The organism is Terribacillus sp. 7520-G (genome assembly GCF_002271665.1).
Taxonomy (GTDB): domain Bacteria; phylum Bacillota; class Bacilli; order Bacillales; family Amphibacillaceae; genus Terribacillus.
Window position 1 is genome coordinate 113,955 of record NZ_NQFP01000007.1, and the last position, 57,671, is coordinate 171,625.

Genomic DNA, 57,671 nt, shown 5'->3' on the forward strand with positions numbered 1-57,671 from the left:
AGCTATATTCGAGAAAGTGATTGTTGCCGTGGCAGTCAACAGCAAGAAGAAACCGCTTTTTAATGAAGCGGAGCGAATGGAGCTTTTAAGGCAGTCCGTTAAACATTTACCGAATGTATCGGTTGCCAGGGCCGAGGGTTTGACTGTCGACTTTGCCAGGAAACATGATGCTAAGGTATTGATCCGCGGATTGCGGGCTGTGAGCGATTTTGAAAGTGAGATGCAAATCAGCGGAATCAACCGTCACTTGGAACCCGGATTGGAGACGCTCTTCATTACGGCAGATTCGGCCTACAGCTTCCTGAGCTCCAGCATCGTCAAGGAGGCGGCAAGCTTCGGTGCCGATGTCAGCAAGCTCGTGCCGGCTCCTGTACAGGAAGCCATCAAGCAAAAGTTTTAATCCATCATTCGGCGTTTCATCAGGATCAATGCAGCCATGGCAAGCATGATGATGGTGAAAGCAGGTCCGACAGATGCTAGTTCATGAAGCAGCTCCGTAATTGTATCGGGAGCTGTTTTTTCTTGTAAGAATGCAGCCAGGCTTGTTTCTTGATGGTTGCCATAAAGCGGCCCGAATAGGGTGGCGGCTAATCCGGCTGCAATGAATCCATGCAGCAGGCGTGCAAAGAAATAAGGGGCGAAACGGATATCTGTCTCGGCAAGGATGCTGGCTACTTGAGCTTGTACTGAAAAGCCGTTGAAAGCAAGGATGAAGCTGACGACGATAATGGGGAAAAAGAAGTTCGATCCCGCTGCTTGGGCAATCATTTGGCCGCCCATCGTGATTTCGAATAAGCCGGAAAACATCGGGACGACCAAGTCTGCCGGAACACCGAAGATAGCCGTCACGATCCGGAGCCCATTGGCCAGTAAATCCGTGATACCTAAAATGAATAATAGCTTATTGAAAACAGAGAACATAATGATGAATCCGCCGATCATGAGCAAGGTTTGGATGGAATTGACGACGGCATCCCCAAAGATCTTACCGAATGGCCTTTTATCCGCCATTCTCGTTTCGTGCAGCTCCCGGAAAGCTCTGTTGACCAATCCTTTTTCCCGTACATAACTAGAGCGGGATTCCGTACGGCCATAGAAACGCATGCAAATCCCCACCAGGATATTCCCTCCATAATGCGCAATGGCAAGCAGGATGCCCAGCTCTGCATCTCCGAAAAAACTCACGGCAATGACGCCGACGATGAAAAGGGGGTTGCTGGCATTTGTAAATGATACAAGTCGCTCAGCTTCGATTTTCGTAAGCTGTTTTTCCTGACGCAGGCGGCTTGTCAGCTTTGCGCCTGAAGGATAGCCGCTTGCCATGCCCATAGCCAATACGAAACTGCCGACGCCAGGGACATTGAATAATGGCCGCATGATCGGTTCGCAGAAAACACCGATGAAACGTACCATGCCAAAAGCAATCAGCAGTTCTGCAGTTATGAAAAAAGGCAGGAGGGATGGAAAAACCACTTCCCACCACATATTCAATCCACGAATGCTGGCCTGCAGGGAAGGGTCAGGATACATGATAAGACTGAATGCCAACAATAATGCAGAACCAGCCAGCAGAACCGATTTCATTTTTTGCACAACTATCCCTCCGATTTGTGACAACTGTACTTCTTGAATTCGAAGTAGTACACTTAAATACAGCCGATTTGTACAGGCTATCTTAACTATACGCGTGCTCAAAAGGGAAATATGCTTCTTCTTCTGAATAAGTGAAGATAGCGGGCACAGAAGGGGAACTGAACAGATGAAACAGAACAAACGTTATATCCTGTTCGTCATTCTGCTGCTGCTTATCGTCTTTTGTTTCTCCGGTGTTTACAGAATGCCGTATTATGTATACAAGCCGGGTGCAGCAGATGCTCTTGATCCGATCGTATCCGTAGAGGGCAGCGACAAGAGCGAAGGCGATATGCATCTAGTCACCGTGCGTGGCGGACAGGCGACACCATTCCAATATGTGATGGCTAAAATACTTCCTTATCACCAAATAGAAAAATTGGAAGATGTCATACCGGAGGGGATTTCCGAAGAGGAATATACACAAGCACAGCTGATGCAAATGGAAAGCTCGCAGGAAGCATCCACAGTCGTTGCCTACAAGGCAGCTGGTGCGGATTTGCAAATCGATTATAAAGGCGTGTACGTCGTCTCCGTAGTCAAAGGCCTGCCTGCGGACGGCCAGCTGAAGCAGGGCGATCTCATTACAGCCGTGGATGGCCAGGAAGTGAAAGAAGCAGCTGATCTGACCGACTATGTCACTTCCAAAAAAATAGGCGATACCATTACCCTGCAAATAGAGCGGGATGATGAACAGCTGGAGAAGAAGCTGAAGCTCCAAGCGCTTCCTGATACCCAAATACCTGGAATCGGTATAACACTCGTCACCGATCGCGATGTGACAGAGGATCCGAAAGTCACTTTCTCAAGCGGCCAAATCGGCGGACCGAGTGCCGGGCTGATGTTCAGTTTGGAAATCTATGATCAGCTGGAAGAAGAAGATTTGACGAAGGGCTATCAGATCTGCGGGACAGGTGAAGTGGATTATGAAGGCAATGTCGGCCGCATCGGCGGAATCGATAAAAAGGTTGTAGCAGCGGATAAAGAGGGCTGTGATATCTTCTTTGCCCCGAATGAGCAAGGGGCTGAAGATTCCAACTTTGAAGTGGCCAAACAAACTGCAGAAGACATCGGTACAGATATGAAAATCATATCGGTCGATACATTTGAAGATGCGAAAGACTACTTAGAACAAATGCCGGCCAAATAAACAAAAAGGATGCATCACAGCGATGCATCCTTTTTTATTATACGAAGATGGGCGGGGAAATTTCCTGCCTTCGGGATGCAGCTGCAATTTCAGGTGGCAAGATACTGTAATACGCATCTGCTGCTTGCAGCTCCAAATCGGAAATTGGATGCACGCCATCCTTCAATTGTGTATAAAGCGGCACATCAAGCTGTTTTTTTCGGGAAGCGAGGAATGCCTGTCCCTTTTTAGTCATGCCAAGTACACGGATATAAGGGCATGCAGGTCCTTCCAGATGCTCGTCGGCGAATTGTTTTTGGGTATTGGAAAGCAAATGGACGCATACGCGCTGCAGCCTCGTCCATGTGTATCGTTTTGTTTTGATCAGCGTCAGAAAATGTTTGAAATCCTGCGACTGATTTATATATTTCTTGAATCGATATTCCAATCCTTCCTCCATTCCCTGGATCTGGCGCAGCATTTCTGCAGGCCGAGTGAGGATGAGATAGCGTAAAAGCGGGAAATATTCTTCCCAGCCATGAAGATATTCTCCAGATAATAGTTCATATGTGCTCCCGGGTACTGCTTGTTTGACTGCTTCTTTATCATTGTCGAGCCAAGCAGTCCGGATAGAGGTGGCACTTGCAATAGGACCGGAAATGGACTGATCATGATAGCCTGCTTCGATACGGCGGATTGTATGTACCTGCAAACGGGTGCCCAGCTCCTCGGCGGCCTTCATATAAGCGAAACCTAAAATATTATTCGGACTGCCAAGATCAAGGGAGGAATCCATCCCGACGGCTTCATATGCTGCCCGGTTTGCTTCAGGATAGGATAACCCATTGCCGAGCTTCTGTTTCAAAACCGACTCAAATGCTGCCTGATTCGCCTGCTGGCCGGACAATGCCCGATGGAATGCTGCAATCGATCCATCTTCAGAACCGAAAACCAAATGGTCAGCTTGCAGGGCATGCAGAATGGAAACAGCTCCTTTGGCAAACAGGTCGGCATGCTGGACGGCGAATAGGAAAGGCAATTCAATAACCAAATCGATCCCGGCAGAAAGCGCCGTCTTTGTCCGGCTGAACTTATGCAAAATGGCAGGTTCACCACGCTGTGTGAAATTCCCGCTCATCACCGCAATCATACAGTCGCTGCCGGTTAATTTCTGCGCCTGCTGTATATGATAAACATGACCGTTATGCAAAGGGTTATATTCGACGATGAGGCCGCATGACTTCATAAATAGGCTCCTTTCGGTGTGTGTTGTGTCAGGTGAAGTTTCCGGGCTTTCTCGCTTCCTTCTTCGCTCCTGAACGGTTTTCTTCGCTTTTCGGGTGTTGTCCAGTTCCGAAAACCAGGAGCTGCGCCGGAAGTGATAAATCCCTGCAGGAGGAAGGACGCCTCCTTCCGGGCTTTCTCGCTTCCTTCTTCGCTCCTGAACGGTTTTCTTCACTTTTCGTTTCTGTTACTATGAATATAGGCTAATTATTGCCGTGGTGTAAAGAAAATATATTGACAAAGCTTCTGTTTTTTTTTACAATTACTTTTGTTGCCATGAGGTGAATTAACGTGAAAATTCCGGTTCAAAAGCTTAAAGCCAAAGGTCTTGAACCTTTCGAATTTACAGAGCAAGTGGATGTGTCAGACATCCAGGGCAAGAATGACATTCGTCGAATTGATCCGGTGAAGGTCAGCGGTCAGGCTACATCATATGGAAACGACATTACTGTCAAGTTCGCAATCGATGGCAAGATGATTTTGCCATGTGCGCGTACTTTGGTGGATGTGCCGTACGAATTTCATATCGACGCGATTGAATTGTTTACGCTGTCTCCTTATGCAAGTGCGGATGACGAGTCGGAGATTCATCCTGTTGAGGGAGAACTGCTTGACTTGAAACCGTATATAGAGGAAAATATCCTCTTGGATGTTCCTTTTCGTGTATTTTCCGATGATCAGCAGGTATATGATGATGCCGTGACAGAGGGAGAAGGCTGGCAGCTTGCCAGTGAGGAAGCCCAGCAGGACAAGATCGATCCGAGACTTGAGAAGCTGCAGGCTCTCTTGAAGAAGGACGACGAATAAGCATTGTAACGATTGAAGGAGGTGTAGGACCGTGGCAGTACCTAAAAGAAGAACTTCTAAAAAAGTCAAAAACCAACGCCGTACACACAAAAAATTGCATGTACCTGGAATGGTAGAATGCTCTAACTGTGGAGAACTTACAAAACCACACCACGTTTGCAGATCTTGCGGACATTACGATGGAAAAGCAGTGGTTGAGGCGTAAGAAAGACGACATCTGCCGGCAATATTGCCGGCAGATGTTTTTTTATATTCTATCGTCCTTTTTCTAGTCTAGTATTTTCCCCTCTTGCATACATTGATAGCAGAATGGAAGAGGGGGGAAGCATTTTGAAGAGTACTAGACAAGATGCATGGTCGGATAAAGAGGATGTACTGCTGGCAAATACAGTATTGGACTATATCCAGGAAGGTAAGACCCAGCTCGATGCCTTCCGGGATGTCGCAGTGAAGCTGAACCGAACAGCAGCAGCCTGCGGTTTTCGCTGGAATGCCTCGCTCCGTCAGTATTATCAAGCAGATATCGAAATTGCCAAGCAGCAGCGCAAACAGCAGCTCCCTGCATCCAATAAAGAAGCTGCGCAGGTGAAAGAGGAAAAGGAATCCATCAGTTTGGAAGCAGCGATCGATTTGCTTGAGAAGGTCAAGCAGAACATTCAAGTGCCGAAAAAGGAACCGCAAGAAGAGCTGCGGACGCTCCAAGCAGAGAATGCCAAGCTGAAGGATCAACTCAAACGATATCAGGATGCATGCATCGAAATGGAAAAGCTTTGCCGCTGGGTGATTGACGAAGCCGAGACAAAATAAAAAAAGCCCGATCGGGCTTTTTCATTTTGTCGGCTGCCATGTCATGACGGACAAGCCATTTTCTTGTTTTTGGCTATCCTTAAAATCAAGTTTCGTCCAAAAGGCTTCCGAGTTGATCCTTGCTTTCGTGCGGACTGGCTTGGCGAAGGACTGGACGAATTCAACCAGGGAGGAACCAAGCTTATTGCCTTGATAAGCTGGAAGCACCTCCAGTTTGGTTATTTCCACGTAGCCCTTTGGAGGATAAAAGGTGTTGTCGCGCTGTTCATCCACGAAGGTCAGAGCCATTCTGGCCGCTAGCTCATTGTCCATGTAGATACCATAAAATAACGTGTCATCTTCACATTCGATCAGACTCAGCCGGAATTCATCCAGCATGGAAAGCTCTGCATTCCCCTGTGCCGCAAAGCGTTCAAAATCCTCGGCAGTTTTATAGTTCACCGGCAGTTTTTCCACTTTAGCAAATGTCATACAGAATCCCCTCTCCGTATTAAAAAATTTTGCTCTGTGCTCCATATTTCCAATATATATGAAAACGTTTACAAATTCAAGCGTTATATTTCTTGTATCCATTATGTCGGTTCTTTTGCTAAAATAAACAATTAGGTAAAGGACGAATGGGGGAACGGGGATGAAAATCAATGTGATCGGCGGAGGGGCGATCGGGTTGCTTCTCGCCGCTAAACTCGGCAGATTTCATGATGTGCGTCTTCTGACAAGGACACGGCACCAGTCCAAGAGGATTGCAGCTGAAGGCCTGCGTATCGGGGAAGAAGTGATAGCAGTTACGGCATCAGCTTTTGAGGATTTACAGGAATCAACAGAAGCGGATGCATGGATTATCTGTGTGAAGCAATATGATTTGACGGAGATTTGGGATAAGGTAAAGCTGCATGCCCGATCGGCAGTCGTATTCCTCCAAAATGGGATGGGGCATACAGATATGCTGCGCAAGGTGGATGTTGATTATCCGATTATCGTTGGGTCTGTCGAACATGGAGCCTTAAGAATGGATCCCCGTACGGTGGAGCATACAGGAGAAGCTGTGATCCGGCTGGCTGATTTGTCAGGCGGGCACGCTTTTGAGTTGGCAGGACGGCTCCATGAAGCTGATTTCCCTTTTATATATGAGCGTGATTGGTATAAGATGCTGGGGACAAAACTGATTGCGAATGCCGTGATCAATCCGCTGACTGCCATTTATCGGATTGAAAATGGTGAACTGTTGGAGCGGCAGCCATTTGAGCATATTGCGCGGATGTTATGCAAGGAAGCCGCTGAAACACTCGGTTTCGATAGGAAAGAGCAATGGGAAAATGTGCGGCGGATCATACAGGCTACAAAAGCCAATCGTTCCTCGATGTATAAGGATATACAAGCTGGCGCATTTACCGAGATCGAAGCCATATCCGGCTATATCCGCAAACATGCAAAACATGATGTCCCTTATACGGACTTTGTTTATCATAGTATACATGGACTTACGAAAACGGCAGGAGAGGACTAATCTATGACCCACTTAATTGCTTACCTCCTGGCGGCGGCAATCACTGTCCCGCCGCTTGCAACCTGGATATATTATATGATTGCAGGACGGATCATCCGGAAGAGGCGGAATGCTTTTCTTCATAGCGTGCAAACTACTGCCGTATTCTATATCTTTTCTGTTATGATTATGTTGCAAATAATTTTACAGCATACAGTAATCGGATATATGATTGGATTCCTTGCGGTATTGTTCATCGTGATCGTGCTGATGCATCATAAATACCGAGGCGAAATCGTATTCAAGCATGTGTGGCGGGTATTCTTGCGCATCTGCTTCCTTTTGTTCGGTCCGCTGTACATCCTGCTGTTAGTGGCAGGTGTCATCATCACTTTCATCAGACAATAATACATATATTCACATGTAAATAAAAAGGAGTACTTATTATGGTAATACAACCAATGGGACTGGGAAGTCCAAACAAATTGGTGGCTGATTATCGGGCAGAGCTTCCTTCGATAATGGAAAGTTTCGATTTCACCCCATTTCATCAGGATAGCTATGAGTCCAGGCTGAAAGAGCTCGAAGCTAGAAAATATCCGAGGGAGGAATTGGCGGAACTGCTCCATAGACGAAATAAGGAGTGGGGAGCCGATCAAGCAACATTCCAAAATATCGACAGATTGGCAGATCCCCAAGCTGTCGCTGTCGTCGGCGGCCAGCAGGCTGGACTTTTCACAGGCCCTTTATTGACATTGCATAAGATCACTTCGATTATCGCGCTTGCATCGGAGCAAAGTGAAAAACTTGGCGCGCCTGTCATACCGGTTTTCTGGATAGCGGGTGAGGATCATGATGTGGAGGAAATCAATCACATATTCCTCCCGATCCGAAATGATATGAAGAAACTAAAGTGGAAACAGCACCTGACGGGAAAAATAGCTGCTTCCGATATAAAGCTGGACAATGGATTGACGCATGCTTTCTTGGAGGAAGTGATCGCTTCTTTGCCGGAAACGGCTCATACGAAGGATATGCACCGGATCATCGGTGATATCCTTCATCAGTCTGAAACATTCGTCGATTTCTTCGCCAAGCTCATCCATTATCTATATAAAGATAGCGGACTCGTCCTGCTTGATTCGGGTGATCCGGAACTGCGCAATATAGAGCGCCCATTCTTCCGTGAGCTGATCGAAAAGCAGCGCGAAATAAGCCATGGTGTCTATGGTGCATCCCAGAGGCTTCAGCAAATGGGTTATACAGACGTCCTGGGTGCAGAAATGGAAGATGGCAACCTGTTCTGTTATATCGAAGGAGAAAGGACGCTGCTCGTCCGTGACGCCGAAGGCAAGTGGCGAGGCAAAAGTGATGAAGCAATCTTCACCGAGGAAGAGCTGCTGCATATAGCAGAATCCTCCCCGGAAAGACTCAGTAATAATGTCGTCACCCGTCCGCTCATGCAGGATTACTTGCTGCCGGTACTTGCTTTCATCGCCGGTCCCGGGGAAATCCAATATTGGGCGAATTTGAAGCCGGGATTTGAGGCAGTTGGTTTCAAAATGCCGCCCGTCATGCCGCGCCTTTCTTTCACGCTGCTTGACAGCAAGGTGGAGAAGCTGCTCGGACGTTATCGATTAAGTCTTGAAAAAGCCATCACTGCAGGTGTCGAAGCTGAAAAAATCCACTATCTTGCTGCACAGCAGCAGCCGCCGATTGCAGTCATATCCGAACAAGTGAAGCAGGCGATGGCTGAATTGCATGCACCGCTGCGGCATAGTGCTGCATCCATTGCCGACGATCTTGGCAGCTTGGCGGAAAAGAATCTTCGTCATCTGGAAGAGGACATCGATTTTCTCGTTAAGCGAATGGAATCCAGGATCAAAGAACAGCATAGGGTGGCATTATCCCATTTTGATCATATACAATGCGCTCTCCACCCGCAAAATGGGCTTCAAGAGCGGACATGGAATGTATTTTCGTTCTGGAATAGTCATGGAGTGGGGATTTGGCGCGAATTATCGCAAAAAAACTATGATTTCACAACCTCTCACTATATCGTAAAGTTATAATGGAACAGAATGCGTGCCTGGTCGACGACCAGGCACGTTTTTTTGTGCAGAAACGTCCGAAATAACGCTGGGTAAGGGAGAAAATGCTAATAAAAAGTGTGAATATTGAGGTGGTGAAATGTGGGGGGATGTGGTACTATGAAAGTGGAAAGTGGGGGCGGAGTCTATGTTTATGGGGGAATTCCAGCATACGGTCGATACGAAGGGACGTATTATCGTGCCTGCCAAGTTCCGAGAAGACTTGGGCGAGAAGTTCGTACTGACAAGAGGATTGGACCAATGCTTGTTTGGATACCCTATGGAGGAATGGAGACTCCTGGAAGAAAAATTGAAAAAGCTGCCATTGACCAAGAAGGATGCCCGTGCATTCACTCGTTTCTTCTTTTCAGGAGCAGTCGAATGCGAGCTTGATAAGCAGGGAAGAATCAATATCCCTGCACCGCTTAGGAAATACGCGAAGCTGGAGAAGGACGTCGCCATCATTGGCGTGTCCGGCCGGATCGAATTCTGGGCGGAGAGCGAATGGAATTCCTATTTTGATGAATCTGAGGAATCTTTTGCTGAAATCGCTGAAAATATGCTTGATTTCGATATTTGATGGCAGCCGAAAGGATGTAAAAGCTTGTTTGAACATTATAGTGTGCTGAACAGGGAGACGGTTGAAGGGCTCGCTGTGAAGCCGGAAGGTACATATGTGGATTGCACCTTGGGTGGAGGCGGTCACGCCGAAGTGATCTTGAAGCAGTTATCCGAAAAAGGAAAACTGTATGCTTTTGACCAGGACAAGCAAGCCATCGAGGCCACATCGGCCAGATTGGCGGAGTATGGCAATCGAATCGAATATATCCAGGCGAATTTCCGTCACCTAAAAAGCGAGTTGGAGGCAAGGGGCGTCACGGAAGTGGATGGGGTTGTATTCGACCTCGGCGTGTCCTCCCCGCAGCTTGATCAGGCAGAAAGAGGATTCAGCTATCAGCACGATGCGCCGCTTGATATGCGCATGAATCAGAATCAGGCGCTGTCTGCCTACGAGGTGGTCAATACGTGGTCTTACGAACAGCTTGTGCGGATATTCTTCCAATATGGCGAAGAGAATTTTTCCAAGCAGGTTGCAAGAAAAATAGAGAATAGACGAGAAACGAAACCGATTGAAACGACATTCGAGCTGGTCGAAGTGATCAAGGAAGCAATTCCTGCACCAGCAAGAAGGAAAGGCGGTCATCCCGCCAAAAGGATTTTTCAGGCGATCCGGATTGCAGTGAATGATGAATTGCAAGCATTCCGGGAAGCGCTGCAGCAAACAGCGGAGCTGGTCGCAGTTGGGGGAAGGGTGTCAGTGATCACCTTCCACTCACTGGAAGACAGGATGTGCAAGCAGGCGTTCAAGACTTGGAGCACGCCCCTGCCGGTACCGCGGAATATCCCGATTTTACCGGAAGACAGTAAGGCGCCATTTGCTCTTATCACGAGAAAGCCGATAGTTGCTAGTGTCGAGGAACTGGAAGATAACAGAAGATCCCGTTCCGCCAAACTCCGTGTAGCCGAGAAGATAAAACCATGGAGTTCCAAATTCGAATTCTAAAACAGGGGAGGAATAAGCTTGAGCGCAGAACGAGCAAGAAGCTGGCAGCAAGGCAGTCCGGCGCAAAGACCGCAGCAGCAGCCAAAACGGCAGGTAAAAGTAAAGGTCCACAAGAAAACATGGATTACGCCAGGGGAGAAGATTCTTTATACATTCTTCAGCTTGGTCATCTTGGCTGCAGCAGCTTATTTCGTAACCTTCGCGGCTTCCACATATAATCTGAACCGCGACTTGGAAGCACTGGATACCGAAATCAACCATCAACAGGTTGCCAACAAAGATCTGACTTATGAAGTAAAGGAACTGAGCAAGCCTGAACGCATCATCGATATCGCACGTGATGCAGGCCTTAAAGTGCAAAGTGCAAAAGTAAAAGAGGCCAATAAAGTCTCGGAATGAGAAAGGTACTGTTAATATGAAAAGAAACAAGACGTCACAAAGAATGGCGATGATTCTGTTATCCTTCTTTGCCGTGCTCTTTCTTGTCATAGCTGGACGTTTCTTGTTCATACAAGCCTCCGGGGAAGTTGCCGGAGTCAATTTAAAAGAATTTGCGGAAAATAAACGGACCGACTCGTATACGCTGGAGGCGACGAGAGGGAAAATACTGGATCGCAATGGAATGGAGTTGGCGTATGATCAGCCAACTTATTCTATTTATGCGATTGTCAGTGAAAAGTATTCCGCGGATAAAGAGCATCCGATCCATGTGACAGATGTTGACAAGACAGCAGAGGAACTAGCGAAAATCATCGATGCTGATCCCGAAGATTTAAAGGAACGTCTGCAAAAGGGTATCGATAAAGGTCTATGGCAAGTGGAATTCGGTTCTGCAGGAAGCGGACTTTCCCAAGATCAAAAAAAAGAGATCGAAGCTTTGGATTTACCAGGCATCCAGTTTACGGAAGAAGCTGAGCGCTTTTATCCAAACGGGACGTTTGCCTCCCAGGTCATCGGCCTTGCCCAGCGAAAAGATGGAGTCATCACAGGGATGACAGGAATTGAGCAGCAGCTGAATGATCAGCTTTCGGGCAAAAACGGAAATATATCCTATGAACGGGATGGTTATGGATTCAAGCTGCTGAACCCGGATGAAGAAGTGAAGGCAGCCCAAGATGGAGATAATGTCTATCTGACCATCGATCAGAAAATCCAGACTTTACTGGAGGATACACTCACTCAGGTAGATGATAAGTGGAATCCCAAGAAAATCAGTGCTATCGTCATGAACCCAAAAACCGGTGAGATCGTAGCGATGAGCAACCGCCCAAGCTATGATCCAAATAATCCGGAAAATGTGGAGAACTGGTATAATGACGCCATTTCCAATCCGATGGAGCCAGGATCGACCATGAAAATGTTCACGGTCGCTTCTGCAATCGAAGAAGGGAAATGGAATCCGGATGAAACATATAAATCCGGAACATATAAGGTCGATAAGGATACGACGATCGGGGATTATAATAAATCCTGGGGTACGATCAGCTATCTGGAAGGGATTCAGCGTTCGTCCAACGTTGCGGTCGCTAATCTGGTGGCGAATAAAATCGGAGAAGATAAGTTCCTTGAATACCTGAAAAGATTCCATTTTGATCAAAAGTCGGGCATTGATTTGCCAGGTGAGATACCGGGTACGATCCTGTATAATTACGAAGCTGAAAGAATCAGCACAGCATATGGGCAGGGGACGACGGCAACTCCGATCCAAATGATCACTGCCGCAAGTGCCATTGCGAATGACGGGAAGATGGTGACACCGCATATCATCGATAAGATCGTCAATCCGGACACAAAAAAAGTAGTCAAGCAGAAAAAGACGAAGGTTCAAGCGGAACCAATTTCGAAAGAAACGGCAGACGAGACATTGAAAATCCTTGAATCGGTCGTGACCTCCGAGCATGGTACTGGTAAACCGTACAAACTGGATGATTATAGTGTGGCCGGAAAAACCGGTACCGCACAAATCCCCAATCCAGAAGGCGGCGGGTATATGAAGGGTAAGAATAATTATTTATTCTCCTTCCTTGGCATGGCGCCTGCCGATGATCCGGAATTGATCATGTATGTTTCCGTGCTGCAGCCTGAATTGAGCGATACGGAAACCGGCAGTGAACCTGTTTCCTTCATATTCAAGAATGTGATGGAAAATGCGCTGCACTATATGGATATCAGCCCGGATAAAACGGATAATCAGGAAGAAGTGACAGAAAAACGCGTCCCGGATATTGCTGGTATGTCCACTCGGGCAACGAAGAAAGCATTGGAGGACACTGGCATGGAAGTGGTTGTCGTCGGTGAAGGAGACAAAGTTGCCAAAACGAATGTCTCAAGCGGCGATGAGGTTATCGAAGGCGAACGAGCCATCATCGTCACGGATGAACCGACAATGCCGGATATCAAAGGCTGGTCGATGCGTGAAGTACTGGAATTGGGCGAGCTGTTGGAGCTGGATGTGGAGACGATCCACACCGGTTATGCAAAAACCCAAAGTATCAAAAAGGGAACGAAGCTGAATAAGAACGATTATCTGGCTGTCGAATTCTCGACGTAAAACTAACAGTGGTCTATCCGCTTGCAAACGTACATAACATGGATACAAGCCTACCTTTGTATACGAGGGAGAGATTTGTTTGAAGAGAGTATCCAATGTTACGATGCGCAAGCGGTTGGTCACTGTTTTTATTTTGGCTTTCATCGTGTTCCTTGTCATCGGGATCCGATTAGCATATGTTCAGTTCGTCCTTGGCAAGGACCTAGTGGACAAGGCTGAGGATTCCTGGAGCCGTAATATCACCTTCGAACCTGAAAGAGGAAAAATACTCGATCGGAATGGGGAAGTGCTGGCAGAAAATGTTTCTGCGCCGACCGTCATGGTCGTGCCGCGTCAAATCAAGGATCCGGATGAAACGGCCGAGAAGCTTGCGGAGATTCTTGGGATGGAAAAGGACAAGGCTTTGCAGCATGTGACGAAGAAGGCCTCGATTGAAAGGATTCATCCGGAAGGGAGGAAAATTTCAGAAGAACAGGCAAAAGCGATTCAAGCCCTCGACATGGAAGGCGTTTATATTGCCAAAGACTCAAAACGGCACTACCCCAATGGGGATTATTTGTCCCATGTCCTTGGCTTCAGCGGTATCGATAATCAGGGGCTGATGGGACTGGAGGCTAACTATGATGAGGAGCTGAGCGGGGAAGCCGGCAGTCTGTCGTTCTTTTCGGATGCAAAAGGGCGTCGACTGGAGGATATGGCCGATGTCTATCAGCCCCCGACCGATGGCAAGGACCTTCAGCTGACAATCGATTCCGACATCCAGACCATAGTGGAGCGGGAACTGAATAATGCAGAAGCGAAATATAATCCGGATGGTGCGATTGCCTTGGCGGTGGATCCTGATACAGGAGAGGTGCTCGCTATGTCGTCCAGACCTTCATTCGACCCGGAGAATTATAAGGAAGCCGACCCTGACACATATAACAGGAATCTGCCGATCTGGAGTTCCTATGAGCCTGGTAGTACATTCAAAATCATCACACTCGCAGCGGCGTTGGAGGAGAAGGTGATCGATTTGGAGAATGATCACTTTCATGACAGCGGCGCCATCAAGGTGGACGGTGCTACACTGCATTGCTGGAAGCGCGGCGGCCACGGTGATCAAACCTATTTGGAGGTCGTGCAGAATTCCTGCAACCCGGGATTTGTATCCATGGGGCAGAAGCTTGGCACGGAGCGTCTGTTCTCTTATATCAAGGACTTTGGGTTCGGTGAGAAAACCGGTATCGACCTGCAGGGGGAAGGCAAAGGCATCCTATTCGATCCCGAACAGATAGGACCGGTAGAGACAGCCACCACTGCTTTCGGACAAGGAGTATCCGTGACGCCGATCCAGCAGGTGATGGGTGTATCGGCAGCCATCAATGGGGGATACCTTTATCAGCCGCATATCGCCAAGTCTTGGAAGGATCCGGTCACGGGTAAGACGGAGACAGCCACCGAGTCCGTGATGAAACGGCGGGTTGTTTCCGAGGATACCTCGGAACAGGTGCGTTATGCACTTGAAAACGTGGTAGCGAAAGGGACTGGGCGCGGTGCTTACCGTGAAGGGTTCCGGATTGGCGGGAAGACGGGAACAGCGCAAAAAGTGGGAGCGAACGGCACCTACATGGAGAATAACTATATTCTTTCCTTTATCGGATTCGCTCCGGCCGATAATCCGGAAATAGTCGTCTATGTCGCAATCGATAATCCGAAGAACACCATTCAATTCGGTGGTAAAGTGGCTGCGCCGATCGTGGGTACGATCCTGGAGGACAGTCTTCGCTCCATGGGAGTGGAGCCGCAGACGGACGGCTTGGAGAAATCATACAGCTGGCCTGAAGAACCTCCGGCAGAAGCACCGGACTTCATTGGGATGAGTAAGCGCGAGCTGACAGAATACTATACGACGCTTAATCTGGAATTGAGCGGAAGCGGCGAATATATCGTCGATCAGGAACCAAAAGCTGGGACAAAGCTGGAATCAGGCTCCACTGTCCGTCTTTATTTATCGGAAAACCCGCCTGAATAAATCAGATGAACCATTACTGCAGACATAAATTCTGGTATAATGGGGAAAGGTTTTTAGGCTTCAATCGATTAAAAAACTATACTTTGCATTTTGTAAGGAAAAATGAAGGACGTGGCAATATTGAAACTTGCAGTTTTATTATCCGCACTGCCTTTCTACGAACAGCAGGCGGACCATGAACGAATTGACATCACTGGTGTGACGATCGATTCCCGGGAAGTCAAATCTGGCAATCTATTCATTTGTATAGATGGTGCCGTAGTCGACGGACATACATTTGCCAAACAGGCGCAGGATCAAGGAGCGGCTGCAATACTTGCCGAGCGCCCGCTTGATGTATCCATTCCAGTCATACTTGTGAAGGACACTCTGCGTGCTCTGGCTCCAATAGCGAATGCTTTCTACAATCATCCATCGAAGGAAATGCGTGTCATCGGTATCACTGGTACGAATGGCAAGACGAGCATGACCTATTTGCTGGAAAGCATATTCCGTGCCAATCAAGAAGCAACAGGTGTCATCGGGACGATCCAGATGAAGATCAAGGACGAGGCATATCCGGTGAAAAATACGACACCGGACGCTGTCTTCCTCCAGAAAGGATTCCGGAAGATGGTCGATGAAGGAGTCGATACGGCTGTCATCGAGGTTTCCTCCCACGCATTGGACAGGGGGCGGGTGCATGGTACCGATATCGATGTGGCGGTATTCACGAATCTATCTCAGGATCATCTGGATTATCACGCTAGCTTCGAGGATTATTTCCATGCGAAAAGTCTCCTATTCTCCCAGCTGGGCAATACCTTCGATCCCGGGCATCCGAAATACGCAGTCATCAATACGGATGATCATTATGCAGAGGCTTTGATAAAATCGACTGCTCAGCCGGTCTGCACTTATGGAATTGATAAACCGGCAGATATCATGGCCAAGGATATCCAGCTTGCATCCAATGGCACTAGCTTCCTGCTGCAGACGCCAAAGGGCGAAGCAAAAATCACCAGTAAGCTGATGGGCAAGTTCAATGTCTACAACATGCTTGCTGCCGTGGGTGCAGCTATATGCAGCGGCGTACCTTTTGACACAATCTGCAAGGCATTGCAAGAGACGACCGGAGTGGCGGGGAGATTCGAACCTGTCATGGCTGGACAGTCATTTGGTGTGATTGTCGACTATGCACATACACCGGATTCCTTGGAGAATGTCCTGACGACGATAAAATCCTTTGTGAAGGGCAAGATAATAACAGTTGTAGGCTGCGGCGGCGACCGTGACAAGACGAAGCGCCCGCTTATGGCAGGAAAAGCCGTCCAATATTCGGATACAGCCATTTTCACTGCCGATAACCCACGCACGGAGGATCCACAAGCGATCCTTGAGGATATGATCCGAGGTTTGGAATCCGACAAATACGTCGTTGTCCCGGATCGCGAAGAAGCAATCCAACGTGCCGTCGGGCTTGCACAAGCGGATGATATCGTGCTGATTGCAGGAAAAGGACATGAAACGTATCAAATCGTCGGCGATCAGGTGCTTGATTTCGATGATCGTCTTGTCGCAGCGGAAGCTATCAAAAGAGCGGGATTAGGAGAATGACCATGCTATTTACAAGTGATTTCTTATATGATCTTTTCCCAGATGCAACGAAGCAGCAGGATTTTGAGATTGCACAAGTAAATACCGACAGCAGAAAGGAAGCGCCGGGCAGTTTATTCGTCCCGATCAGGGGAGAAAGATTCGATGCGCATGCTTTCATCGAACAGGCAATAGCGCAAGGGGCAGTCGCTTCCCTTTGGGACAAATCAGTCCCGGTTCCGGAAGCAGCTGCTGCGATTGTCCTGTTTCTTGTCGATGATACGCTGGAAGCCCTTCAGGAACTGGCAAAAGCGCATCGGGAAGCAGTCGACCCCATCGTTGTCGGCATCACTGGTTCCAATGGTAAAACGACTACCAAAGATTTGGTGACGAGTGTCTTGAAAGAAAAATACGAAGTTCTCGCGACCAAGGGGAATTTGAATAATCATATCGGTTTGCCGCTCACAATTTTATCCATGCAGCCTTCCTGTGAGGTGCTGGTATTGGAAATGGGGATGAGCAATTTCGGTGAAATTGAATTATTATCCCGCATTGCGCAGCCGGATTACGCAATCATAACGAATATCGGTGAATCACATATTGAATTCCTTGGTTCCAGGGAAGGCATTGCCAAGGCAAAGAGCGAGATAACTGCCGGCCTGGCTGAGGATGGCATGTTGATCATCGATGGTGACGAGCCTCTTTTATCCTATCATCATGGTAAAAAGACGACAGTCACTTGTGGTTTCGAAGAGCATAATAAGCAGCATCTGCACATCGAACAGACACGTGATGCAGCGACTGTTTTTTCAGTGAACGGTGAAAAATATACATTTTCCTTGCTTGGGACGCATAATGTACGGAATGCAGGCTATGCGATTGTGCTGGGCAGACAGCTGGGACTGAGCCGGGATCTTATTCAGCACGCATTGAATGCCCCATCCATGACGGGAATGCGAATGGAACTGCTTGCTGGACTGAATGGAAGCAAGATCATCAATGATGCTTATAACGCTTCCCCGACTTCGATGAAGGCAGCAATACGGACAGTGCAGGAGATGCCGTATGCAAAACGTATCCTTGTACTTGGGGATATTTATGAAATAGGGGCAGAATCAAAACGCTATCATCGGGAAATTGCCAATGCGATAACGACGGATACTTCCCATGTATTTACCGTCGGTGAGGACGCAGCTGAGATAGCGGATGCATTGAAAGGTGAACAAATCACTGCAGTCCACTTCCATGATAAGCAATCCTTGGCAGAGGCATTGGTGCCGCTGCTGCAGGAAGATACGATTGTGCTGCTGAAAGCATCAAGAGGCATGAAGATGGAATCCATACTTGACACAATCGCTGTTATGGAAGAGAATTAATAGCTGGTAATCAGAATAATGGCGCCACTGGCGCCGGCATTTAACTGGACGGGTGCTTTTTTAAAGGAGGAAAACATCAATGAACGTGGCACTATTACTTGTGGCAATTGCGGTAGCATTCATCGTCACCGTCCTTATTTCTCCAATAATCATACCATTTCTACGCAGGTTGAAATTCGGTCAGAGTATTCGTGAGGAAGGACCACAATCCCATATGAAGAAGTCGGGTACACCGACGATGGGCGGCGTGATGATCATGATCAGCATTGTCGTATCCACCTGGATCATGCATGCAGTTGGAAATATTCAAATGAGCCTGGAAACGTGGCTGCTTCTATTCGTTTTGATCGGATATGGCTTACTCGGTTTCCTGGATGATTTCATCAAAGTAGCTATGAAACGGAACCTTGGATTGACATCCAAACAAAAGATGATCGGTCAGATCATCATTGCGATTATTTTTTATGCACTGCTTCGATACAATGATTTCGGTACGTACATACAAATTCCGGGGACATCGATTCAGTGGGACCTTGGCTGGGGCTATTTCTTCTTGATCCTTGTCATGCTGGTCGGCGCTTCCAATGCCGTCAATCTGACAGATGGTCTGGATGGCTTGCTTGCAGGTACTGCAGCAATCGCCTTTGGGGCTTTTGCTGTCGTGGCATACTACGACGTCCAGCAGACACAGATCACAATATTTGCGTTGGCTGTAGTCGGTGCATTGCTCGGATTCCTTGTATTCAACGCACACCCGGCGAAGGTATTCATGGGGGATACAGGATCCTTGGGTCTCGGCGGAGCGATTGCAGCGGTAGCCATCCTTACTAAAATGGAAATTTTGCTGATTGTCATCGGCGGTGTTTTCGTTATCGAGACACTTTCCGTCATGATCCAGGTCATTTCATTCAAGACGACTGGGAAACGGGTATTCAAGATGAGTCCGCTTCACCACCATTATGAGTTGTCCGGATGGTCTGAATGGCGTGTCGTCACGACATTCTGGGCTGTCGGACTATTATTTGCTGTCATCGGTGTTTACATGAAGGTGGGATTATGATGCGTGATTTCGAAACAAACTTCCCATATCAGCACGTCCTTGTACTTGGATTGGCCAAAAGCGGCTTTGCAGCTGCCACTACATTGCTTGCCCATGGGCGCGATGTCCGTGTAAGTGATTTGAATGCATCCAACCAGGAAGAGCTGGTCCGAATACTGGAACAAAAAGGTGCCCAAGTGAAGCTTGGTCCGCAGGAAGTGGAGCTTCTGGATGGTATTGATGTTTTAATCAAAAATCCAGGCATCCGCTATGAAAATGTGATCGTACAGACAGCCATGGAGAGGAATATTCCTGTGCTGACGGAAGTGGAGCTGGCCGGGCTGCTCCATAAGGGCACATTGATCGGCATTACCGGTTCCAATGGGAAAACGACTACGACAACGCTTGCTTATGAGATGCTCAAGGAAAGTCAGGTAAGCACCTACGTCGCCGGTAATATAGGAACAGCTGCTTCTGAAGTGGCCAATAGGACAACTGAGGACGACCGGCTTGTTTTGGAGCTTTCATCGTTCCAGCTTCAAGGCATCGATCAGTTCCGTCCCCATATCAGCGTGATGCTGAACATCTTTGAGGCACATTTGGATTATCACCATTCCCTCGAGAACTATGTGCAGGCAAAAGCGAACATCTTCCGCAATCAGGATAAGAGCGATTATCTTGTTTATAACGCGGAGGATGAACGTCTGCGTGAAATCGTCAAAGAGGCAAAAGCGACGCTGGTTCCTTTTTCCGGTGCACGAAAGCTGGAAGACGGTGCGTGGTATGATGATACGCATGTATACTTCAAGGAAGAGCCAGTGGCAGCAATCAAGGACATTCTCCTTGTCGGCGGCCATCAGCTGGAAAACATCCTCGCTGCTGTTGCCGCTGCCAAGCTGGCAGGGGCGACCAATGAAGGCATCCAGCAAGTATTGAAGACATTCTCAGGCGTCGAACATCGTCTGCAGTATATCAAACATATCAATGGCCGGGCATTCTATAATGATTCCAAGGCCACCAATATCCTGGCAACATCCAAGGCATTATCTTCTTTCGACCAGCCTACCATCCTGCTTGCAGGCGGCTTGGATCGCGGTAATACATTTGAAACACTCGTTCCTTTCATGGAACATGTCAAGGCGTTGATCGTGTTCGGTGAAACGGCTGAAAAACTGCGGGAGACTGCCTATATGGCTGGCATCGAACTTATCGAACACGCCAAGGATGTCAAAGAGGCAGCTTCCATCGCCTATCGCATTTCGGAAAGCGGCGATGTCATCCTGCTGTCGCCGGCTTGTGCAAGCTGGGATCAGTACCGGACATTCGAAGAAAGAGGAGACATGTTTGTTGAAGCGGTGCATACATTAGAGTAGGGGCTTGTCCTGCTCAGCCGCTTCGCTGCATGCGGACCCCCAATTCCAATCCAAGGAAATGGGGTTTTTCTTTGCGTAAATCTAATCTTCCGAAGACGGACTGGCTATTGCTCTCATCCATAGGGGGCTTGCTGACAATCGGCATCATCATGGTATACAGTGCTTCTGCGATATGGGCGGAGTATAAATTCGACGATGGCTTCTTTTTTGCGAAACGGCAGCTGCTGTTTGCCGGGGTGGGGCTGGGAGCGATGCTCATCATATCCAGGGTGCATTATGAAAATTGGCGGAAATATGCCAAGATACTCCTGCTGATTTGCTTCATTTTACTTATCGCCGTCCTCATTCCCGGTATCGGAATGGTTCGGGGCGGTGCGCGGAGCTGGATCGGTGTAGGGGCCTTCAGCATCCAGCCTTCGGAATTCACCAAGCTGGGTTTGATCATCTATTTGGCCGTCTATCTGTCGGCTAAACAGAAATATATAACTTCCCTGAAGGAAGGGTTCCTGCCATCACTCCTGCTCGTCTTTACGGCATTCGGAATGATCATGCTCCAGCCGGATCTTGGAACTGGCGTTGTCCTTGTGCTTACATGCATGGTGATGATTCTGGTCAGCGGAGCGAGGATCACTCACTTTGTCGGACTGGGCATATTGGGCTTGGCTGCATTTGCTGCGCTGATTTTGTCAGCGCCGTATCGCATCCAGCGCATCACCGCATTCCTCGATCCATGGCAAGATCCTTTGGGTGAAGGATTTCAGATCATCCAGTCCCTATATGCAATCGGTCCAGGAGGCTTGATGGGGCTTGGGCTAGGGAATAGCCTGCAGAAATTTTTCTATCTGCCGGAGCCGCAAACGGATTTCATCTTTGCTATTTTAGCAGAGGAGCTAGGCTTCATAGGCGGTGCTGGCGTCATGCTGCTTTTCCTGCTGTTTTTATGGCGCGGCATCCAAGTTGCACTCCGGGCCCCGGATGGTTTCAGCAGCTTGCTGGCATTGGGCATCACCGGGATGATAGCCATTCAATGCATGATCAATATCAGTGTGGTCATTGGTTTGATACCGGTTACTGGCATTACGCTTCCGTTTTTGAGCTATGGGGGATCGTCGCTGACACTTACCTTGAGTTCCGTCGGCATTCTATTGAATGTCAGCAGGTATAGCAGACTCTAAAAGTCAGTATGGGCAACACGGATCAGGATGGAAGGGATATGAACAGAACAAACGAAATGACAAAAGTACTATATTGGAAATTTTCGCACAATTAGCATTGACTTTTTTGAGCGGTGCACGTATCATTGAAGACAATTTCATACAGTTCTTATCAAGAGAAGCCGAGGGACTGGCCCGATGAAGCTTCAGCAACCTCTGACGATGTCAGAAAGGTGCTAAATCCAGCAAGATTAAATTCTTGGAAGATAAGAGTGCGGGCGATTATATCACGCTCTCTTTTCTTCGGAAAAGGGAGCTTTTTTTCGTTTAGTCACTCTACCACGGAAAAAGGAGAAATGACAAATTGACTGACATTATTATTCTCTCAGGAAGTCCATCCAAACATTCGCGGTCGCAGCTGGCAGCAAAGTATGCCGGCAAGCAGGCAAAAGAGCAAGGTTATTCCGTAAGCGAGATTTGTGTTACCGATTTTGAGCCGGAGGATCTTCTGTATGCGAAATTCGACAGTCCGGCAATCTCGGCGGCAAGCCAGGCAGTCAGAAACGCGAAAGGATTGATTATTGCCTCCCCTGTTTACAAAGCAGCCTATACAGGCATATTGAAGGCTCTACTTGATTTATTCCCGCAGGACGCATTCAGGAATAAGCCAGTGCTTCCGATCATGACAGGCGGCAGCCCGGCACATCTGCTCGCGATAGATTATGCATTAAAGCCGCTTATCGCCAATCTTAAGGGTGAAGCATTGCAGGGTGTGTATCTATGCGATCATCACATCAACAAGGAGAACCCGGAGAATCCGATTGCAGATGAAGAAACCGGTGAAAGGCTCAGAACACAGACGAATCAGCTGGCTGAGGCGATCCGCCGCACTCATGCTGCTGCGGCTGTAAAGTGAGGGAGGAGAATGATGAGCGCACCATTAGCTAAGAGAACACTGTTTGGGATGCCTGTTCAAGTCATTGGCGGTTTGCTTGCCATTTTATTATTCATGACCGGTGATGGTATCGAGCAAGCATTTTTGTCTAAGTATGTGGTCGATATCGGCTTCACTGCCAATCAGTCAGCGATCATGTTCAGCGCTTATGGGATTGTGCTTACTTTCGCTTCCTGGCTTGCCGGTGTGCTTGGGGAGGTCATCGGACCGCGCAAGACGATGCTGATCGGGCTGTTCACATGGGTGGTTTTCGAAATCGGTTTTCTGTATCTCGGTCTTTATTTAGAAAGCTTTTCGATGATGGTGCTCATGTACGGCCTCCGCGGTTTCGGCTATCCGCTGTTTGCCTTTGCTTTCATCGTGTGGATTGCCTACCGTACCGAGAAGCAAAAGCTGGCAACGGCAATGGGCTGGTTTTTCTTTATGTTCGCGGGCGGAATAGGGTTTCTTGGCTCCTATTATCCAAGTGTCCTCCTTCCTTTCATCGGGGAAATGGCCACGCTGTGGAGCTCGCTTATCTGGATCATCCTGGGGGGGATTCTGGGAATTGCCTTGGTGGATGATAAAGATCGGGAAGGGTTTAGGATCCAGGATCAGCTTAAAGAAAATAAATGGGCCGAAGCGCTGAAGGGGATCACGATCCTATGGGAAAGCCCGCGGGTTGCTGCCGGCGGTCTGCTCCGGACAATCAATACAGCTGGATGGTACGGATTTGTCGTTGTCATGCCTGGATTCTTCACCAGTTTCTTGGATATATCAACGAGTCAATGGCTGCAGCTGTGGGCTGTACAGTCTGTCAGCAATATGGCAGCAGGGGTTCTGTTCGGCATGCTTGGCGACCGGATCGGCTGGGTGAAGGTGGTCCGCTGGTTCGGCTGTGTCGGAGCTGCTGTCTGCTCGCTGCTTTACTACTACATTCCGGCGGCCTTCGGAGCAAACATCCCGCTGCTTTTATTGAACGCCATCCTATTCGGTGCGGCGATTGCAGCCTTTGTCCCACTGTCTGCCATCCTGCCGACACTTGCTCCTGCCAATCGCGGTGCGGCGATATCCGTACTCAATTTGGGCGCAGGAGCCAGTCAGTTCCTGGGGCCCGTGCTTGTCGGGATACTGAACAATTACCTGGGCATCATCGGCGTTGTATGGGGATTTGCCATTCTTTATGCACTTAGTTTTCTATTGACGCCATTTTTGGCCCCAGCTGCGAAAGCTCAAATACATGCGATGGATGAGCTTGCTGTCAGATAATCAAAGGAGGATCACCAAATGACAAATAAACGGATCTATTTGAATGCATTTGATATGAATTGCGTCGGACACCAATCACCCGGGCTCTGGACACACCCTGAGGATCAGGCGCATCGCTACAAGGATTTGGATTATTGGACGGAACTTGCGCAGATATTGGAGCGCGGTCAGTTCGATGCATTATTTTTGGCGGATGTATTGGGGACATACGATGTCTACCAGGATTCGCGTGATGGGGCAGTGCGCCAGGCTGCGCAAGTGCCTGTCAATGACCCGCTGCTCGTGGTTCCGGCGATGGCTCAAGTCACAAAGCATTTAGGCTTTGGCATCACAGCCTCGGTCACATATGAGCATCCGTACAGCTTTGCACGCCGGGTATCCACCTTGGATCATTTGACCAAGGGGAGAGTGGGCTGGAATATTGTCACCTCCTATCTGGAGAGTGCAGCCAAAAATCTAGGTCTGCATACTCAAATCAAACATGATGAGCGCTATGACATTGCTGAGGAATACGTGGAAGTGTGCTATAAACTTTGGGAAGGCAGCTGGGAAGACGGAGCGGTCGTCCGCGATACGGAACGCAAAGTATACACCGATCCCGAAAAGGTACACGATATCCACCATAAAGGCACGTATTTCACAGTTCCTGGGGCGCATCTTTCCGAGCCTTCCCCGCAGCGGACACCTGTGCTTTTCCAGGCAGGATCATCGTCAAAGGGACGGGTATTTGCCGCCAAGCATGCGGAGTGTGTCTTTATCAGTACGCCTACTGTCACCGTGACAAAGAGCTATGTAGATAAACTTCGCGAGGAGACGGAACGTCAAGGCCGTGATCGGGAGGAAATTAAAGTGATGAGTCTCTTCACTCCGATTGTAGGGGAGACAGAGGAAGCAGCCCGGGAGAAACTGGCCGATTATCGGAGGCATGCAAGCTATGAAGGAGGTCTGGTATTGCTCGGGGGCTGGACCGGCATCGATTTTTCCGAATATGACCCGGACGAAGAGCTTCGTTTTGTCGAGAATGAAGCGATCCACTCGGCAGTGGAGATATTCACGAAAATAGAACCGGATAAAAAATGGACTGTACGGGAAGTGGCCGAATTCGTTGGTGTCGGGGGGATGGGGCCGGTGGTGGCCGGAACACCTGAACAAGTTGCAGATGCGATGGAGGATTGGGTGGAACAGACCGGCGTGGATGGTTTCAATATAGCCTATGCAGTGACACCCGGAACATTTAAAGATTTAGCTGATCATGTAGTGCCGATCCTCCAGGAGCGGGGAAGAATCAGAAAGAACTATGAAGGTACTACGCTGCGTGAGAATTTAAGCGGAAGCAGCAGACTGCCGGGACATCATCCGGCACGTCTGGCCGGGAGAGCAGTTCAGGAACAAGGAAAGCAAATGGTGTAACGTCATGGAAAAAATATATGAAACAAAACTAAAGGTCATTCAGTCTCTCATTGATGAAGTAGTGGAACAAACCATCGCCCCTTCGGCGGACCGGATGGACAGGGAGAAAATTTTTCCGAAGGGGAATATACAGGCGCTTGCAGCAAAAGGGCTGAATGGAATTTTGCTTCCGGAGGATCTGGGCGGGCTTGGTGCAGGCTATGAAGCATTTTCGATTGTGGCCGAGAAAATTGCCGCTCATTGCCCATCCACGGGTCTTGTCTACACCATGCACGTAGAGGCGGCCGATGCCATTTACCGTTTCGGCACGGAGGAGCAGCACGAGAAGTGGCTGAAACCTGTACAAGATGGCTGGTTTGGCACCACTTCAACAAGCGAAAGGTCTTCAGGAGGCAGGTACTGGATAAACACAAGCCAAGCAAAGCGGACACCGGGCGGTTATGAGCTCCATTTGGAAAAATCCTTTACGACAAGCAGCGGCTTTGCTGATTTCTATATTGTTCAAACCGGGTCCCCTGGTGCTTGCGCTGCCGATGATTTGAGTTATTTCATCATTGAAGGAACTAATCCTGGTCTCAGCTTCGGGAGCTGGGATGCCCTCGGAGTGAGAGGAAACCATAGTTCCTCGCTGACATTGGACAGCGTGCAAGTGCCTGAGGAAAATTTGCTCGGGGGCGAGGGAGCTGGCAGGTCCATTGTAGAAGGGAGTGTCGCTTATTTGCTCGGCCTCGGCTCTGTCTGGACAGGATTGGCTGGCGGAATAGTCGAAGAGGTCACAGCATATGCCAAACGGAATCACCATCGTGATGTGGACAAAAGTCTGGCCGACTACCAGGTTATCCGTGGTCTGCTCGCCAAAGCTGCCATTCAATATAAAGGGCTTGCTGCGTGGTTGCATAAACTCCGCACGGACATCGATCAGCAGCTGACCAGCGGATCGAAAGAGCTGTGCCCATCCACCCGGCAAGATTTGCTATCCTTTAAGATCCATGCTTCGGAAACAGTGAATGTGATTGCGCAGGCTGCCATGGACATAACCGGCGGCTATGGCTATAAAATTGGTAAGCTGGAAAGGTTTTACCGTGATGCCAGAGCGGGTATTGTTATGGGTCCTTCCAACAATTTGGCCCGTGATATTCTGGCAAAGCAGATCGTAGGATCATCGGATGATTTGTGGGAAGAAACCTCCTGAGGAGAGGTTTCTTTTTCTGCATATGGGTCCATGCATTGCTGCAAGGACCCATTAACCTTTACATAGCAACAGCGATTCGGGAAAGGAAGGGCATCAGATGGAATCTGGGTATTTTTACCACCTTGAAAAAGCGAAGCCAGACCGACAAAAGAGGGCACGCGGAAACGAATGTCATGATAGAATAGGGGAGAAGGCAGCAGAGGAAAAATAATGGAAATAGAATCAAACGATAGAAGATGGATGGAAGTTTTATTTCTTGGCTATTGAAGAAGGAGATTGGCGACTTCTTATATAATTAGGTAAAGAGACCTTCTCAGACACTGAATTCCAGATAATTTGTTGGTTACAGACTCCTTCCATTATACGAATGTGTTATAATTTTATAATTACAATACAAGCAGTTTTTGACTGTACAGCATAGGAAGAAGAGGAAATGAGCGAAAAAAAGAAAATTGTTTCCATTGAGGACCGCATTCCAAAATTAAAGCAAGCGAGGAAAAAGAAGGCGAATAGAAGGCTGATATTCTACTTGTCTATCTTCTTCGTACTTATCTCCATCATTGTCTACTTGCAATCACCACTCAGCAATATCCATCGTTTGGAAGTGGAAGGGAATGATTTCCTTCCGGATGATACTATCATTCAAAGCAGCGGGTTGACGACGTCGGATAATATGTGGCGGATCGATAAGGATAAGGTGATCAAGCGGATACAGAAGAATGAGGAAGTCGAGAAAGTGTCGATCAGCCGAGGCTTTCCCGCAACTGTCACGATTAATGTGACGGAGCTTGGGAGAGTGGGCTATCTCCAGCTGGACGGCAGCTATCGCGCACTGCTCACGAATGGAAGCATTTCGGAGAAAAAGTGGGACCAGCCAAAATCCGATGCCCCGATTCTTTATGGTTTTTCGGATGATGAATATCTGGATGAGATGGCAGAGGAGCTTGATCAGCTGCCAGATTCGATCACCAGGCTCATTTCTGAGATTTACTACAAGCCTACCGAGGACAATCCATATGTCATCCAGCTATTCATGAATGACGGAAGGGAAGTCCAAGGCACGATTCGTACATTTGCCACCAACATGGAGGCTTATCCAAGCATCGCAGCACAGCTTGACCCAGAGGTGGATGGAGTGCTCCATATGGGAGTGGGCACTTATTTCGAGCCTTCCGGGAAAAAAGACAAAGACAAAGATAAAGAGACAGAAGAGGGACAATAAGCAGAAAATCATAGCATTTTGTCAATTTATGTAGAATAAACAAGCTATATGCGGTATAGTCGAATCAAATAAGTGTATATTTGGCTAATTTCTGTTAGAATGTCGCTTTTTCGGCAATTTTCACCGTGATATTTGTTATAATGATGCGTGTCTAGTGTCTGCATACAAATAGTTACATTTCAATGAAAACGTGAAAAAAATCAATGCTGGGCGACATGTCTCTAGGATTAGGAGGTGCCTTACGTGAACAACAGTGAAATTTTAGTCAGCTTAGATGTAGGAACATCAAAAATTAAAGTGATTATCGGGGAAGTCTTTCCTGATTCCCTTAATATAATCGGTGTCGGTACGGCAAAATCAAAAGGTTTGAAAAAAGGCGCCATCGTTGATATCGATCAGACCGTCCAATCAATCCGGAATGCAGTGGAGCAGGCCGAGCGGATGGTAGGCATGCAAATCGAGCGTGTAGTCGTCGGGGTGAATGGGAATCAAATCCAGCTGCAATCCTGTCACGGTGTGGTTGCTGTTTCCAGTGAAACAAGGGAAATAGACGATGAGGATGTCGCGCGTGTAATTGATGCGGCTCAGGTCGTATCCATTCCGCCGGAGAGGGAAATCGTCGATGTCATTCCGAAGCAGTTCATCGTGGATGGCTTGGACGGCATCAATGACCCGCGCGGTATGATCGGTGTGCGGCTGGAAATGGAAGGGACCATCATTACTTGTTCCCGCACAGTCTTACATAATCTATTGAAATGCGTCGAGAGAGCCAACTTAGAAGTGATGGATATATGTCTGCAGCCTTTGGCTGCAGGGGCTGTAGCCCTTTCGGAGGATGAAAAGAACCTTGGAGTGGGCTTGATCGACATCGGCGGGGGGAATACGACCGTGTCTGTGTTCGGCAATGGCCAGCTGATGGCGACAAGTGTCGTTCCGCTTGGCGGTGAAAATATCAGCAAGGATATCTCGATCGGTTTGAAGACTTCATCAGAAGAAGCGGAAGAAATCAAAATTGGATATGGACATGCCTTCTATGATGACGCCAGGGAGGAAGAGACATTCGAAGCTTCCATCATTGGCAGCAATAAGAAACAGACTTTTTCCCAGCTTGATGTCGCTGATATTGCAGAAGCCCGTGTAGAGGAAATCTATGCATATGCAGACAGTGAAATCAAGCGGATGGGCTTCCCCGAATTGCCGGGCGGATATGTCCTCACTGGAGGAACATCCATGATGCCTGGCATGCTGGAGCTTGCGCAGGATTGTTTTCAAGCGAATGTGAGGCTTGCGATCCCGGATTATCTGGGAGTGAGGGAACCGCAGTTCACAAGTGCCGTTGGAATCTTGCAATTTGCCTATCGGAATGCGAGAATACAAGGTAAGGAAATCTTCTCTGCCGTGACAGAAGGAGACTTCGAGGAACCGGAAAGAAGACCGGCTAAACCTGCTAAATCAGAAAAGAAAAAAGGCGAAAAAAAGAAAGAATCAGGTATCGCCAACCTGTTCAAGTACTTTTTCGATTAAGACAGACACGTCAACTCGGGAAAGGGAGACGGTTTGTAAATAGGAGGACGTTAAGATGTTAGAGTTTGACACAAATATGGAAACATTAGCTACGATAAAAGTCATCGGCGTCGGCGGCGGCGGAAGCAACGCCGTCAACCGGATGATCGAACATGGCGTCCAAGGCGTCGAATTCATTGCGGTGAACACTGATTCGCAAGCATTGAATCTATCAAAAGCAGATGTCAAGATGCAAATTGGCGCAAAATTGACACGCGGTCTTGGTGCAGGAGCCAATCCGGAAGTGGGCCGTAAAGCTGCTGAGGAAAGCAAAGAGCAAATCCAGGAAGCATTGCAAGGCGCTGACATGGTATTTGTTACAGCTGGTATGGGAGGCGGTACTGGTACCGGTGCTGCCCCGGTCATCGCACAAGTGGCCAAGGAGCTCGGTGCATTGACAGTCGGAATCGTGACCCGTCCATTCTCATTCGAGGGACGGAAGCGTCAGACGCAGGCTCTGGCAGGTACAGATGCCCTGAAAGGCAGTGTTGATACACTGATCGTCATCCCGAATGACCGTTTGCTTGAAATCGTCGATAAAAATACACCGATGCTTGAAGCATTCCGCGAAGCGGACAATGTCCTCCGTCAAGGTGTACAAGGTATTTCCGAATTGATTGCGGTTCCTGGTCTGATCAACGTCGACTTCGCTGACGTGAAGACAATCATGGCTGACAAAGGATCGGCGCTCATGGGCATTGGTATCGCCACGGGTGAGAATCGGGCGACGGAAGCTGCAAAGAAAGCCATCAGCTCTCCATTGCTTGAAACGTCGATCGATGGGGCGCATGGTGTCCTGATGAATATCTCCGGCGGAGCGAACTTGAGCCTGTATGAAGTACAGGAAGCTGCCGATATCGTAACAAGCGCAGCCGATCAGGAAGTGAACGTGATCTTCGGTTCCGTCATCAATGAAGATCTGAAAGACGAGATCGTCGTGACGGTCATTGCGACAGGTTTCGATGAGGCGCAGATCCAGCAAGCGATGAACGCACCCCGTCCGAAAGCCCGCCCGGTGCAAAAAGAGACACAAAGCACGCAGCAGCAGCCCGCTCCGACGGAAAGAAGGAGAGAACGGGAAGAGCCGCGCCGCGAAGCACCGTCTCCGCAGCCGCGCAAGCAGGAAGAGGATACATTGGATATCCCGACATTCCTTCGCAACCGCAACCGCAGAAGATGATTCTAAAAGGATAGCATCCTATGATGCTATCCTTTTTTTTATGCAGAAAAATGTTAGACAAATTAGACGGAAAATACATAAAAATAGTGCGGCATATCATGCATAAACTGACAGTATTTGAATCGGCTCTCCGTTATACTAGCTTCATCTATCAAAGGAGAAAGGAAGAGCTGACGTGACAATCTATCTGGATGCGGTCTGGACACTCAATCTGTTTTTGGACTGGCTGCTGCTATTATCCACACAGGCTATTGCAAGGCTTCAAGTACACAAGCTCCGTATATTCACTGGCGCCTTCATTGCCTCGCTCATCGTTCCAGTAACTGTCTATTTTCCAGAAAGCTATCTGGTCCACCCGGCAGGAAAGCTGCTTTTTTCCATGGTGATCATTTGGGCTGCTTTTGGATTCCGTTCTGTCACCCGTTTCTTAAAACTGCTGCTGCTTTTTTATTTCATCACCTTTGCAGCGGGAGGCAGCCTGTTCGCCATCCATTATATGCTGCAGACCCAAGCTGCATTTACCCCTGCCTCCTTTTTGACGGTAAGCACAGGATATGGTGATCACGTCAGCTGGCTGTTCGTAGCCATCATGTTTCCGATCGCATTGTATTTTACCAAGAGCAGGATGGACAAGCAGCGTTTTGAACAATTCCGTTATGATCAGCTGCATGCCGTCCAAGTGAGCATCAATGGCATTCCACATAAGACAGAGGGCTTCATCGATAGCGGGAATCACTTATCGGATCCGCTGACGAAGCGGCCAGTCATAATCTGCGATCGCCTCTTTTTGCAAAATTGGTTCGATGAAGAAGAATGGCGGCTGCTGGAGGAGGCGAACAAGCAGCTGGACTTGGATTTGCTGCCGAAGAACTGGGCATATGAATTTTCTGTCGTTCCGTATCAGGGTGTCAATGGGGAAGGAGCACTTATGCTTGTCTTAAAGCCGGACAGCATTCTGATTGAGTTGGATCAAACGATAATCGAAACAGATCGGGTCTGGATCGGCATTCAATTCGGCAATCTGACAACCGATCATCGGTATCACTGTCTGCTCCATCCGTCACTTGTACATGATGCCAGCACGCAAGCGGGCTAAGAAGAAGGGAGATAAACATGGGGAAAAGAGCATGGAAGCTGAAATTATGGTGGTATAAGATTCTTGTAAAGCTGGGGATCAAGCGGAAGGAAATCTATTACATCGGCGGCAGCGAGGCATTGCCTCCCCCACTGTCGAAGGAAGAAGAATTCAAATTGCTTCAGCTTTTGCCGACAGGAGATAAATCTGCCAGGGCGATGCTTATCGAACGGAATCTGCGTTTGGTAGTGTATATAGCAAGGAAGTTCGAAAATACCGGGATCAACATCGAGGATTTGATCAGTATCGGAACAATCGGTTTGATCAAAGCGGTGAATACCTTCAACCCAGAGAAAAAAATCAAACTTGCGACATACGCGTCCCGCTGTATCGAGAATGAAATTCTCATGTACCTGCGCAGGAACAGCAAATTGAAATCGGAAATCTCCTTCGATGAACCGCTCAATATCGATTGGGATGGCAATGAATTATTATTGTCGGATGTTCTGGGGACAGATGATGATATCATCACCAAGGATATCGAAAAAAATGTGGATAAAAACTTATTGAAAAAAGCACTGGAACAGCTGAATGACAGGGAAAAGCAAATCATGGAGCTGCGTTTCGGGCTAGTCGGCCAGGAAGAGAAGACCCAAAAGGATGTGGCCGATATGCTCGGCATTTCCCAATCGTATATTTCCAGGCTGGAAAAGAAAATCATCCGCAGACTGCAAAAAGAATTTAATAAAATGCTTTAACCCTTACTGGTGCCTGTATTTGTCCCTGCCTGGACAATGTCAGGCACTTTTTGTCTTTGCATAAAAAAATTCCCGAGGGGAGATACTGTGCTTGCATCGCATCTTCAATCGGGAGGTCAAGGAATATGTCGAGACAGAAAGTTGAAATATGTGGAGTAGATACTTCGAAACTGCCAGTGCTCAAAAATGAAGAAATGAAAAAGCTATTCATCCGCATGCAGCAGGAGGACGACATGTCAGCCCGGGAAGAACTCGTCAATGGGAATCTCCGTCTCGTTCTCAGTGTCATCCAGCGTTTCAATAACCGAGGGGAATATGTCGACGATCTTTTTCAAGTAGGCTGTATCGGACTAATGAAATCCATAGATAATTTCGATTTGAAGCATAATGTGCGTTTCTCTACATACGCAGTGCCGATGATCATCGGGGAAATCCGCCGCTACCTCAGGGACAATAATCCGATCCGCGTATCGCGTTCCTTACGCGATACAGCATACAAAGCTTTGCAAGTGAGGGAGAAGCTGATTGCTCAGACATCGAAGGATCCGACAACGGCAGAAATTGCAGCAGAGCTGGGCGTACAGCCCTCAGACATCACCTTTGCCATGGATGCCATCCAGGATCCGGTCTCTTTATTCGAGCCGATTTACAATGATGGAGGCGACCCTATCTTCGTTTTGGACCAGCTGCGCAGCGAATCGGAGAATGATGCGGCCTGGCTGGATAACCTATCGATAAAAGAAGGTATGCATCGCTTGAACGAGCGGGAGAAAATGATACTTAACAAGCGCTTCTTCCAAGGAAAGACGCAAATGGAAGTGGCAGATGAAATCGGAATATCCCAAGCACAAGTATCACGCCTGGAAAAAGCCGCAATCGAAGAGATGAATAAACAAATGTTCGAATGAAAGACACCTCTGTCCGGTGTCTTTTTTTATGTTTGGATGCTAAATGACCAGCTTGGCCGCATAGACTAGAAAAAAGCAGCAAAGGAGCAAAGTAATCATGACGCTTACCGAATTGCAGATGAAGGATATAATTTTGATGGAAAACGGGAAAAGGGTAGGGAATGTATCCGACTTGGAAATCAATGCACAAAACGGGCATATTTCAGCGATCGTCGTGACACTCCGCGGTAAAATGATGGGGCTGTTCGGCAAGGAAGAAGAATTGGTTGTCCCGTGGAATCAGATCATCACAATCGGGACGGATATCATTTTGATCAAGAGTCCAGAGCAAGTATCGATCATCGAAGAAGCTGGCAAGTAATCTTGTACAGAAACAGACGGAAATATGGTACTATAAAAGCAATCAGAGGAGTGGGTACCATATGAAGGAAACAGCTTCCAGTCTGAAGGGGCTGTATATGGAGCTTGGCGGATGGTCAGCTCCTGACAGCATCGTCAGCGGGATTACGACAAAATACCATGGTGTGAGCAAAGCACCTTTTGATAGTCTGAATATGGGGCTGCATGTCGGGGATGATCCAAAGGATGTCATCCGGAATCGTGAGCTGCTTGCAGACGCCATTCATTTTCCATTGGATAAATGGGTCCTGGGGGAACAGGTCCATGGAACGGAAATAGCAGTCGTCACAAAACAGGAAGCTGGCCGCGGCAGCAGGGATTTGGCAGACAGCCTGCCGGCAGTCGATGGCCTGATCACCAAGGAAAAAGGAATACTGCTTTCTGCATTCTTTGCCGACTGCGTGCCGCTTTACTTCTGTGATGCAGCCAATGGATGGATCGGGATGGCGCATGCTGGCTGGCGCGGAACCGTCGCCGATATGGCAGGGAAAATGGTCGAGGCGCTTTGTGCCCGTGGAGCAGACAAGGATAATCTGCAGGTAATGATTGGACCGTGCATTTCCAAAAACAGGTATGAAGTGGACGGTCGTATCGTTCAGCAGATTCCGGTACAATTCCGGGATGAGGTGCTTGATTCCCATGCTCATGGCCGATTCCAGCTTGATTTGCAGGCGCTCAACCGACTTTATCTGCTGCGGGCAGGAATCATGAGCGGTAACATACTGACAGCAGCCTATTGTACATATGATTCCCCGGAATTTTATTCACACCGGGAGGATCAGGGGAAAACCGGCAGAATGCTCGGTTTTATCGGAATGAAAGAGGAGCAAGTATGAATACAGTAAAACAGAATCTGGAACGGATCAGGGAGGAGATCAGCTCGGCAGCGGCCCAATCCGGCCGGAAATCCGAGGATATTACACTCCTTGCAGTCACGAAATATGTTACAATTGAACGAACAAAAGAAGCTGTCGATGCTGGGATTGTCGATTTGGGTGAGAACCGGATCGAGGGCTTCCTGGAGAAGCAGGCCGCAATCGGGGAAAAAGCCAATTGGCATTTCATCGGCAATCTGCAATCCAGGAAAGTGAAAGATGTCATCAATCAAGTGGATTATCTGCATGCACTCGACAGGCTTTCATTGGCAAAGGAAATACAGAAACGGGCTGCCAGGAAAATCAAGTGCTTTGTGCAGGTCAACGTAAGCGGAGAAGAAACCAAATCCGGCGTGTCACCAGATGAAACACTTGCTTTCATCCGGAAGCTTGCGGCATATCCTGCGATCGAGGTTGTCGGGTTGATGACAATGGCACCCAATACACAGGATGAAGATGCGCTCCGCGGTGTTTTCAGCGGATTGAGGAAGCTGCGTGATGAAGCGGCAGCTGAAAATATGGCCCATGCACCGTGCACCATGTTATCCATGGGAATGAGTAATGATTTCAAAATTGCAATAGAAGAAGGAGCGACACATGTCCGGGTCGGCTCTGCCCTTGTAGGTCCATATCAATAAGCGAGGTGAATAATATGAGTTTCAAGAATAAGATGAAGAATTTCTTTACTGTGGATGACGAGGAGTATGAATACGTCGAGGAACAGGCTGAAGAACAAGAAGAAATCGAGCCTTACCGACAAGGCGGGCGGAATCAGAGCCAGGCTCAGAATGTTGTGAGCCTGAAAAGTGTACAATCCTCCTCCAAAGTCGTCCTCTGTGAGCCAAGGACTTATAATGAAGCGCAGGAAATTGCTGATCATGTGGTGAACAGAAGGGCAGTCGTGCTCAATTTGCAGCGTGTCGACCACCATCAGGCGAAGCGAATCGTTGATTTTCTCAGCGGAACGGTTTACGCTCTCAATGGTGATATTCAAAAGCTGGGCAGTCAGACGTTCCTATGCGCTCCGGACAATATCGAGCTTACCGGCAGTATATCCGATATGGTAGAGGAACAGGATGACTATAATAAGAGGTGGTAAAAGCAGATGCTTTGGAACATAATTAGTGCAGCATTCCAGGTTTATTCCCTGGCATTGATCGTCTATATCCTGATGTCGTGGTTCCCTGGAGCCAGGCAGTCAGCGTTCGGGGAGATCCTGGGACGAATTTGTGAGCCGTATTTGGATGTATTCCGCAGGTTCATTCCGCCGCTGGGGATGATCGATCTGTCGCCGATCGTTGCGATCATCGTCCTCAATTTGGCACGGAGTGGGTTATATACCATTTACGCGATGATTTTCTATTGATTAAGGAGTATATGACTACGTGAGTATCTATCAGCATTACCGGGAAGAGGAGCGTCCTTTCATCGACCAGATCCTTTCCTGGATGGAACAAGTGGAACGTCAGTACCAGCCTCGGGTGACCGATTTCCTGGATCCACGGGAACAGCTTATTTTCCGGCAGCTGCTAAGCGGCCAGCCAGAACTGCAGTGGGCTTTTTCGGGCGGATCCGAGGACGCAGAAAGAAAGCGGGGCATCATCGCCCCGATCTATGACACGATAACACCGGAGGATTTCAGCATCGAGCTGCTCGAAGCCGCCTATCCCGCCAAATTTGTCACGCTTGAACATCGTGATGTGATGGGTTCATTTCTTTCCCTGGGCATCGATCGCAAGAAGCTGGGCGATATCAGTGTGAGTGATGGTGTCATCCAGCTTTTCACCACTTCGGACATCGCCGTCTACATACGTGCGAATTTAGTGGAAGTCAAACGAGCGAAGGTATCATGGGAGACAGTCGATCCGGCGAATTTCAGGCCGGAAAAGCTGGAGTGGCTGCGTGTGGAAGCCACTGTATCCTCCCTCAGGCTGGATGCTGTGATGAAGGAGCTTTTCCGTTTGTCAAGGCAGCAGGCGGCGGAGCGGATTCAAAAAGGCCTCGTCAAAGTCAACTTCAGGATTGTCGAAGATGTCAGCTATCAGCTGGCTGAAGGGGATCTCATTTCCCTGCGCGGCAAAGGGCGGGGCAAGCTTGCACAAGTGAAGGGTACGACCAAGAAGGACAAGCTGCGTATCACATTGGAAAAATTAAAGTAGCCGAAATGGCTGTTTTATGCTATCTTTGTCGAATAACAGCAATTATTAGATCTTTTAACAGGAGGTGGCCGTCGTGCCATTAACACCTTTGGATATCCACAATAAAGAGTTCGCCCGCGGATTCCGCGGTTATGATGAAGATGATGTAAACGACTTCCTCGACAGGGTGATCAAGGATTACGAGATCATCATCCGGGAGAAAAAGGACTTGGAAGAACGGGTCCAGCAGCTGGAGGAACGCCTTGGTCATTTCAATAACATTGAAACGACTTTGAATAAGTCGATCCTTGTAGCGCAGGAAACGGCAGAAGAAGTGAAGGGCAATGCAATGAAAGAGTCCAAGCTGATCATCAAGGAAGCGGAGAAGAATGCAGACCGGATCATCAACGAGTCCCTCACGAAATCACGTCAGATTGCCTTGGAAGTCGAGGAACTCAAAAAGCAGGCGAAAGTATTCCGGACACGCTTGAAGATGCTTGTGGAAGCACAGCTTGAGATGATTGAAACGGATGATTGGGATGGTTTATTCGCCACAGAGGTTGCGTATGAGCCTGAGGAAGAGCCGGCGGAATAAAGCCCGCTTGACGTTTTTCACAAACTTACATATAATTTTACTATTATTAGCAAACAACATGACCAAGATAAAAAGACTGTGATCGGGACAGTAGGAAGTCCATACGCTTCAAAGCGAGCCGGGGAAGGTGAGAGCCTGGCAGGGTATTTCTTCCGAACATCACCCGTTAGTTTCCATTCGAACCGCAAGCAGTAGAAATGGACGTCTCATTCACGTTACGAATTTCGAGTGGACGGATGAAATCCGTCTATAAGGGTGGTACCGCGAGTCTCTCTCGTCCCTTTTGGGATGCTGAGGGGCTCTTTTTTTACCCCAAGCTCGGTCATGACAAGGAGGAAGAACATTGGATTACAAAGACACACTGCTGATGCCGGAAACGGCATTCCCGATGCGCGGCAATCTGCCGAACAAAGAACCGAAAATGCAGCAGGATTGGGAAGAAAAAAATATCTACCAAAAAGTGCAGGACAGAACAGAAGGGCGTCCGCTCTTCGTATTGCATGACGGACCTCCATATGCCAATGGCGACTTGCACATGGGGCATGCGTTGAATAAAGTATTGAAAGACTTCATCGTCCGCTATAAATCCATGTCTGGCTTCCATGCACCATATGTTCCAGGCTGGGATACACATGGCCTGCCGATCGAGCAGGCGCTGACCAAGAAAAAAGTCGACCGCAAAAAAATGACGGTTGCGGAATTCCGCCGTCTCTGTGCGGAATATGCCTTGCAGCAAATCGATAACCAGCGCAGCCAGTTCAAGCAGCTTGGTGTCCGCGGTGATTGGGACAATCCATACATCACATTGACGAAAGACTATGAAGCAGCACAAATCAAGGTATTCGGGGAGATGGCTAAAAAAGGTTACATCTATAAAGGCATGAAGCCGGTTTACTGGTCCCCATCCTCTGAATCGGCTTTGGCTGAAGCTGAAATCGAGTATCAGGATAAACGTTCTGCATCGATTTATGTTGCCTTCCAAGTCAAAGACGGTAAAAATCTTTTCGAGGGTGATGAGAAGTTCATCATCTGGACGACGACTCCTTGGACATTGCCTGCAAACGTTGCGATCTCCCTTCATCCGGAAGTGACATACGTGGTAGCGCAAGTCGGTGCGGAGAAATATGTCGTTGCGGAAGATCTGCTCAATAGTGTAGCGGAAACGCTTGAATGGAATGATCCGCAAGTATTGAAAACGTTCAAAGGAAAAGAAGCGGAATACGTGACGACACAGCATCCTTTCTATGACCGTGATTCATTGATCATCCTTGGTGAACATGTTACGACAGACAGCGGTACTGGCTGTGTGCACACAGCACCAGGACATGGGGAAGAGGATTTCTTCGCCAGTCAGCCATATAAACTGCCCATCATCAGCCCATTGGATGACAAAGGCGTATTTACCAAAGAAGCTCCTGGTTTCGAAGGGGTATTCTATGATAAGGCAAACAAGAACATCACGGAACTGCTTGAAGAAAAAGGCGCATTATTGAAACTCGACTTCTTCACGCATTCTTATCCGCATGACTGGCGGACGAAGAAACCGGTCATCTATCGTGCGACAGCACAATGGTTTGCTTCCATCAAAGCATTCCGTGATCAGATCATCGAGCAGATCAAAGAGGTGGAATGGTTCCCGAAATGGGGCGAAACACGTCTTTATAACATGTTCCGTGACCGCGAAGACTGGTGTATTTCACGTCAGCGTGCGTGGGGTGTCCCGATTCCGGTATTCTACGGTGAAGACGGTGAACCGATCATCACGGAAGAAACGATCCAGCATGTGTCCGACCTATTCCTTGAACATGGCTCCAATGTCTGGTTCGAAAGGGAAGCGAAAGATTTGCTTCCGGAAGGATTCACTTCCGAGCACAGCCCGAACGGCATCTTCACGAAAGAAACAGACATCATGGACGTATGGTTCGATTCCGGATCCTCGCACCAAGGTGTATTGGAAAACCGCCCTGAATTGCAGCGTCCGGCTGATCTTTATTTGGAAGGTTCCGACCAATACCGCGGCTGGTTCAACTCTTCTTTGACAACTGCTGTGGCCGTAACTGGCAAAGCTCCGTATAAAGCTGTCCTCAGCCATGGGTTCGCTTTGGACGGAAAAGGCAAGAAGATGAGTAAATCACTCGGCAACATCGTCGTGCCGTCGAAAATCATGAAGCAGTATGGTGCTGATATCCTTCGCCTATGGGTGGCGTCGGTCGATTATCAATCCGATGTCCGGATTTCCGATGAAATCATCAAGCAGACATCAGAGGGCTACCGTAAGATCCGGAACACATTCCGCTTCCTGCTTGCCAACTTGCATGATTTCGATCCTGCCAAGGATAGTGTGGCGCATGCTGACATGACCGAAGTCGATCGTTACATGCTTGCGAAGCTATCCGACTTGATCAAGCATGTACGCGAAAGCTACGATAAATTTGAATTTGCCGACGTGTACTCTGCTGTCTTGAGCTTCTGTTCCGTGGAGTTAAGTGCATTCTATCTGGATTTCGGTAAAGATATCCTTTATATCGAAGCTGCTGATAACCCAGCCCGCCGCAGCATCCAAACTGCTTATTATGAAATAGTCAAAGCGCTTGTACAAATGCTTGCACCGATCCTTGCTCATACAACAGAGGAAGCATGGAGCTATATCCCAGGTGAAAAAGCAGAAAGCGTCCAGCTGACAGACTTCCCTGAAGCAGCAGCAATTGCCGATCATGATGCCTTGCTTGCAAAATGGGATCATTTCATGAAAGTCCGGGATGACGTCTTGAAAGCATTGGAAATCGCACGCAGTGAAAAAGTGATCGGTAAATCGCTTGAATCCAAACTGACAATCGTTGCGAAAGATGATGAAACAAAACAGCTGCTTCAAGGTATCGACAATCTGCATCAGCTGCTTATCGTATCCGAAGCCAATGTGGTGGACGCAGATCCAGAAGCCGCAGATTATGAGCATGTGGCCGTCCGAGTGGAGAAACATCCTGCAGACAGATGCGAACGCTGCTGGGTTGCTTCTGAGACTGTCGGACAGGATGAGAAGCATCCGGATCTATGCTCACGCTGTGCAAAGATCGTGGAAGCACATTATCACGCGTAATGGATGGAAAGCTTCGCTTTTGGGCGGAGCTTTCTTTTTATCTCTGCAATCTTTTTCACCGTATCTATGGTAAAATGCAAGATAGATTGTATGGAACGGAGGAAATGGGTCCATGTATTTTGTCATCGCGATTATCCTGATCATAATCGATCAGCTTGCAAAATTGGCAGTAGTAAAGAATATGACAGAGGGAGAGTCGATCCCGATCATCGATAACTTCCTGTATTTATCGTCACACCGCAATCGAGGGGCGGCATGGGGCATTTTAGAAGGGCATTTCTGGTTCTTTTATCTTGTGACAGCGATAGTCATTGTCATAGTCAGCTATTATATTGTGAAATATAGCAAAGAAAGCAAATTGATGGGTACAGGTCTGTCGCTTGTTCTGGGCGGAGCGGTCGGTAACTTCATCGATAGGCTGTTCCGTAAAGAAGTCGTCGATTTCGTCGATACACGATTCGGTGACTATCATTATCCAATCTTCAACGTGGCGGATTCCTGTCTGGTTGTAGGTGTCATCCTCATCGTCCTTGCGATGCTGCTGGATGAGCGAAAGAAGAAAGGACGAAAAGAAGCATGAGTCAGTTGGAACATACAGTCGCAGCCGAGGAAGCAGGCTTGCGCATCGATAAGCTGTTGTCCGATATCCAGGAGGATGTCTCCAGGAGTCAGGCCCAGAGCTGGATCAAGGATGATCTGGTCACGGTGAACGGCGCCAAGGTGAAAAATAAATATACTGTCCAAGAGGGAGATGTAATCGCTTGGTCGATCCCTGAACCTGAAGAGATGACAATCGAAGCAGAGGACATTCCTCTTGAAATCATTTACGAAGATGCAGATATCGCAGTTGTGAACAAGCCGCGCGGCATGGTCGTACATCCATCGAATGGCCATCAGTCCGGTACGATGGTTCACGCCCTGCTTTACCATCTGAAGGATCTATCTGGTATCAATGGAATGATGCGTCCAGGCATCGTGCATCGTATCGATAAAGATACCAGCGGTCTGCTTGTTGTAGCCAAGCATGATAAAGCACATCAAAAATTGGCGGATATGCTGAAGGATCATGACATCGAACGGAAATACCGGGCAATCGTCCATGGTGTCATCGACCATGAATTCGGTACAGTGGAGGCTCCGATTGGACGTGATCCGAATGATCGTCAGAAGATGGCGGTAGTCGAAAATGGAAAGCCTGCCGTGACGCATTTTGAAGTGCTGGAGCGTTTTGAGGAGTTTACATACATTGAATGTAAGCTGGAGACAGGCAGGACGCATCAAATCCGTGTGCATATGCAATATATCGGCTATCCGCTTGCCGGAGATCCAAAATATGGACCGCGCAGGACATTGGATATCGATGGACAAGCGCTGCATGCTGCGGTTCTTGGTTTCCATCATCCGATAACAGGGGAATGGCTGCATTTCGAGGCCCCTGTTCCGGAAGTGTTCCAAGAGGAATTGGACAAGCTGAAATTCCACGCTTGACAGATATACACTGGCATGCGATACTGAATGAAGCTGAATAAGAACCTTTAAGACAGTCCAGAGAGGCTGATAAGGAAACGGATATGAAACGGGATACGTGTGTGTATCCTTGCCCCTTATCGTCTCATGGCGGTAAGGGGCTTTTTCATCGTGTCAAGGAAAGGTGGGGAAAAAATGAACAAGAAGGCTGCCCTGCTGGATCAGGCTGCTATCGGGCGTGCACTGACTCGGATTGCACATGAAATCCTGGAACGTAATAAAGGTCCGGAGGATCTGGTGCTTGTCGGGATCCAGACCAGAGGGGTTCCCATCGCGCAGCGTCTGCAGCAGAAAATCGAAGGAATCGACCAAGTGACGGTACCGCTTGAAGAGGTGGATATCACACTATACCGGGATGATTTGGCACATGCATCCAAGGATCAAGAGCCGATGGTGCAGCCAGTGAAGCTCGCAACGGATTTGACGAATAAGACTGTCATCTTGATCGATGACGTGTTATATACGGGACGAACAGTGAGAGCGGCGATGGATGCGATCATGGACGCGGGACGTCCGGCGCAGATCCAATTAGCTGTACTGATCGACCGAGGCCATCGGGAACTGCCTATCCGGGCCGATTATATCGGGAAAAACATTCCGACATCGCAATCGGAAGTCATCGTCGTCGAATTACAGGAGACGGATGATCACGAGAGCGTGGATATCTATGAAAATGAATAAGGACCTTTAACGGAAGTCCAGAGAGGCTTACAAGGTCGCAAGCAACAACGTCGTCACGGGAAGTGGCAGACGTGTGCCCCTTTGCGACCTAAATCGCAAAGGGGCTTTTTTTATAGGGAAAGAGGAGAGTAAAAATGAAACCAGCACTTAACATACGCGACGTACCAAAATGGAACCAATGGGTCATCTTCAGCTTACAGCATTTATTTGCCATGTTTGGTGCAACCATCCTTGTACCGGCGCTGACCGGACTTGATCCGGCGGTGGCACTGGTTTCAAGCGGCGTCGGTACACTCGCATTCATTTTGATCACAAGGGGGACGGTGCCAGCTTATTTAGGCTCGAGTTTTGCTTTCATTTACCCGATTACGCAGTCGATTGAAACCGCCGGTGTCGGTGGGGCCATGATCGGCAGCTTTCTGGCAGGTCTTGCATACGGAATCGTGGCAATCGCAATTCGATTGGGCGGAATGAAAGGAATCATGAAACTCCTCCCGCCGATTGTCGTCGGACCAGTCATCATCGTCATCGGTCTGGCCTTGGCACCGACTGCAGTGGACATGGCAATGAATGCTCCTGATACAGGAGAATACAGCACGAAATATTTCATCGTGGCACTCGTCACACTGGCAATCACAGTGGCAGCTTCCATTTTCCTGAAGGGCTTCCTCGGACTTATTCCGGTCCTGATCGGGATCATCGGGGGATATATCTACGCCCTCACGCAGGGAATCGTCGATACGAGCGGCGTACAGGATGCTTGGAACCAAATTGCAGCCGCTGATTCCATCGGCGCTTTCTTCAGCGGGATTTTCACGGTGCCGGATTTCACCATTCCGTTCGTCGATTATAATGTCGCAGATGTATTCAGCTGGCAGCTCTTCTTCACCATGGTGCCAATCGCTGTCGTGACGGTATCCGAGCACATCGGCCACCAGCTGGCTTTGTCCAAGATCGTCGATCGGAATATGCTCGTCAAGCCAGGACTGCACGCTTCACTTGCAGGTGATGGGGTGGCGACTATGATCGCTTCCTTGCTTGGCGGACCGCCGAACACAACTTACGGGGAAAACATCGGTGTCCTGGCAATAACGAGAGTATTCAGTGTCTTCGTCATCGGAGGTACGGCGATACTTGCCATCTTGTTTGGATTCACTGGTCTTATCACTGCGCTGATCAGTTCGGTACCATCTGCAGTCATGGGCGGTGTGAGCATCATGCTGTTCGGGATCATCGCTGCCAGCGGACTCCGGACGATGATCGACAGCCAGCTCGATTTAGGTGATAAACGTAATTTGATCATCAGTTCGATCATCTTGGTCATCGGAATCGGAGGAGCGTTCCTGCGTTTCCAAATCGCCGAGCTTGACCTCGAGATCAACAGCATGGCCCTGGCAGCGCTAGTCGGCGTCATTTTGAACCTTGTTTTGCCGGGCAAGGAATCCGGCCTGGGAAATGGCAGTCTGTTCACAGTCGAAGATCAGAAACAAGCATCCAACTAAGGAGGAGAAGGACATGAAGCATTTTGTATCGATGAAGCATCTTACCGCAGGGGAACTGCTGCAGCTCGTACAGCTCGCTACAGACATACAGGCACAGGGGGTATCTGGATACAGGGAGCAGCTGTTTGCAGCCAATCTTTTCTTCGAGCCGAGCACACGGACGAAGATGAGCTTTACCGTAGCAGAACGGAAACTCGGGCTTGAAGTGCTGGACTTCGCCGCAGAGGCATCCAGCATGACCAAAGGCGAGACCGTCTATGACACTGCGAAGACCCTTCAATCGATCGGCGCTTCGGTCCTTGTCATCCGTCATCCAGAAGAGCACACAGCCGCAATGCTTGCGGATAGGCTGGATATCCCGGTGATCAATGCCGGTGACGGAAAAGGGGAGCACCCGACACAATGCTTGCTCGATCTGATGACGATTTACCAGGAATATGGACGCTTTGAGGGATTGAAAGTCGTGATTGCCGGGGACATCCGTCACAGCCGTGTTGCCAGAAGCAATGCCATGGCCTTGCGCAAATTGGGGGCGCAAGTCTATGCGGCGGGCAAACCTGAATGGATGGACGATACCATCGGGATACCGGTCCTGGACATGGATGAAGCAGTGGAACAATGTGATGTCATGATGCTGCTCCGGATCCAGTTTGAACGTCATGAAACAAAGCGGAAAGAAACGGGGTATCTGGAGAAGTACGGATTGACTGTCGAAAGAGAAAAAAGGATGCAGCGTCATGCCATCATCATGCACCCTGCACCAGTCAACCGCGGCATCGAAATCGACGATGGCTTGGTTGAAGCACCACGCTCGAGGATTTTCCGTCAGATGGAAAATGGCGTAGCAGCCAGGATGGCAGTGATCTTAACATTATTGGAAGGATGGGGAATCAAGCATGGCTACAATCTTGACAAACGCGAAGCAGTTAACAGCTGATCGGAAACTGGAAGATGTAATGGTGAAAATCGAGGATGGCATCATCAAAGAAATCGCCAGTCAAATAGAGATAACAGAACAAGATCATGTGGAAGATTTGGAAGGTCAGCTTGTGACAGCAGGTTTTGTGGATGTGCACGTGCATTTGCGTGAACCAGGGGCAGAAAAGAAAGAAACGATTGCAACAGGCACAAAGGCGGCAGCCAGAGGCGGCTTCACGACTGTCGCTGCGATGCCTAATCTCCGACCTGCACCAGATTGTCCAGAGATGCTTGCCAGCATCATGGAAAGAAATGAAGAAAGCGGCGTGATCCGCGTGCTGCAGTATGCGGCAATCACGAAGCAGCAGCTGGGACGTGAAATCGTCGACATGGAAAACATGCGGGAAGCATTTGCTTTCACAGATGATGGTCTAGGTATCCAGTCAGCCGGGATGATGCTCGAAACGATGAAACGGGCAGCTGAATTGGGAATACCGGTCGTAGCCCATTGTGAAGACGACAGCCTGGTACCAGGCGGGGTCATGCATGAAGGTACAGCAAGCGCGCGACTTGGCCTGCCAGGTATCAACAGCGTGTCCGAGTCCGTACATATCGCCCGCGATGTCCTCCTGGCGGAAGCAGCTGGCTGTCACTATCATATCTGTCATGTGAGCACAAAGGAATCGGTCCGGGTGATCCGGGATGCTAAACGTGCCGGCATCCGCGTGACTGCCGAGGTGACGCCGCATCACTTGCTGCTGACTGATGAAGATATCAAAACGGATGATGGGAACTTCAAAATGAATCCGCCGCTCCGGTCGGAGGCTGATCGTCAGGCTTTGATCGAAGGACTGCTTGATGGAACGATCGATATGATTGCGACCGATCACGCCCCGCACACAGCAGAAGAGAAGAACGTTAGCATGCTGGACGCATCATTTGGCATTGTTGGATCGGAAACGGCTTTCAGCTTGCTCCATACACATTTTGTCGAGACTGGCATCTTTACGCTCCATCAGCTGATAGATTGGCTGACCATCAAGCCTTCCGAAGCATTCGGACTGCCATTCGGCCGTTTCCAAGAGGGAGCTTCGGCAGATTTGACAGTACTAGATCTAGAGGCTGAGGGAGAAGTGGATCCGGCTCAATTCCAATCCAAAGGAACGAATACACCATTCATCGGCTGGCGTTATAAAGGGGAGCCGGTGATGACCATTTACAACGGGGAAATCGTCTACAGAAAGGAAGCGGTAAAATGAAGAAACGACAATTAATCCTGGAGGACGGTACTGTATTTTCTGGAACGGCGTTCGGCAGCGATGTCGCAACGACTGGGGAAATCGTCTTCAACACAGGCATGACAGGCTATCAAGAGATTCTTTCCGATCCTTCCTACTGCGGTCAGATAGTGACGCTGACATATCCATTGATCGGTAACTATGGCATCAACAGCGATGATTTCGAAAGCATTCAGCCATCCATTCAAGCGCTAGTCGTAAAAGAAGCCAGTATCGCACCCTCCAATTTCCGTAAACAGCATACAATTGACGGTTTCCTGCAGTTCCATCAGATTCCTGGTATTGCAGGTATCGATACTCGTAAACTGACAAAAATCATCCGCAAGCAAGGTGCGATGAAAGCTAGATTGACAGAAGCAGTAGATTCACTAGAAAATCACGCTTCTTGGGAATCGATCACACTTCCAAACGATCAAGTACAACGTATGAGTACAGCTAAACCATATGTAGTGCCCGGCCGCGGCAAACGTATCGTGGTCATGGACTTTGGCATGAAGCATGGCATCCTTCGGGAACTGGCTGCCCGCGACTGCCATATCACTGTCGTACCTTGGCATTACACTGCCGAACAAATCCTTCATTTAAACCCTGATGGCATCATGCTGACGAATGGGCCTGGAGATCCGAAAGATGTGGAGCCGGCCATCCAGGCAATTCGTGAGCTGATCGGGCAAGTGCCCATTTTCGGTATCTGCCTTGGCCACCAGTTGATCGCATTGGCATCCGGTGCCAATACAGAAAAACTGAAATTCGGACATCGGGGCTCCAATCACCCTGTCAAAGACCTGGAAACAGGGAAAACCTACCTCACCTCACAAAATCACGGGTTTACAGTAACCAAGGAATCACTGGCTGCGACGGATCTCATCCTGACGCAAGAGGCCTTGAATGATGGCACTGTAGAAGGGCTGAAGCATCGGCTTCACCCGGTGATGTGTGTCCAATACCATCCGGAAGCTGCACCAGGTCCGGAGGATACCCGCCATCTATTCGATGATTTTCTGAAAATGACAGCACAAAGCAAGCAGACAGCCAAGGGGGAAGCCACTTATGCCTAAACGTACAGATATCCAAAAAATCCTCGTCATCGGTTCCGGTCCGATTGTAATCGGGCAGGCAGCAGAATTTGATTATTCCGGCACACAAGCATGCCAAGCATTGCGTGAAGAAGGCTATACGGTCATCCTGGCCAACTCCAATCCAGCCACGATCATGACCGACCATACTGTTGCGGATACGGTTTACATGGAGCCGCTCACGGTGGAATTCCTGAGCAAGATCATCCGTAAGGAACAGCCTGATGCCTTGCTGCCGACCCTTGGCGGTCAAACTGGATTGAACTTGGCAGTTGCACTGGATAACTCAGGCATCCTGAAGGAATATGGTGTCGAACTCCTGGGTACCTCCCTTGAGGCAATCCAGCAGGCGGAGGACCGGGAGCAATTCCGCGACTTGATGCATCAGCTCGGCGAACCAGTACCGGAAAGCCAAATCGTTACGACGGTGGAGGAAGCTGTTGCATTTTCCGAAGAAATCGGGTTTCCGCTCATTGTCCGCCCTGCCTATACACTAGGCGGCACAGGCGGCGGCATGTGCTATGACCTGGAAGAATTGAAACAAATCACGAAGAACGGGCTGGCGCTCTCACCAGTGACACAATGCCTGATCGAGCGTAATATTGCCGGCTTCAAGGAAATCGAATATGAAGTGATGCGTGATAAAAACGACCAGGCAATCGTCGTTTGCAATATGGAGAATATCGATCCTGTCGGTATCCATACCGGTGACAGCATCGTTGTCGCGCCTTCCCAGACACTGAGTGACCGGGAATACCAGCTGCTGCGCAATGCATCCATAAAAATCATCAAAGCGCTGCAAATCGAAGGAGGGTGTAATGTACAGCTTGCTTTGGATCCGCACAGCTTCAACTATTACATCATCGAGGTGAATCCTCGTGTCAGCCGTTCCAGTGCGCTTGCTTCCAAGGCGACAGGTTACCCGATTGCCAAGATGGCTGCCAAAATTGCTGTCGGATTGACGTTGGATGAAATCAAAAACCCGGTGACCGGTACGACGTATGCATACTTTGAACCGGCATTGGATTATGTGGTCGCAAAGCTGCCGCGCTTCCCATTCGATAAATTCGTCAGCGGCAACCGTAAATTAGGTACCCAGATGAAAGCAACCGGGGAAGTCATGGCGATCGGTCGGAATGTGGAAGAAGCTTTGCTGAAAGGAGTACGCTCCCTGGATAACAAAGCGAATGGTCTTGCGTCCATCAGCTTGGATGGCATGAGCGATGAAGAGATGGAGCACCGGCTTGTCAAAGCGGATGATGAGCGCTTGTTCGTTCTTGCAGAAGCCTTCCGCCGCGGGTATGCCGTGGAGCAGCTGCATGAACTGACGAGAATCGATCGGTTCTTCCTTTGGAAAATCGAAGCGCTGATCAGTCTGGAAACGGCCCTGGCGGAACGGCCATGGGAGATTGATTTATTGAAAGAAGCAAAGCAGAAAGGCTTCTCCGACCGGGAAATCGCGCATTGGTGGAATACGGCAGAGGACAAAGTATATGAATTCCGGATTGAAAATGGTCTTCAGCCTGTGTACAAGATGGTCGACACCTGCGCTGCCGAGTTCGAATCACAGACACCTTATTTCTACAGCACTTACGAGGAAGAAAATGAATCGGTCGCTTCTGATAAAGAGAAAGTCATCGTGCTGGGATCGGGCCCAATCCGTATCGGGCAAGGTATTGAATTCGACTATGCAACAGTCCACAGCGTCCTGGCCATCCGGGAAGCGGGATATGAAGCAATCATCATCAACAGCAACCCAGAAACGGTTTCAACGGATTTCAGCGTATCCGATAAGCTTTATTTCGAGCCGCTTACACTGGAGGATGTCATGCACGTCGTGAATCTGGAAAATCCGCTTGGTGTGATCGTGCAATTCGGCGGACAGACAGCAATCAATCTTGCCGAAGGATTGCAGCGCCGCGGGGTGAACATCCTCGGAACGTCATTAGAGGCAATCGATGCCGCAGAGGATCGGGATAAATTTGAAAAGCTGCTCGAGGAATTGAAGATTGCAAAACCAGAAGGAGCATCCATCACCAAATTGGAGGATGCCGCAGCTGCAGCGGAAAGAATCGGGTATCCAGTACTTGTCCGACCATCATATGTCATCGGCGGAAGCAATATGGAGATCGTCTATAATGCAGACGAATTGCAGCATTACATGGAAAAACGTGTGCATGTCCGGCATGACCATCCGGTGCTGATCGACCAATACTTGACTGGGATCGAAGTGGAGGTGGATGCCATCAGTGACGGAGAAACAACGATCATACCTGGCATCATGGAGCATATCGAACGTGCAGGCGTCCATTCTGGTGACTCGATCGCCGTCTATCCGACACAGACGATATCGGAAGAATGCCGCCAGCAATGCATCGATGCAACAATGCAAATCGCCAAGGCACTGAAAGTAAAAGGCTTGATCAATATCCAGTTCGTCATCCACCGAAACAAAGCCTATGTCCTGGAAGTGAATCCGCGCGCCAGCCGCACGATTCCTTTCCTATCGAAAATCACGCACGTAACGATGGCCAATATTGCAACACGAGCAATCCTGGGTCAAAAGCTAGCTGATATGGGATATGGTTCCGGACTCATGCCAGAACCAGAGGATGTGTATGTGAAAGTACCTGTATTCAGCTTCGAGAAGCTGCGCAGTGTCGATACCCTGCTCGGACCGGAAATGAAATCAACGGGTGAAGCCATCGGACATGACCGTACGCTGGAAAAAGCACTGTACAAAGGACTGCTTGCATCCGGACTGTCCGTACCGCAGGAAGGCGCCATCCTGCTTACGGTAGCGGATAAAGATAAGGAAGAAGCGATGGAAATCGCCAAACTGTTTTATGCGCTCGGATTCCAGCTGTACGCTACCGAAGGAACGAGCGCAGCAGTCGAAGAAGCAGGTCTTCCAGTCACGACAGTAGGTAAGGTAGGCGCTTCCGAGCAGAATGTCATCAGCATCATCGAACATGGCGAGGTGCAATTTGTCGTAAACACACTCACTTCAGGCAAACAGCCTAGATCAGATGGTTTCCTTATCCGCCGTGAAGCGGTCGAGCATGGCATTGCCTGCCTGACGAGCCTGGATACAGCCAAAGCGATTGCAACGATCATCGAATCGATGACATTCACTGCAAAACCTGTTGTTGCAGGAGGTATCCTCTCTTGATCAACGAACAGCTCCAGATTATCAGCAAAAAAACGATTGCGAAGGATACTGTGGAAATGACCTTCCATGGGAAGATGGCGCAGGAGGATATCCTGCCCGGTCAATTCCTTCATTTGCTTGTCGGAGATGGGAACAATCATATGCTTCGGCGTCCGATCAGTATTGCGGGTGTGAACAAGCAGGACTCCACGATCACGATCATTTTCAAGCTGCTCGGTACTGGAACCAATACACTTGCCAAAGCAGAGCCCGGCGAATATCTTGATGCGCTGGGTCCTTGCGGGCAAGGCTATCCGATCGATGGCCTGCAGCTGGAAAAGGCACTCTTGGTAGGAGGCGGTATCGGTGTCCCTCCGCTGTACTACCTGGCGCAATGCCTGAAGGAAAAAGGTGTGGAGGTCACGATGGTGGCAGGGTTCCAAAATAAAGAGCAAGTATTCTATGAAGAAGCTTTCCGGAATCTCGGAAGCTACCATCTGGCGACAGACGATGGCAGTGCGGGAGAGAAAGGCTTTGTCACGGATATCCTGGCAAGGGGGTCCATCGATTTCGATCAGTACTTTACCTGCGGCCCCACCGGCATGCTGAAAGCTGTTTCGATGCAACTTCAGGAACGGGAAGGATTCATTTCCATCGAACAGCGGATGGGCTGCGGCATCGGCGCCTGCTTTGCATGTGTCGTCCCGGCACCGGATAGTCCGAGCGGCTATAAAAAGATATGCAAAGACGGACCTGTCTTTCGGGCCAAGGAGGTTGTGCTCTCATGAATCTAGCTGTCGATCTTCCAGGTCTGGAAATGAAGAATCCCATCCTGCCAGCCTCAGGCTGTTTCGGCTTCGGCAAGGAATATGCCGAGCTGTATGATTTGAATCTACTGGGAGCAATCACTATCAAAGCGGCAACCGGTACGGCCCGGTACGGTAATCCGACGCCGCGTGTCGCCGAGACAAATGCCGGCATGCTGAATGCAATCGGTTTGCAGAATCCCGGAGTGGATCAGATCCTGGAAAAAGAGCTGCCGTTCTTATCCGGATATGACACGCCGATCATTGCCAATGTAGCCGGCAGCACCGTAGAAGAGTATGCAGAAGTGGCACAGAAAATCAGCAAGCATCCAGTGATCAAAGCGCTGGAGCTGAACATCTCCTGTCCGAATGTGAAAGAAGGAGGCGTCCAGTTCGGGACAGATCCCGAACTAGCCAAAACGGTCACGGCAGCGGTGAAGGAAGTGAGTGACGTACCACTTTACGTCAAACTTTCACCGAATGTCACCGACATAACAGTCATTGCACGTGCCGTCGAAGAAGGCGGAGCCGATGGCTTGTCACTGATCAATACATTGACAGGCATGCAAATCAACCTGGCTGGAAGGAAGCCGCTGCTTGCCAACAAAATCGGAGGCTTGTCCGGTCCGGCGGTAAAACCGGTTGCCATCCGTATGGTATACCAAATACGCCAGATGACCAATCTGCCGATCATCGGCATGGGCGGTGTCACGACGGCCGAGGATGTACTGGAATTCCTTCTCGCCGGAGCATCGGCAGTGGCAGTCGGTACAGCCAATTTCCAGCATCCATTCATCTGCCCTGAAATCATCCAGAACTTGCCGGATGTATTGCAAAAATATGGCTTTGCCAGTGTCGAAGACGCCATCGGAAAGGGGCATGAACATGCAGGCACCAATCTATCTCGCGCTTGATTTCCCGACCGGGGAAGAAGCGCTGCAATTCCTTGCCCGGCATGAGCTTGCCGGGGTACCGGTGAAAGTAGGCATGGAGCTTTTCTATCGAGAAGGGGTATCCATCATTCACCAGCTGAAAGAGAATGATCATCCGATTTTCCTTGATCTGAAGCTGCATGATATCCCGAATACAGTAAAAAGCGCCATGTGCAATCTAGCAGTACTGGGCGCGGATATCGTCAACGTCCATGCCTTGGGCGGACTTAAAATGATCGAAGCGGCAAAGGAAGGCCTGTCGCAAGGAGCCAGCAGCAAGATACCTAAATTAATAGCTGTCACGATGCTGACGTCCATGGATGAACATACGGTACAGAGCGATTTAAAGCAGCCGATGGAACTGGCTGCATATGCGCTCCATCTGGCAGAGCTATCCCAAAAAGCAGGTGCTGATGGCGTGGTTTGCTCCCCGCATGAGGCAGCCAGCATCAAAGCGGCTTGCGGAGCGGACTTTCTCACTGTCACACCAGGGATACGGCTTGCCGGCTCTGCCAAAAACGATCAGCATCGCATTGCAACACCTGCGGACGCCAGGAAAATGCAAGCGGACTATTTGGTGATCGGCAGAAGCGTAACGGCAGCTGCCGATCCGAAACAAGCATACGAACGAGTGATCGAGGAGTGGAAAAACTATGACAACTACAACTAATATTGCCGAAGCATTGCTGGCTATCGATGCGATCCAGATTGATCCCACTAAATCCTTTGTCTGGGCATCTGGCATCCACTCGCCGATTTACTGTGATAACCGGCTGACATTGGGGCATCCGGAAGTGCGCACAGCCATAGCAAAACAATTCCAGAAGAAGCTTGCCGAATTGCCGGAAACCGAAATGATCGCCGGATGTGCGACAGGCGGGATTCCGCATGCGGCATGGCTTGCCGATAAAGCAAATCTGCCGATGGTCTACGTTAGATCCAGCAAAAAAGGCCATGGAAAAGGCAATCAAATTGAAGGAGCTGACGTTGCAGGCAAACATGTCGTCGTCATCGAGGATTTGATTTCAACTGGTGGCTCAGTCATCAACACTGTCGATGCACTAAAGGAAGCCGGAGCTATTGTCACGAAGGTACTGGCAATCTTCAGTTATAATTTGAAGAAAGCGGATGATAATTTTTCAGCGGCTGGCGTGCCATTTGAGACGCTGACTGATTTTGATGCGCTTGCGGATATACTGGTCGAAAAAGGGACGATAACTTCTCGGGAGAAAGAGGAACTGCTGGACTGGCGTAATACATTATAAAGGGTGCAGATATGCATCCTTTTTTTATTGGTTATGGTAGTCTGGTAGAAAAGGATGTGAGCAAGATGACAGCATTTCAGAACTCATTAGAACAAAAACTGATTGAAGCAAGGCGTACGCTGCATCGATTTCCTGAGTTGTCACACGAGGAATACAAAACGACGGAGCGTATACGCAGATGGCTGGAGGAAGCAGGGATTGATATTCTCGATACTTCACTTGAAACAGGTGTGGTAGCACAGATTGCTGGTAAACCTGGTCCGGTGATCGCACTGCGAGCAGACATCGATGCATTGCCGATTCAGGAAGAAGCAGAGGAGACTTTTCGTTCGGTCCATCCAGGTGTCATGCATGCTTGCGGTCATGATTTTCATACAGCTGTCATGCAGGGAGCAGCTTTATTGCTGAAGGAACAGCAGGAGGAGCTGGAAGGTACGGTGAAAATTATTTTTCAGCCAGCCGAAGAAACCGCCACCGGTGCTCAAGCAGTTTTACAAACTGGTGTGCTGGATGATGTACAAGCTATATTCGGCTTACATAATGATCCTCACTTGGCATTGGGAGAGCTTGGCACAAAACCAGGTATTCTGTCAGCCGCTGTCGATCGGTTCCGAATCACCATCACTGGAAAAGGAGCCCATGCTGCCAGACCTCATCTTGGCACGGATCCGATTATTGTGGGGATGGATATCATCCATCGTCTCCAGACTCTGGTCAGCAGACAAATACCCGCTACCGAAAGCGGCGTGATAAGTGTAACGCAGTTCCATAGCGGCTCCACCTGGAATGTCATTCCGGAAACAGCCTTTCTTGAAGGAACAGTACGGACATTCAATAAAGATGTCCGCTCTGAGATTCGAAAGCAGATGGATCTGCTCGTCAGATATGAGGCGGCTTCTCATGGTGCTGAAGCAGAACTGGATTATCAAGCAGGCCCGCCATCGGTCGATAACGATCCGGCATGGACGGAATTCCTGATGGAGAAAGCAAAGTCAAATGGCTATAAAGTGACTGTGTTAGAGCCTTCTGCAGGAGGAGAAGACTTTTCTTTTTACCAGGAAAAAATCAAAGGAGCATTTGTGCGGATAGGCGTGGAACAGGAATATGGCCTCCATCATGCACGATATACATTACAAGAAGCTGCTTTGCTTCCGGCAGCTCGGTATTTCGCTGGAATTGCGCCAGAGGCATTGAAGCGAATTTTATCCGAATAGGAGGCAGGACTTATGGAATTCCAAGAAATCACACAGATCGAACCATGTAAAGAAGAACTGGCAAGTCTGTTCCAAACTGTTGTCGCTGACGGTGCATCGATGAATTACTTGCATCCGATGAGCAAAGAGACTGCTTTGAACTATTGGAAGTCAGTGCTATCGGAACATGTCCGTCTGTTCATCGCTTTGCTTGACGGCCGAATCGCCGGGACTGTCCAACTCCATTACAGCGATAAGGAAAACGGGCAGCATCGGGCGGAAATTGCCAAATTGATGACAAGTCCGAAAGCGAGAAGGAAAGGCGTTGCCAGGAATCTTTTGCAGCATGCGGAGCAAGTGGCGAAGCAAGATGGCAAGACCTTGCTCTTGCTTGATACGGAAAAAGAGGGACCTGCCAATAAGCTTTATAAGTCGGAGGGGTATGTATTGTTTGGGGAAGTGCCGGATTTTGCACAGGATGCATACGGTACATATCTGGCCGGCAACTTTTATTACAAGATAATAAAATAAGGAAGTGCGCTGTCAGAGCGCACTTCCTTATTTATTTGCCAATCGTTTTACGAGATTCTCCTCCGGCGTGACGTATAATGTCTTCTGCTGGTCATATGTCACGAAACCAGGCTTGGCGCCATTCGGTTTCTTCACATGCCGAATCTTTGTGTAGTCGACAGGCACAGAGGAGGAAAGTCTGGATTTACTGAACCACGCAGCCAGTTTAGCTGCTTCTTCCAACGTTTCCTCGGACGGTTCTGCAGAGCGGATCACCACATGGGAACCTGGGATATCCTTCGTATGAAGCCAAGTATCTTGCTTGTTTGCAAGCTTCATCGTCAAATATTCATTCTGCTTGTTATTGTGTCCCACAAGTATGGTCGTACCGTCGGTTGCAGTGTATGTTTCCGGTTCTGGAAGGTTTGATTTCTTGTTTTTCTTCTGCTGCGTTTTTGCTTTCAGATAACCTTGCTCCCGCAACTCCTCCCGGATCTCCTCGACATCCTGCTCCCGGGCGCCTTCGACCTGCTGGATCAGCTGATCCAGATAGTCGATTTCCGCATTCGTTTTTTCCAGCTCCAATTCGACCATCGTACGCGATTTCTTCAGCTTGTTATACTGTTTGAAATAGCTTTGGGCGTTTTCGCTCGGTGTTTTATGCGGGTTTAGTGCAATGGTGAGCTGCTTTTGTTCCGGATCATAATAATCCGTGACGACAGCTTCGGTATCACCTTGCTTGATTTGATGCATATGGGCTGTGAGCAATTCTCCCTTACGCTGATAGATGTCCGCTTCTTCGGCTTTTTTCAGCGTATTCTCGTGGATGCTGAGCTTGCGGATGTTCTTTTCCCGTTCATTTTTCAGGAAGCGGATCAAGTCGCCTGCCTGCTGTTTGACCCGGTCGCGTTCTGCTTTTCCGGAGTAGAAGCTGTCGATAAGCTCGCTCATCGAATCATAATGTTCCCGGCTGCCTTCGATGGAAGTGAGATCCATGACATAAAAGTCTTCTTTTTTGCCTTTGAAATAAGTAGGCTCATAATCATCCTGCTTAAGCTTTTCGAAGAATCCGGCGAAAACTTCCGCATATTTTTCTGTATCGCCCATATAGGCCCGTTCTGCGAGTTCATTGGCCAAAACAGGAGATACGCCTTGCAGCAGGTTCAAAATCTGTTTGTTCATTTTCCCTGCATTGAAGTCCAGCTTCCGAGCAAACTCGGCGGCTTCCAGCTTAAATGGATTCAGCTTTTCCTGACTCGGCGGCAGTTTGTATGTCTGCCCCGGCAGGATGGTGCGGTGCCGGTTCACACTGGAGGATATATGTTTGATGCTGTCGATGATCATGTCCGTTTCGTTATCGACCAGCATGATGTTGCTATGCTTTCCCATCACTTCCATGATGATCCGCTTGGATGTCGTGTCTCCAAGCTCGTCCTTGCTGACAAAGCTCAGCTGGAGGATCCGTTCGTTCTCATATTGCTCCACTTTTTCCAGGAATCCGCCTGCCAGATGCTTTCTTAGAAGCATGCAGAACATTGGCGGGTTCTGCGGATTTTGGTAAGTATCGTCCGTGATATGCACACGTGCATAGCTCGGATGCGCCGATAGGACCAGTGCGTGATTCTTCCCTTGACTGCGGAAGGTGAGCACGATTTCTGTATCGGTCGGCTGGTATATTTTTGATAAACGGCCAGTTGCCAATGTGTCGTGGAGCTCCTTGGCCATTGCCCTGGTTACGATTCCGTCAAATGCCATAATGTTTCACCTCATTCTCTGCTAGTATAGCATTTTATCGGACAAGCACGCATACATTTACTTTAGAAATAAGGGTGGAGGTATGCAATGTGCGATGGTATCAGATTTCAGCAGATGAAACAGCTGAACAAACAAATTCCGATCCTCACAAAGGACTTAGCACAAAAGAAGTACAGCAGCGGCTGAAGCGGGACGGAAGGAATGAATGGAAAGAAGAGAAAGGCATTTCGCAGCTTGCGCTGTTCTTTGGACAATTCAAGGACTTCATGGTTCTGGTGCTGCTTGTTGCGACAGTCATTTCAGGTATGCTGGGCGAGTATATCGATAGTATCGCCATCCTGCTGATCGTCGTGCTGAACGCGCTGATCGGTTTTTTCCAGGAAAGGAATGCCGAGAAGTCACTCAGCAAGCTGAAGGAATTGAATGCACCGATGGCCAGGGTGCTGCGTGATGGACAATGGGAAAAAATTTCGTCCGCTGAACTGGTGGTCGGTGATATTGTATCGCTGTCGGCGGGCGACCGTGTGCCTGCTGACCTGCGCTTGGTTTCCGTGACAAGCT

General features: G+C 48.9%; 55 protein-coding genes, 1 riboswitch and 1 other annotated feature (2 of these 57 cut by a window edge). Of the genes, 51 read left to right on the forward strand and 4 right to left on the reverse strand.

Translation table 11 applies throughout. The features are described 5' to 3' along the window. Positions 1-400: the 3' portion of a pantetheine-phosphate adenylyltransferase gene (gene coaD / locus CHH53_RS02795; RefSeq protein ID WP_095214599.1), read on the forward strand. It extends 74 nt beyond the left edge of the window; the window shows 400 of its 474 coding nt (coding positions 75-474); the start codon falls outside the window, past its left edge; it ends in the stop codon at positions 398-400. Here coaD and ylbJ read toward each other — a convergent pair. After that, complete coding sequence (gene ylbJ, locus CHH53_RS02800; RefSeq protein ID WP_369819855.1) at positions 397-1,584, reverse strand: sporulation integral membrane protein YlbJ; 1,188 nt, start codon at positions 1,582-1,584, stop codon at positions 397-399. The genes coaD and ylbJ overlap by 4 nt on opposite strands. 175 nt (positions 1,585-1,759) lie before the next feature. Between ylbJ and CHH53_RS02805 the strand changes: the two genes are divergently transcribed. Continuing rightward, positions 1,760-2,782: a SepM family pheromone-processing serine protease gene (locus tag CHH53_RS02805; protein WP_095214600.1), complete on the forward strand. Its 1,023-nt coding sequence runs from the start codon at positions 1,760-1,762 to the stop codon at positions 2,780-2,782. A gap of 37 nt (positions 2,783-2,819) precedes the next feature. On the opposite strand, the gene CHH53_RS02810 is transcribed toward CHH53_RS02805, so the two are convergent. Next, positions 2,820-4,007 (reverse strand): nucleotidyltransferase, encoded by a 1,188-nt coding sequence (locus tag CHH53_RS02810; RefSeq protein WP_095214601.1) that lies wholly within the window; start codon positions 4,005-4,007, stop codon positions 2,820-2,822. 329 nt (positions 4,008-4,336) lie between these two features. Between CHH53_RS02810 and CHH53_RS02815 the strand changes: the two genes are divergently transcribed. The 3 genes from CHH53_RS02815 (at position 4,337) to CHH53_RS02825 (ending at position 5,659) form a co-directional block, all read left to right on the forward strand. Further along, entirely contained in the window at positions 4,337-4,852 is a 516-nt protein-coding gene (locus CHH53_RS02815) for a YceD family protein (RefSeq protein ID WP_095214602.1), read from the forward strand. 31 nt (positions 4,853-4,883) lie between these two features. Continuing rightward, positions 4,884-5,057, forward strand: a complete 174-nt coding sequence (gene rpmF, locus CHH53_RS02820) for a 50S ribosomal protein L32 (protein WP_095214603.1) — start codon at positions 4,884-4,886, stop codon at positions 5,055-5,057. 125 nt (positions 5,058-5,182) lie between these two features. Continuing rightward, a complete protein-coding gene (locus CHH53_RS02825; RefSeq protein WP_095214604.1) occupies positions 5,183-5,659 on the forward strand; it encodes an RsfA family transcriptional regulator in 477 nt (158 codons plus the stop codon). 21 nt (positions 5,660-5,680) lie between these two features. Here the strand turns inward: CHH53_RS02825 and CHH53_RS02830 are convergent, their stop codons facing one another. After that, on the reverse strand, positions 5,681-6,130 hold the full coding sequence (locus tag CHH53_RS02830) for a GNAT family N-acetyltransferase (RefSeq protein ID WP_158221466.1): 450 nt from the start codon (positions 6,128-6,130) through the stop codon (positions 5,681-5,683). A 160-nt stretch (positions 6,131-6,290) separates the two neighbouring features. Here CHH53_RS02830 and CHH53_RS02835 point away from each other — a divergent pair, with 160 nt between their 5' ends. The 45 genes from CHH53_RS02835 to CHH53_RS03055 all read left to right on the forward strand — a co-directional run bounded on the left by CHH53_RS02835 (position 6,291) and on the right by CHH53_RS03055 (position 55,376). Then, a complete protein-coding gene (locus CHH53_RS02835; RefSeq protein ID WP_095214606.1) occupies positions 6,291-7,166 on the forward strand; it encodes a 2-dehydropantoate 2-reductase in 876 nt (291 codons plus the stop codon). A gap of 3 nt (positions 7,167-7,169) precedes the next feature. After that, a complete protein-coding gene (locus CHH53_RS02840; protein WP_095214607.1) occupies positions 7,170-7,553 on the forward strand; it encodes a DUF3397 domain-containing protein in 384 nt (127 codons plus the stop codon). Positions 7,554-7,591: 38 nt separating this feature from the next. Beyond that, the gene (gene bshC / locus CHH53_RS02845) at positions 7,592-9,217 is read left to right on the forward strand and encodes a bacillithiol biosynthesis cysteine-adding enzyme BshC (protein ID WP_095214608.1); all 1,626 of its coding nucleotides are present in this window, start codon (positions 7,592-7,594) and stop codon (positions 9,215-9,217) included. Positions 9,218-9,383: 166 nt separating this feature from the next. Then, positions 9,384-9,815, forward strand: coding sequence for a division/cell wall cluster transcriptional repressor MraZ (gene mraZ / locus CHH53_RS02850; RefSeq protein ID WP_095214609.1), 432 nt, complete (start codon positions 9,384-9,386; stop codon positions 9,813-9,815). A gap of 24 nt (positions 9,816-9,839) precedes the next feature. Next, complete coding sequence (gene rsmH, locus CHH53_RS02855; RefSeq protein ID WP_095214610.1) at positions 9,840-10,799, forward strand: 16S rRNA (cytosine(1402)-N(4))-methyltransferase RsmH; 960 nt, start codon at positions 9,840-9,842, stop codon at positions 10,797-10,799. Positions 10,800-10,817: 18 nt separating this feature from the next. Next, positions 10,818-11,198: a cell division protein FtsL gene (gene ftsL / locus CHH53_RS02860; RefSeq protein WP_095214611.1), complete on the forward strand. Its 381-nt coding sequence runs from the start codon at positions 10,818-10,820 to the stop codon at positions 11,196-11,198. Positions 11,199-11,214: 16 nt separating this feature from the next. After that, positions 11,215-13,350, forward strand: coding sequence for a penicillin-binding transpeptidase domain-containing protein (locus tag CHH53_RS02865; protein WP_095214612.1), 2,136 nt, complete (start codon positions 11,215-11,217; stop codon positions 13,348-13,350). 79 nt (positions 13,351-13,429) lie between these two features. Then, on the forward strand, positions 13,430-15,364 hold the full coding sequence (locus CHH53_RS02870; RefSeq protein ID WP_095214613.1) for a stage V sporulation protein D: 1,935 nt from the start codon (positions 13,430-13,432) through the stop codon (positions 15,362-15,364). 120 nt (positions 15,365-15,484) lie between these two features. Further along, a complete protein-coding gene (locus tag CHH53_RS02875; RefSeq protein WP_369819856.1) occupies positions 15,485-16,960 on the forward strand; it encodes a UDP-N-acetylmuramoyl-L-alanyl-D-glutamate--2,6-diaminopimelate ligase in 1,476 nt (491 codons plus the stop codon). Between the two features lie 2 nt (positions 16,961-16,962). Next, positions 16,963-18,315, forward strand: coding sequence for a UDP-N-acetylmuramoyl-tripeptide--D-alanyl-D-alanine ligase (locus CHH53_RS02880; RefSeq protein ID WP_095214615.1), 1,353 nt, complete (start codon positions 16,963-16,965; stop codon positions 18,313-18,315). Positions 18,316-18,394: 79 nt separating this feature from the next. After that, the gene (gene mraY, locus CHH53_RS02885; protein ID WP_095214616.1) at positions 18,395-19,375 is read left to right on the forward strand and encodes a phospho-N-acetylmuramoyl-pentapeptide-transferase; all 981 of its coding nucleotides are present in this window, start codon (positions 18,395-18,397) and stop codon (positions 19,373-19,375) included. Then, positions 19,375-20,727, forward strand: a complete 1,353-nt coding sequence (gene murD / locus CHH53_RS02890; RefSeq protein ID WP_095214617.1) for a UDP-N-acetylmuramoyl-L-alanine--D-glutamate ligase — start codon at positions 19,375-19,377, stop codon at positions 20,725-20,727. Before mraY ends, murD begins: the two co-directional genes overlap by 1 nt. Positions 20,728-20,756: 29 nt before the next feature. Continuing rightward, a complete protein-coding gene (gene spoVE / locus CHH53_RS02895) occupies positions 20,757-21,902 on the forward strand; it encodes a stage V sporulation protein E (protein ID WP_095214618.1) in 1,146 nt (381 codons plus the stop codon). 145 nt (positions 21,903-22,047) lie between these two features. After that, positions 22,048-22,154: riboswitch (SAM riboswitch) on the forward strand. Positions 22,155-22,245: 91 nt separating this feature from the next. Continuing rightward, a complete protein-coding gene (ssuE, locus tag CHH53_RS02900; protein ID WP_095214619.1) occupies positions 22,246-22,797 on the forward strand; it encodes an NADPH-dependent FMN reductase in 552 nt (183 codons plus the stop codon). Between the two features lie 12 nt (positions 22,798-22,809). After that, positions 22,810-24,084 carry an MFS transporter gene (locus CHH53_RS02905; protein ID WP_233134795.1) on the forward strand — a complete coding sequence of 425 codons (1,275 nt, stop codon included), beginning with the start codon at positions 22,810-22,812 and terminating at the stop codon, positions 24,082-24,084. Between the two features lie 18 nt (positions 24,085-24,102). Further along, complete coding sequence (locus CHH53_RS02910; protein ID WP_095214620.1) at positions 24,103-25,494, forward strand: LLM class flavin-dependent oxidoreductase; 1,392 nt, start codon at positions 24,103-24,105, stop codon at positions 25,492-25,494. Positions 25,495-25,498: 4 nt separating this feature from the next. Beyond that, positions 25,499-26,686 carry an acyl-CoA dehydrogenase family protein gene (locus CHH53_RS02915; RefSeq protein ID WP_095214621.1) on the forward strand — a complete coding sequence of 396 codons (1,188 nt, stop codon included), beginning with the start codon at positions 25,499-25,501 and terminating at the stop codon, positions 26,684-26,686. Positions 26,687-27,119: 433 nt separating this feature from the next. After that, a complete protein-coding gene (locus CHH53_RS02920; protein WP_095214622.1) occupies positions 27,120-27,908 on the forward strand; it encodes a cell division protein FtsQ/DivIB in 789 nt (262 codons plus the stop codon). A 243-nt stretch (positions 27,909-28,151) separates the two neighbouring features. Then, positions 28,152-29,432, forward strand: a complete 1,281-nt coding sequence (gene ftsA, locus CHH53_RS02925; RefSeq protein ID WP_095214623.1) for a cell division protein FtsA — start codon at positions 28,152-28,154, stop codon at positions 29,430-29,432. A 55-nt stretch (positions 29,433-29,487) separates the two neighbouring features. Continuing rightward, entirely contained in the window at positions 29,488-30,651 is a 1,164-nt protein-coding gene (ftsZ, locus tag CHH53_RS02930; protein WP_095214624.1) for a cell division protein FtsZ, read from the forward strand. Between the two features lie 175 nt (positions 30,652-30,826). Beyond that, entirely contained in the window at positions 30,827-31,747 is a 921-nt protein-coding gene (spoIIGA, locus tag CHH53_RS02935) for a sigma-E processing peptidase SpoIIGA (RefSeq protein ID WP_095214625.1), read from the forward strand. A gap of 17 nt (positions 31,748-31,764) precedes the next feature. After that, positions 31,765-32,484 carry an RNA polymerase sporulation sigma factor SigE gene (sigE, locus tag CHH53_RS02940; RefSeq protein ID WP_095214626.1) on the forward strand — a complete coding sequence of 240 codons (720 nt, stop codon included), beginning with the start codon at positions 31,765-31,767 and terminating at the stop codon, positions 32,482-32,484. Between the two features lie 125 nt (positions 32,485-32,609). Beyond that, positions 32,610-33,392, forward strand: a complete 783-nt coding sequence (sigG, locus tag CHH53_RS02945; RefSeq protein WP_095214627.1) for an RNA polymerase sporulation sigma factor SigG — start codon at positions 32,610-32,612, stop codon at positions 33,390-33,392. A gap of 97 nt (positions 33,393-33,489) precedes the next feature. Next, positions 33,490-33,753 carry a YlmC/YmxH family sporulation protein gene (locus CHH53_RS02950; RefSeq protein WP_095214628.1) on the forward strand — a complete coding sequence of 88 codons (264 nt, stop codon included), beginning with the start codon at positions 33,490-33,492 and terminating at the stop codon, positions 33,751-33,753. A 61-nt stretch (positions 33,754-33,814) separates the two neighbouring features. Continuing rightward, entirely contained in the window at positions 33,815-34,627 is an 813-nt protein-coding gene (gene pgeF / locus CHH53_RS02955; protein WP_233134800.1) for a peptidoglycan editing factor PgeF, read from the forward strand. Next, positions 34,624-35,304, forward strand: a complete 681-nt coding sequence (locus CHH53_RS02960; protein ID WP_095214629.1) for a YggS family pyridoxal phosphate-dependent enzyme — start codon at positions 34,624-34,626, stop codon at positions 35,302-35,304. Before pgeF ends, CHH53_RS02960 begins: the two co-directional genes overlap by 4 nt. 14 nt (positions 35,305-35,318) lie before the next feature. Continuing rightward, positions 35,319-35,765, forward strand: a complete 447-nt coding sequence (locus CHH53_RS02965; RefSeq protein WP_095214630.1) for a cell division protein SepF — start codon at positions 35,319-35,321, stop codon at positions 35,763-35,765. A gap of 6 nt (positions 35,766-35,771) precedes the next feature. Continuing rightward, the gene (locus CHH53_RS02970) at positions 35,772-36,032 is read left to right on the forward strand and encodes a YggT family protein (protein WP_095214631.1); all 261 of its coding nucleotides are present in this window, start codon (positions 35,772-35,774) and stop codon (positions 36,030-36,032) included. Positions 36,033-36,051: 19 nt separating this feature from the next. Beyond that, entirely contained in the window at positions 36,052-36,825 is a 774-nt protein-coding gene (locus tag CHH53_RS02975) for a YlmH family RNA-binding protein (protein WP_095214632.1), read from the forward strand. A gap of 73 nt (positions 36,826-36,898) precedes the next feature. Beyond that, on the forward strand, positions 36,899-37,399 hold the full coding sequence (locus CHH53_RS02980; RefSeq protein ID WP_095214633.1) for a DivIVA domain-containing protein: 501 nt from the start codon (positions 36,899-36,901) through the stop codon (positions 37,397-37,399). 69 nt (positions 37,400-37,468) lie between these two features. After that, positions 37,469-37,684 (forward strand) — a binding site (T-box leader). Positions 37,685-37,742: 58 nt separating this feature from the next. After that, the gene (gene ileS / locus CHH53_RS02985) at positions 37,743-40,496 is read left to right on the forward strand and encodes an isoleucine--tRNA ligase (RefSeq protein WP_095214634.1); all 2,754 of its coding nucleotides are present in this window, start codon (positions 37,743-37,745) and stop codon (positions 40,494-40,496) included. 112 nt (positions 40,497-40,608) lie between these two features. Next, positions 40,609-41,076 carry a signal peptidase II gene (lspA, locus tag CHH53_RS02990; RefSeq protein WP_095214635.1) on the forward strand — a complete coding sequence of 156 codons (468 nt, stop codon included), beginning with the start codon at positions 40,609-40,611 and terminating at the stop codon, positions 41,074-41,076. After that, positions 41,073-41,984, forward strand: coding sequence for an RluA family pseudouridine synthase (locus tag CHH53_RS02995; RefSeq protein WP_095214636.1), 912 nt, complete (start codon positions 41,073-41,075; stop codon positions 41,982-41,984). Before lspA ends, CHH53_RS02995 begins: the two co-directional genes overlap by 4 nt. Before the next feature lie 174 nt (positions 41,985-42,158). Then, entirely contained in the window at positions 42,159-42,704 is a 546-nt protein-coding gene (pyrR, locus tag CHH53_RS03000) for a bifunctional pyr operon transcriptional regulator/uracil phosphoribosyltransferase PyrR (RefSeq protein ID WP_095214637.1), read from the forward strand. A gap of 134 nt (positions 42,705-42,838) precedes the next feature. Continuing rightward, positions 42,839-44,206 (forward strand): solute carrier family 23 protein, encoded by a 1,368-nt coding sequence (locus tag CHH53_RS03005; RefSeq protein ID WP_095214638.1) that lies wholly within the window; start codon positions 42,839-42,841, stop codon positions 44,204-44,206. Positions 44,207-44,219: 13 nt separating this feature from the next. After that, entirely contained in the window at positions 44,220-45,143 is a 924-nt protein-coding gene (locus tag CHH53_RS03010) for an aspartate carbamoyltransferase catalytic subunit (protein WP_095214639.1), read from the forward strand. Then, positions 45,103-46,383 (forward strand): dihydroorotase, encoded by a 1,281-nt coding sequence (locus CHH53_RS03015; RefSeq protein WP_095214640.1) that lies wholly within the window; start codon positions 45,103-45,105, stop codon positions 46,381-46,383. The genes CHH53_RS03010 and CHH53_RS03015 overlap by 41 nt, the downstream gene beginning before the upstream one ends. Beyond that, the gene (locus tag CHH53_RS03020) at positions 46,380-47,480 is read left to right on the forward strand and encodes a carbamoyl phosphate synthase small subunit (protein ID WP_095214641.1); all 1,101 of its coding nucleotides are present in this window, start codon (positions 46,380-46,382) and stop codon (positions 47,478-47,480) included. Before CHH53_RS03015 ends, CHH53_RS03020 begins: the two co-directional genes overlap by 4 nt. Further along, a complete protein-coding gene (carB, locus tag CHH53_RS03025) occupies positions 47,473-50,670 on the forward strand; it encodes a carbamoyl-phosphate synthase large subunit (protein ID WP_095214642.1) in 3,198 nt (1,065 codons plus the stop codon). Before CHH53_RS03020 ends, carB begins: the two co-directional genes overlap by 8 nt. After that, positions 50,667-51,437 carry a dihydroorotate dehydrogenase electron transfer subunit gene (locus CHH53_RS03030; protein WP_095214643.1) on the forward strand — a complete coding sequence of 257 codons (771 nt, stop codon included), beginning with the start codon at positions 50,667-50,669 and terminating at the stop codon, positions 51,435-51,437. Before carB ends, CHH53_RS03030 begins: the two co-directional genes overlap by 4 nt. Further along, complete coding sequence (locus CHH53_RS03035; RefSeq protein WP_095214644.1) at positions 51,434-52,369, forward strand: dihydroorotate dehydrogenase; 936 nt, start codon at positions 51,434-51,436, stop codon at positions 52,367-52,369. Before CHH53_RS03030 ends, CHH53_RS03035 begins: the two co-directional genes overlap by 4 nt. Beyond that, positions 52,341-53,057, forward strand: a complete 717-nt coding sequence (gene pyrF / locus CHH53_RS03040) for an orotidine-5'-phosphate decarboxylase (RefSeq protein ID WP_095214645.1) — start codon at positions 52,341-52,343, stop codon at positions 53,055-53,057. Before CHH53_RS03035 ends, pyrF begins: the two co-directional genes overlap by 29 nt. Beyond that, the gene (gene pyrE / locus CHH53_RS03045; protein ID WP_095214646.1) at positions 53,041-53,652 is read left to right on the forward strand and encodes an orotate phosphoribosyltransferase; all 612 of its coding nucleotides are present in this window, start codon (positions 53,041-53,043) and stop codon (positions 53,650-53,652) included. The genes pyrF and pyrE overlap by 17 nt, the downstream gene beginning before the upstream one ends. A gap of 65 nt (positions 53,653-53,717) precedes the next feature. Next, positions 53,718-54,866, forward strand: a complete 1,149-nt coding sequence (locus CHH53_RS03050) for an amidohydrolase (protein ID WP_095214814.1) — start codon at positions 53,718-53,720, stop codon at positions 54,864-54,866. A gap of 12 nt (positions 54,867-54,878) precedes the next feature. Next, complete coding sequence (locus tag CHH53_RS03055; RefSeq protein ID WP_095214647.1) at positions 54,879-55,376, forward strand: GNAT family N-acetyltransferase; 498 nt, start codon at positions 54,879-54,881, stop codon at positions 55,374-55,376. Between the two features lie 27 nt (positions 55,377-55,403). Here the strand turns inward: CHH53_RS03055 and CHH53_RS03060 are convergent, their stop codons facing one another. After that, complete coding sequence (locus CHH53_RS03060; RefSeq protein WP_095214648.1) at positions 55,404-57,110, reverse strand: Rqc2 family fibronectin-binding protein; 1,707 nt, start codon at positions 57,108-57,110, stop codon at positions 55,404-55,406. Positions 57,111-57,199: 89 nt separating this feature from the next. On the opposite strand from CHH53_RS03060, the gene CHH53_RS03065 reads away from it, so the two are divergent. Then, positions 57,200-57,671, forward strand: partial view of a cation-translocating P-type ATPase gene (locus tag CHH53_RS03065; protein ID WP_095214649.1) — the 5' portion only. 2,171 nt of this gene lie beyond the right edge of the window; only the first 472 of its 2,643 coding nucleotides appear in the window; the start codon lies at positions 57,200-57,202; its stop codon lies beyond the right edge, outside the window.

What these genes read in the sequence shown, in the direction of transcription:
- CHH53_RS03010 (WP_095214639.1), top strand. Translation starts at nt 44,220, where the DNA reads ATGAAGCATTTTGTATCGATGAAGCATCTTACCGCAGGGGAACTGCTG.
- CHH53_RS03035 (WP_095214644.1), top strand. Translation starts at nt 51,434, where the DNA reads ATGAATCTAGCTGTCGATCTTCCAGGTCTGGAAATGAAGAATCCCATC.
- sigG (WP_095214627.1), top strand. Translation starts at nt 32,610, where the DNA reads ATGTCGAGACAGAAAGTTGAAATATGTGGAGTAGATACTTCGAAACTG.
- ftsZ (WP_095214624.1), top strand. Translation starts at nt 29,488, where the DNA reads ATGTTAGAGTTTGACACAAATATGGAAACATTAGCTACGATAAAAGTC.
- CHH53_RS02905 (WP_233134795.1), top strand. Translation starts at nt 22,810, where the DNA reads ATGAGCGCACCATTAGCTAAGAGAACACTGTTTGGGATGCCTGTTCAA.
- CHH53_RS02835 (WP_095214606.1), top strand. Translation starts at nt 6,291, where the DNA reads ATGAAAATCAATGTGATCGGCGGAGGGGCGATCGGGTTGCTTCTCGCC.
- CHH53_RS03005 (WP_095214638.1), top strand. Translation starts at nt 42,839, where the DNA reads ATGAAACCAGCACTTAACATACGCGACGTACCAAAATGGAACCAATGG.
- mraZ (WP_095214609.1), top strand. Translation starts at nt 9,384, where the DNA reads ATGTTTATGGGGGAATTCCAGCATACGGTCGATACGAAGGGACGTATT.
- CHH53_RS02865 (WP_095214612.1), top strand. Translation starts at nt 11,215, where the DNA reads ATGAAAAGAAACAAGACGTCACAAAGAATGGCGATGATTCTGTTATCC.
- CHH53_RS02970 (WP_095214631.1), top strand. Translation starts at nt 35,772, where the DNA reads ATGCTTTGGAACATAATTAGTGCAGCATTCCAGGTTTATTCCCTGGCA.
- CHH53_RS02915 (WP_095214621.1), top strand. Translation starts at nt 25,499, where the DNA reads ATGGAAAAAATATATGAAACAAAACTAAAGGTCATTCAGTCTCTCATT.
- CHH53_RS02920 (WP_095214622.1), top strand. Translation starts at nt 27,120, where the DNA reads ATGAGCGAAAAAAAGAAAATTGTTTCCATTGAGGACCGCATTCCAAAA.
- CHH53_RS02810 (WP_095214601.1), bottom strand. Translation starts at nt 4,007, where the DNA reads ATGAAGTCATGCGGCCTCATCGTCGAATATAACCCTTTGCATAACGGT.
- carB (WP_095214642.1), top strand. Translation starts at nt 47,473, where the DNA reads ATGCCTAAACGTACAGATATCCAAAAAATCCTCGTCATCGGTTCCGGT.
- CHH53_RS03055 (WP_095214647.1), top strand. Translation starts at nt 54,879, where the DNA reads ATGGAATTCCAAGAAATCACACAGATCGAACCATGTAAAGAAGAACTG.
- CHH53_RS02840 (WP_095214607.1), top strand. Translation starts at nt 7,170, where the DNA reads ATGACCCACTTAATTGCTTACCTCCTGGCGGCGGCAATCACTGTCCCG.
- CHH53_RS02830 (WP_158221466.1), bottom strand. Translation starts at nt 6,130, where the DNA reads ATGACATTTGCTAAAGTGGAAAAACTGCCGGTGAACTATAAAACTGCC.
- pyrF (WP_095214645.1), top strand. Translation starts at nt 52,341, where the DNA reads ATGCAGGCACCAATCTATCTCGCGCTTGATTTCCCGACCGGGGAAGAA.
- CHH53_RS02880 (WP_095214615.1), top strand. Translation starts at nt 16,963, where the DNA reads ATGCTATTTACAAGTGATTTCTTATATGATCTTTTCCCAGATGCAACG.
- pyrR (WP_095214637.1), top strand. Translation starts at nt 42,159, where the DNA reads ATGAACAAGAAGGCTGCCCTGCTGGATCAGGCTGCTATCGGGCGTGCA.
- sigE (WP_095214626.1), top strand. Translation starts at nt 31,765, where the DNA reads ATGGGGAAAAGAGCATGGAAGCTGAAATTATGGTGGTATAAGATTCTT.
- pgeF (WP_233134800.1), top strand. Translation starts at nt 33,815, where the DNA reads ATGAAGGAAACAGCTTCCAGTCTGAAGGGGCTGTATATGGAGCTTGGC.
- CHH53_RS02950 (WP_095214628.1), top strand. Translation starts at nt 33,490, where the DNA reads ATGACGCTTACCGAATTGCAGATGAAGGATATAATTTTGATGGAAAAC.
- ylbJ (WP_369819855.1), bottom strand. Translation starts at nt 1,584, where the DNA reads ATGAAATCGGTTCTGCTGGCTGGTTCTGCATTATTGTTGGCATTCAGT.
- CHH53_RS02995 (WP_095214636.1), top strand. Translation starts at nt 41,073, where the DNA reads ATGAGTCAGTTGGAACATACAGTCGCAGCCGAGGAAGCAGGCTTGCGC.
- CHH53_RS03020 (WP_095214641.1), top strand. Translation starts at nt 46,380, where the DNA reads ATGAAGAAACGACAATTAATCCTGGAGGACGGTACTGTATTTTCTGGA.
- murD (WP_095214617.1), top strand. Translation starts at nt 19,375, where the DNA reads ATGCGTGATTTCGAAACAAACTTCCCATATCAGCACGTCCTTGTACTT.
- CHH53_RS03015 (WP_095214640.1), top strand. Translation starts at nt 45,103, where the DNA reads ATGGCTACAATCTTGACAAACGCGAAGCAGTTAACAGCTGATCGGAAA.
- CHH53_RS02960 (WP_095214629.1), top strand. Translation starts at nt 34,624, where the DNA reads ATGAATACAGTAAAACAGAATCTGGAACGGATCAGGGAGGAGATCAGC.
- mraY (WP_095214616.1), top strand. Translation starts at nt 18,395, where the DNA reads ATGAACGTGGCACTATTACTTGTGGCAATTGCGGTAGCATTCATCGTC.
- bshC (WP_095214608.1), top strand. Translation starts at nt 7,592, where the DNA reads ATGGTAATACAACCAATGGGACTGGGAAGTCCAAACAAATTGGTGGCT.
- CHH53_RS02910 (WP_095214620.1), top strand. Translation starts at nt 24,103, where the DNA reads ATGACAAATAAACGGATCTATTTGAATGCATTTGATATGAATTGCGTC.
- pyrE (WP_095214646.1), top strand. Translation starts at nt 53,041, where the DNA reads ATGACAACTACAACTAATATTGCCGAAGCATTGCTGGCTATCGATGCG.
- lspA (WP_095214635.1), top strand. Translation starts at nt 40,609, where the DNA reads ATGTATTTTGTCATCGCGATTATCCTGATCATAATCGATCAGCTTGCA.
- spoVE (WP_095214618.1), top strand. Translation starts at nt 20,757, where the DNA reads ATGCGGACCCCCAATTCCAATCCAAGGAAATGGGGTTTTTCTTTGCGT.
- CHH53_RS03050 (WP_095214814.1), top strand. Translation starts at nt 53,718, where the DNA reads ATGACAGCATTTCAGAACTCATTAGAACAAAAACTGATTGAAGCAAGG.
- CHH53_RS02805 (WP_095214600.1), top strand. Translation starts at nt 1,760, where the DNA reads ATGAAACAGAACAAACGTTATATCCTGTTCGTCATTCTGCTGCTGCTT.
- CHH53_RS03060 (WP_095214648.1), bottom strand. Translation starts at nt 57,110, where the DNA reads ATGGCATTTGACGGAATCGTAACCAGGGCAATGGCCAAGGAGCTCCAC.
- CHH53_RS02965 (WP_095214630.1), top strand. Translation starts at nt 35,319, where the DNA reads ATGAGTTTCAAGAATAAGATGAAGAATTTCTTTACTGTGGATGACGAG.